Source organism: Pseudomonas laurentiana (assembly GCF_014648275.1).
Lineage (GTDB): Bacteria > Pseudomonadota > Gammaproteobacteria > Pseudomonadales > Pseudomonadaceae > Aquipseudomonas > Aquipseudomonas laurentiana.
In genome coordinates, this window is record NZ_BMQU01000002.1 from 1 (window position 1) to 57,671 (window position 57,671).

Consider the following 57,671-nt stretch of genomic DNA (forward strand, 5'->3'; position numbering starts at 1 on the left):
ACCAGCGTGTCGCCGGCTTTGACGGTGTAGGCGTTAACCAGCATCTGTTTGTCGTCCTTGTACATTAGAGGCACTCAGGGCCAAGCCGCAGCCCCGAGTGCGCACAGCGATGAAGGTTGTGACGCTAACAAATGCCTATGAAAACCAATGTAGGACCATTCCTAGTGACGCGACATCTCTCTCCGAAAAATTGAGCGCGTCATCTGGGCAGTCTCACGTGTAAGCGTCAGCATTGCCGGCGATACACCCATCGCCAGCAATGCCGACTGCTGGTCACTCTGCGTTTGCAGCCCCTACACACGGGCCTCCAGGATCAGGTTGAAGGGGGTTTCTGTAGCGCGGCGGAAGCGGCTGAAGCCTGCCTCGTTGAACACCTTGCGCAAACGTGCCTCACCGGCCTGCGCCCCCAGGCCCAGGCCGACCTCTTGCGACAAGGAGTTGGGCGTGCAGATAAAGGTCGAGGCGGCGTAGAACAGCCGACCCACCGGGTTGCTGTTTTCTTCGAGGGTGTCATTGGCGTAGGGCTCTACCAGCAACACCGTGCCGTCCGGCTTCAGTGTTTCCCGGGCATGCCGGGCAGCACCCACTGGGTCGCCCATGTCATGCAGGCAGTCGAAGTAGCAGATCAGGTCGTAGCCCGCACCGGGGTAGTCCTTGGCGCTGGCCTGGATGAACTGCACGCGATCTTCCACGCCGCCTTCCACTGCGCGCTGCGTCGCCGTGGCAATGGACGGTGCGTGGTAGTCGAAGCCGGTAAAGCGCGACGCTGGGAAGGCCTGGGCCATGATCACGGTCGAGGCGCCATGCCCGCAGCCAACATCGGCTACCTTGGCGCCCGCGCGCAGTTTGTCGACGACACCGTCCAGTGCGGGCAGCCACTCAGCCACCAGGTGCGCACGGTAACCGGGCCTGAAGAAACGCTCGGTACCGCTGAACATACAGGCATGGTGTTCGCCCCATGGCAGGGCGCCATTGCCACGCATGGCCTTTACCAGCTTGTCTTTATCGTGGAACAACGCCGAGATCACCACGGCCCCACCGGCGACATACACCGGTGAGTCTTCTATCGCCAGGGCCATGGCCTGCTCCTCGGGCAGGCGGAATTGGCCATCGGTATATTCCATGTAGCCTGACGCCGCTTGAGCGCTCAGCCATTCGCGCAGTAGCCGAGCATTGCAACCGGTTTTGCCGGCCAGTGCTTCAGGGGTAGTGGGTTGGCTGTCGGCCATGGCCCGATACAGGCCCAGCTCTTCGCCAAGAATTACGTTGGCAAGCATTGCCGCGGCGCCCATGTCGGTCACCAGCTTGCCCATGAAGTCATTCAGTTTGGCCTCGTCCATGGTGTGTGCTCCTTTCAGAAGACCACTATCAACGCAGGCACCGACGTGGTCGGTGACCTCCGGCCGTTACATCGGGAGGGAGGCTTTAAGTATAGTTCCGCACGGTCGTGACGATGATCCGTTCGGCTCCCGCCCTGTGCAGGTTAGGAGCCATGTTTGCCGAGGGTCTTGGCGACATCGGCCTGGATCTTGTAGGCCGGCGCTTCCACGGCGTCGTAATCACGGGTGTAGCGTGCAGCAAAGTCATCGACGCCCCATTGCTGGTACTGCTGTACATGCTTGAGCTCGTGGGCCCAAAGGGCGACGTTGTTGAGGGCGTCCTGCTCATGGCGAAAGACGATGATGTCCATCAATGTCACGGCATTCACGTCGGGGTTTTGCAGCATCGCGTTGGCGGCATTCAGTTCTTGGGTATCACCGACCTTGTAGCGTGCGCTGTCGAGAACTTGAAAGTCGTAGTAGGGCTCGAGCTGCACACGGATGTTTAGCGGAATCGGCTGGACATCACCCGCAGCGGCTGAGTTGCGCGATTGCTTGATCCAGCCGGCAAGGCCGGTAGCGGCTATCTGGCCGACTTGCGCAAAGACCGTACCGATCTCTGTTTGGCTAACCGGCGCGCAGAAGCAGCTGCCCATGCACACCTGGTACTGGCCGGTGGGGCATTGTGTCGTGGCGCCAGAGGCGAGCAGGGGGCTGCACAGGATAAGGCTCAGGGCCATCGAACGGCCCAGTGTACGCAAGGAAGCGGCTGGCATGAGGGTTCTGGAACCAAGGCTGATCGGCAATAAGGGCAGTGGATTCTAGCGAGTGTTCGACCATTGAGATGGCGGTAAGTTGCGTTGTCTGCCCGCAGTTGTCGTGGGTGTTCGCCAAGACCTGGGGCCAGCGTTCTGTGGCGCTGCCAACAGGCGTGTTGTTCAGCGGGTAGGGGCGGCGTAGAATCCCGACCATCAGGCCGTACCCTCCATACTCATAATGATCTGTTGACTGCTCGCTTCGCCCAGGTCTCCGGCCATGGGAGGCTATAGCTTGCGCAGGTCTTTTGTGGGTGAATTTGAGTTTCGAGCGCCCGTTCAGGTGCCGGGTTGGTTCCAGGCCGACCCGGCAGCGGCACCTGTCGGCGGAGTGTTCCCAGAACGTTGCCCATCTTTTGACAAATACACTCACGGATACGCGTGCCGGTAGCTGGTTAAGCGTGATTGCACTGGCGCTCTCTGCGTTCATTTTCAACACCACGGAGTTCGTACCGGTGGGCCTGCTGAGTGCCATCGGCGCAAGCTTTGAGCTGTCGACCTCACAGGTCGGCCTGATGCTGACGGTCTATGCCTGGGTGGTCTCGTTGACCTCGCTGCCGATGATGCTGCTTACCCGCAACATCGAGCGGCGCAAGTTGCTGGTTCTGCTGTTCATCCTGTTCATTGCCAGCCATGTGCTGTCCAGCATGGCCTGGAGCTTTGGCATGTTGCTGCTCAGTCGCATCGGTATCGCCTTGGCGCATGCGGTGTTCTGGTCGATCACCGCGTCGCTGGCCGTGCGTGTGGCGCCACCGGGCAAGCAGGTGCAGGCACTGGGCCTGCTGTCGACCGGCACGACACTGGCGATGGTGTTGGGCATCCCGCTCGGGCGGGTGGTGGGGGAAGCGCTGGGCTGGCGAATGACCTTCCTGGCAATTGCCGGGGTGTCCGGGCTGACCCTGCTGTGCCTGGTCAAGTCACTGCCGTTGTTGCCGAGCCAGAACTCCGGTTCGCTGAGAAGCCTGCCGGTACTGTTCAAGCGGCCGGCGTTGGTGTCGCTCTATGTATTGACCGCAATGGTCATTACCGCCCAGTTTACCGCTTACAGCTACATCGAGCCGTTTGTTGAAGTCGTGGCGGCCATGAGTGGCGAGGTGACCACCTTGCTGTTGTTACTGTTCGGTGGAGCGGGGTTGTTCGGCTCATTGCTGTTCAGCCGCTACAACAACCGTTTTCCCCGAGGCTTGCTGATTGCTGCGATCGCATCCCTGGCGCTGTGCCTGGCACTGTTGTTACCCCTGTCCAGCGAGGTTCTGGTGTTGGGAGTGCTGTGTATGGTGTGGGGAATGGCCATCATGTGTTTCGGGCTGGTGATGCAGGCCAAGGTACTGAACCTGGCCCCGGACGCCACCGACGTGGCGATGTCGCTGCACTCGGCAATCTACAACATCGGTATCGGTGGCGGAGCCTTGCTCGGCAGCATAGTGATCAGCCAGGCGGGCGTGGCTCACATCGGCGTCGTCGGTGGCCTGTTGGCGGGGGCTGCGCTATTGGTGTGCGTGGTGACCACTTACCGCTATAGCGCGCCGGCCAAGGTTGTTTCGGAGTAGATCGTCTCAGCAGGCGCGGTGTACCCGTCGGGTGGTACGCCAGTGGCTCAGTACCCAGTAGTAGACCAGGCCATTGACCAGCAGTACCACGGCACAAAGTGCGATCTGGATCGAAGCGGTCAGGCCGGCCGGGTAGATCAACGGCCAGACATAGTGATCAATGAACCCGCCGCTGTAGCCTGAGCTGCCAGCGGCCTGGCGCAACGCGTTTTCCCAGGCGGTGAGCGGGCAGGTCAAATGAAAGCCTTCGACCGCTGCGCCCCAGGCGATTGCTGGCACGTGGCACCAGATCAGCGGGCGCCACTTGAGCACCAACAGTCCGACAAGCAGGACAAACAGAATAAACAGCAGATGAAACAGCACCAAACCATCGGCGCCCAGACGGTACAACATGGTCTCTCCTGAATCGATTTACGGTCCCTGTCAAGGCGGCAGGATAATCCAGTTGCCGTGGGTGATATCGACTTTATTTTAGCCGGCTCGCACCACCTGTACCGATTCAGAGCGGTGAGGCCAGCCGAGCATGGTTGCTGGCTGGCCTCTGTTCATCGGGGATGGACCTCAAGGCACCACGTGATAGGGGTTGCGCGGGTCATGCTGCCAGTCGAGGAAAGGCTTGCCGTTATCCTGCGCAACCATCTCGATACAGTCCTGTACCGGGCAGGTGATCTGGCACAGGTTACAGCCCACGCATTCGGCGTCGATCACCTCGTAGCGGTGGGTGCCGTCTGCTTGTTTCTGGCTGACGATGGCCTGGTGTGAGGTGTCTTCGCAGGCAATGTGGCAGCGACCGCAGCCGATGCAGGCCTGTTGGTCGATCCTGGCGATGACCTGGTAGTTGATGTCCAGATACTTCCAGTCGGTGGTGTGGCCGACCGCCCGCCCGCTGAAGTCCCGCAATGTCTGATAACCCTGGCTGTCCATCCAGCGCGAAAGACCGTCCTTCATCGCTTCGACGATCCGGAAGCCATGCAGCATGGCGGCAGTGCAAACCTGTACCGAACCACAGCCCAGCGCGATGAATTCGGCCGCATCACGCCAACTGCCGATACCACCGATGCCGCTGATTGGCAGGCCGTGAGTGGCTGGGTCTCGGGCGATTTCGGCAACCATGTTCAGGGCAATCGGTTTCACCGCGGAGCCGCAGTAGCCGCCGTGGGTACTCTGGTTGCCGACAATGGGCAGGGCAACCATGCGCTCCAGGTCGACACTGGTGATGGAGTTGATGGTGTTGATCAGTGATACCGCGTCGGCGCCGCCACGATAGGCCGCCCGTGCCGACTGGCGGATATCGGTGATGTTTGGTGTGAGTTTGACGATCACAGGCAGTTTGCTGTGGGTCTTGCACCAACGGGTAACCTGCTCGACGTACTCCGGCACCTGGCCGACCGCCGCCCCCATGCCCCGCTCAGGCATGCCATGGGGACAGCCGAAGTTGAGCTCGATGCCGTCAGCGCCAGTGGCTTCCACCAACGGCAGAATGGCTTTCCAGGAGGCCTCGACACAGGGCACCATCAACGACACGATCAAGGCGCGGTCTGGCCAATCCTTTTTGACCTGGGTGATTTCCCGCAGGTTGATTTCCAGTGAACGGTCGGTAATCAGTTCGATGTTGTTGATCCCGATAACCTCGCGGTTGGCACCATAGTGCGCCGAATAACGTGAGGAGACGTTGACCGCGGCCGGGTCTTCGCCAAGGGTTTTCCAGACCACGCCACCCCAGCCAGCCTCAAACGCGCGAACCACGTTGTAGGCCTTGTCGGTGGGCGGTGCGGAGGCCAGCCAGAAGGGGTTGGGCGCTTTGATGCCGGCGAATTCGATCGACAGGTCTGCCATTTATGCGGCCTCCACGTTGGTCATCAGTTGAGCATGAATGGCCTGGGCTGCCAGCTTGCCGTGCTGCACGGCCTGGACGGTGAGGTCCTGGCCGAGCTGGGTACAGTCACCGCCGGCATACACGCCGGGCAGGCTGGTGCGCATCTGCTCATCGACGCGAATACGGTCGCCGTCACGGGCCAGGAGTTGCCCGCTGGCGTCGCTCAGGGCGTGCTCATCGAAGGTTTGGCCGATGGCCTTGAAGATGGCATCAGCGGCCAGCTCGAAGAATTCTCCGGTAGGTTGCAGGTGGCCTTCGTGCAGGTGGGTACGGGCAAAGCGCATGCCGCGCACCCGACCCTGTGCGTCCAGCAGTACTTCTTCGGGTTGTGCCCAGGTCAGCAGGCGCACCTGGTTGGCTTTGGCAATATCCTGCTCATGCGTCGTTGCGCCCATGTCCGGGTAGCCACGGCGGTACACCAGGTTGACCTCACGCGCCCCCAGGCGGGCCATCTGCACGGCCATGTCGATGGCGGTGTTGCCCGCGCCGAGCACGATACAGCGGTCAGCCAGTGGCAGTTGGCTCAGGTCCTCTGCCTGGCGCAGTTCGCGGATGTAGTCGGTGGCGGCGAGCACACCCGGCGCAGCTTCGTTGACCAGGCCAAGTTGACGGCTGGCGTTCAGGCCAAGAGCAAGGAACACCGCATCGAACTGTTGGCGCAGATCCGACAGGCTCAGGTTGTCACCCAGCACCTGACCATGGCGTATTTCAATGCCGCCAATCTGCAGCACGAACGCCAGTTCGCGCTGGGCGAAGTCATCGACCAGTTTGTACGTGGCGATACCGTATTCGTTCAGCCCGCCGGCCTTGGGCCGTGCCTCGAAGATCACCACATCGTGACCGTGCCAGGCCAGCCGATGGGCACAGGACAGCCCGGCAGGGCCAGCACCCACCACGGCGACACGCTTGCCGGTAACGGGCGCGCGCTGGAACGGGTGGGTGTCGAAGTCGGCGTGGTCCAGGGCGTAGCGCTGCAAGAGGCCGATCAGCACGGGTGCGCACTCCTGATGATGGTTGCGTACGCAGGCTTGCTGGCACAGCACCTCGGTCGGACAGACCCGAGCACAGCTACCGCCCAGGATATTGGCCGAGAGGATTGTCTCGGCCGCACCCTGGACGTTGTCATGATGAATATTGCGGATGAAGGCGGGGATATCGATTTCGCTGGGGCAGGCGTTGACGCAAGGCGCATCGTAGCAATACAGGCAGCGTGCGCTTTCCAGCGCAGCCTGACGGGCATTGAGCGGGGGTGCCAGGTCGCTGAAGCGCTCGGCCAGTGTGGCGTTATCGGCGCTGGGTCGGGGGAGGTGATTCAAGGAGTCGATCACGGTGGCGGCCTCTGTTCTGATTATTAGAGTCACTACGACCTGTGGGGCGGCATCACGGCCTCGTGTTCAGCGTTTTACGGCGCTCGGCTTATGCAATTCGGCACGCTTGCTCAACAGGTCGAATACCGCTGGGTAGGCGGGGCGTTCGAGGTAACGCCCGGCGCCGCGCTCGGCGCGCAAGTCACCGTTGGCCCAGACCACGCGGCCCTGGCTGATGGTGTGGCTGGGTATGCCACGCACGGTCTTGCCTTCGAAAATGTTGAAGTCAACGTGCTGGTGATGGGTCTTGGCCGAAATGGTTCGCGTGCCTTCCGGATCCCAGAGCACCAGGTCGGCATCGGCTCCAACGCGCAAGGCACCCTTGCGCGGGAAGAGGTTGAAGATTTTCGCGGTGTTGGTCGAGGTAAGTGCAACGAAGTCATGCACCGACAGCTTGCCGCTGTTGACCCCTTCGTCCCAGAGCACGGCCATGCGGTCCTCAATGCCGGCGGTGCCGTTGGGGATCTTGCTGAAATCGTTGCGCCCGGCAGCTTTCTGTTCTGCGCAGAAACAGCAGTGGTCGGTAGCGGTGGTGTGCAGGTTGCCTGATTGCAGGCCTTGCCACAGTGCCTGTTGGTGGCCGATTGGGCGGAACGGCGGGCTCATGACATAGCCGGCTGCAGTCTGCCAGTCCGGGTGGCGGTAGACACTGTCATCCAGCAGCAGGTGACCCGCCAGTACCTCACCGTACACCGGCTGCCCCTTGGCCCGGGCGTAGCTGATTTCATCGAGCGCTTCGCGGGTCGAGACATGCACCAGGTACAACGGCGTACCAAGGGTTTCGGCAATACGGATGGCGCGACTTGCTGCTTCACCCTCGACCTGTGATGGCCGCGACAAGGGGTGCGCCTCAGGCCCGGTGATGCCTTGAGCCAGCAGCTTGCGTTGCAGGTGGTAGACCAGCTCGCCATTCTCGGCATGCACCGTGGGTACTGCACCCAGTTCCAGGCAGCGCTCGAAACTGGCCACCAAGGTGTCGTCGGCGGCCATGATCGCGTTCTTGTAGGCCATGAAGTGCTTGAAGCTGTTTACGCCATGCTGCTGAACCAGTTCGCCCATTTCCTCCCGAACCTGTTCGCTCCACCAGGTGATTGCGACATGGAAGCCGTAGTCGGCGGCAGACTTCTCGGCCCAGCCACGCCATTGGTGGAAGGCTTCGAGCAGCGACTGCTGCGGATTGGGAATGACGAAGTCGATGATTGAGGTGGTACCGCCGGCGAGACCTGCGGCGGTGCCGCTGAAGAAGTCTTCGCTGGCCACGGTGCCCATAAAGGGCAATTGCATGTGGGTGTGCGGGTCAATGCCGCCAGGCATCAGGTACTGGCCGCTGCCATCGAGCACCTCGCAGCCGTTGGGCACCTCGAGGTTGTCGCCAATGGCCTTGATCAGGCCATCGGCACAGAGCACATCGGCACGGTATCGCTCTTCATGGGTAATCAGGGTGGCGCCACGGATCAACAACGTCATAGCGAAGCTCCTCACAGGCTTGACCGGTGTTCCGGTTCTACGTTTTGTGCCACGGGACGCGCTTGGCAGAATCCTGCCACTGCTGTCAGGAATTGAATCTAGTTGTGCTTTTTGGATTGGGCAAGAATATTTTCTATAAGCTTATTCCGTTATTAAGTAATTGATTAATAACGATTAAAAGTAGAAAACTGCAAAATGGTGCAGGCGCTCACCAAATTGACGCACTTGACAGAAAGCCGAAATGGTCAAGATTTCTCATGGGAAATCAGCGGTTTGACCGGGATGGGTGACAACCTATGGCGAGCGCCCAAAAAACACCCTGCACCCCTTTGGTTCCCCAAACGGCGTGCCTTTGCCAGGAGGCATTGAGTCCTGTCGCCGCAGGGGGCGGTTCCTCTTTGCGGGGAACGCGGCGTTGTACGCTGGTTTCAACACAATCGCAGCCGCCGTCGCCAGTTTCGGCACGCTTATTGTTTGCCGCCGCTGTGCGTTGGCCGGAGCCGCGATTGTTCAATGCAAGCGCAAGAACTCCAGCCATCGTCACGATGTGCAGACAATCAGAACAACAGTGGAGCGGCCATGCAGCAGATCAAATCGCAAGTGAGCGAACGCGACGGCTTGTTCGAGCTCGACGCCGGCAGTGATGTTCTCGACAGCCCCCGGTACAACCACGACATTGCGCCGACCAAAGTTCACGAGCGCACCTGGAACAAATGGCATATCACCGCGCTGTGGGTCGGCATGGCGATCTGCGTGCCGACCTACACCCTGGGCGGCGTGTTGACCGCCTATTTCGGCCTGACCGTGGGGGAGGCGTTGCTGGCAATCCTGCTGGCAAACACCGTGGTGCTGGTGCCACTGACACTCAATGCCTTTCCCGGGACCAAATACGGCATCCCTTTCCCGGTGTTGTTGCGCTCCTCATTTGGCATCATTGGCTCCAACGTGCCGTGCCTGATCCGTGCCTTGGTCGCCTGTGGCTGGTTCGGTATCCAGACGATGTTCGGCGGCCTGGCTATCCATCTGTTCTTCGGCGCGGTCTCGCCGGAGTGGAAGGCCTTGGGCGGCACCGGGGAGGTGATCGGTTTTCTGCTGTTCTGGAGCCTGAACCTGTGGGTGGTGTTGCGCGGTGCCGAGTCCATCAAGTGGCTGGAAACCCTCTCGGCACCCTTGCTGGTGTTGGTGGGGGCTGGCTTGCTGTTCTGGGCCCTGCCGAACGTTTCCCTCGGCGAGTTGATGGCGCAACCGCCGAAACGCCCGGAAGGCGCGGGTGTGACCCGTTACTTTCTGGCCGGACTAACGGCCATGGTCGGTTTCTGGGCCACGTTGTCGCTGAACATCCCTGACTTCAGTCGTTACGCGAAAAGCCAGAAGGACCAGATCGTCGGGCAGATCATTGGTTTGCCGCTGACCATGTTCCTCTTCGCCGCCCTGGGGGTAGTACTGACGGCCGCCTCGGCATCGCTGGTAGGGGAAACGGTGTCCGACCCGGTCAGCCTGATCGGACACATCCAGAATCCGCTGTGGGTCGCCTTGGCCATGGCCCTGATCATCATCGCCACGCTGTCGACCAACACGGCTGCAAATATTGTTTCGCCAACCAACGACTTCCAGAACCTGGCGCCAAAATGGATTGGCCGTACCAGCGCCGTCATGCTGACCGGCGTAGTCGGGCTGCTGTTGATGGCCCACGAGTTGTTGAAAAAGCTCGGCCTGATCGTTTCTGACGTGAGCCTGGAGTCGGTCTATTCGAACTGGCTGCTGGGGTATTCCAGCCTGCTGGGACCGATTGCCGGAATCATGGTGGTGGACTATTTCCTGATCCGTCGGCAGACCCTGGACCTGGCCGGCCTCTACCGCGACGACGTGTACCCCGCCTGGAACCTGGCCGGTTTCGTCGCCTTCGGTGTACCGGTCGCCCTGACCCTGTTGTCGTTGGGCAGTTCGGCGTTCAGCTGGTTCTATGATTACGGCTGGTTTACCGGTTCGGCCCTGGGCGGGCTGATCTACTACATGCTTGGCAGCCTCAAGGCTTACCGCGCCGCCAGTGTCAAAGCCAGCGTTTAAACACCAAGGCCCGTGGAGGCCCGTTGACTGATGCAGGAGATGCACATGCAAACAGCTCAGGACGTTCTGCAATCCACCCTCCACCATGTCGATGGAGGTCGACTCTGGCGTTCGCTGATGGAGCTGGCGCAGCTTGGCGCCACCGCCAAAGGTGGCGTTTGTCGTTTGGCACTGACAGACCTCGACCGCCAGGCCCGTGACCTGTTCGTGACCTGGGCACAGGCAGCCGGCTGTACGGTGACCGTTGATGCGGTAGGCAATATCTTTGCCCGTCGGCCAGGGCGCAACCCGACGTTGCCGCCGGTGATGACCGGCAGCCATATCGACACGCAACCTACGGGCGGCAAGTTCGATGGTTGTTTCGGCGTCATGGCTGGCCTTGAGGTGTTGCGCACCCTCAATGACCTGAAGGTGGAGACCGAAGCGCCGCTGGAAGTGGTGGTCTGGACCAACGAGGAGGGCTCACGGTTTGCCCCTTGCATGATGGGTTCAGGTGTCTTTGCCGAGAAGTTCACCCTTGAGGAAACCCTTGCCAAGACCGATGCCGAGGGCATCACCGTCGGGGAAGCACTCAATGCCATCGGTTACGCAGGCTCGCGTGCGGTGACCGGGCACCCGGTGGGCGCCTATTTTGAGGCGCATATCGAGCAGGGGCCGATACTTGAAGACCAGCACAAGACCATTGGTGTGGTGCTCGGCGCCCTTGGCCAGAAGTGGTTCGACCTTAACCTGCGCGGGGTCGAGGCCCACGCAGGGCCGACACCGATGCACCTGCGCAAGGATGCGCTGGTCGGGGCAAGCGCTGTGGTGGCAGCAGTGAACCGTGTGGCGCTGGAGCACCAGCCGCATGCCTGTGGCACCGTAGGGTGCCTGCAGGCCTACCCAGGGTCGCGCAACGTCATTCCCGGCGAAGTGCGCATGACCCTGGACTTCCGTCACCTGGAGCCTGAGCGGCTGGACTCGATGATCGCGCAGGTCAAGGACGTGATCACCGACACCTGTCGTCAGCATGGCCTGAGCTATACCCTGACGCCGACCGCCGACTTCCCGCCGCTGTACTTCCATGAGCGCTGCGTGGAGGCGGTGCGCAATGCTGCGCAGGGGTTGGGCCTGTCACACATGGACATCGTCAGCGGCGCCGGGCATGACGCGATCTTCCTGGCCGAACTGGGGCCGGCCGGTATGATTTTCGTACCCTGTGAAGGCGGGATCAGCCACAACGAAATCGAGAATGCTGCACCGCAAGACCTCGCCGCTGGGTGCGCGGTGTTGCTGCGGGCGATGCTGTCGGCAGCGCAGGCCGTAGCGCGTGATCGGGAAGCGGCATAGGTTAGAATTTACATAAACTATATAAGTTATCTATATGATTTTATTGAATTAAATAGACTAACTTAAAGTGAATTCTAGTAAGTTGCTCTGGCCTTCCTGCAGGGTTCTTGGCGGGCGTGCCGGCGATGCTTTCGAGGGGGGCGTCAGCGATTGCGCGGCGCCTGCATCGGTGGCTCGCCAACTTCCCTTAGGGACAATTCAGGAGGTCGAACGCGGGCTGTGCGCAGTGAGGTTGCCTTCATCCAGGCTTTCCTGAACCACCTGCAGGAAGGTTGCCACCAATCGCCGTGAGCTCTGTTCGCGCAGGCACACCAGGGTCTCGGTCAAACGCCGTTGACAGTCGACAATTGGCAGGGCGCAGACCCGCGCATCGGCGCCGAATTCGGCCGCCGACACCACCCCGACGCCAATGCCCACCACCACCGCCTCACGTGCCGCTTCGCGGCCTTCGACCTGAATTGCCGGGCGAATGCGCAGGCCTGCTCGCTGCATTTCTTCTTCCAGGGTTTGCCGTGTCACCGAACCCGGCTCACGCAGCACGATCGGCGTATCGTCGAGGTCAGCAAGGCTGATCGAGCCGCGGCTTGCCCACGGGTGTTGTCGGGAGACGAACGCCACCATCGGGTCGTTGCGCAAGGGCACGCAGAGCAGCCGCTGATCATCGACATCGCGCCCCAGCAGGGCCAGATCGGCCTGATAGTTGAACAGCCGTACCAGCGACTCGTCGGTGTTGCCCGTCTCGATCTTCACGCTGATGCCGGGGTAGCGCTGGCAGAACCGGGCGATCTGCGGCAGGACGTGTACGGGAGCGTCGACCGCCAGTACCAGGGTGCCGGTTTGCAGTGCACGTGAATCCTGAAGCAGCTCATGCGCTTCGTCCTCGCAGGCAAACAGGCGCTGGGTGATGCCCAGCAGGCGCTCACCCAGATCAGTCAACTGCACCGAGCGCTTGTTGCGGTGGAACAGCAATACACCGAAACGCTCCTCCAGTTTGCGCACCTGATCGGAGATCGCCGGTTGGGTGAGGAACAATCGTTCGGCGGCACGGGTGAAGCTGCCGTGCAGCGCAACCGCGTGGAAAGCCTTGAGCTGGGCATGGGAAACGGACATGGCGGTACCTGTTACAAGCTGAGCTTATATTTGAAATACGATAAATCGATTTTCTTTATCAGTCAGTAATTGTTTCCATCGCTCTCAGCCCGCTGGCAACATTCGTTCGAGTGTGTCCCGGGCCATGGGCTCTGGACGACAGCGCAAACAACAACCGCGTATCCCCGGAATCCATCTGACCAGGTGATGGCCGTAGTTGGTCGTCACGCAGTGCGCAACACAACAAAAAGACAGGCGTTTTTTCCCCAATTCTGCCGGCACACTCAGATTCCGAGGTCAGATTCACCATGAATAAACACATCGCAAGTATCAAACGTTGGCGCATGCAAATCTTCGCCATCACCTGGTTGGCCTATGCGGCGTTCTATTTCACCCGCAAGGCATTCTCGGTGGCCAAGCTGGGCATTGGCGAAGACCCCAGTTTCACCCTCGACAAGATGGCCATGGCCAACCTCGATGCGATCTACCTGACCGCGTATGCCGTCGGCCAGTTCACCTGGGGGATGCTCGCCGACCGCTTTGGCCCAAGGGTGGTGGTATTGGGCGGCCTGGTGATTTCGGCTGCCGCTGCGGTAGTCATGGGTAGCTATGCGACCTTCCCGATCTTTGCCACCTGCATGCTGGTTCAGGGCTTGGCGCAATCCACGGGGTGGGCAGGCCTGTGCAAAAACATTGGCAGCTTCTTCCCGGCGGTTCAGCGCGGCCGTGTACTGGGTCTGTGGAGTTCCTGCTACGCCTTCGGAGGCCTGGTCGCCTCGCCATTTGCCGGCTGGTGGGCGTACACGCTGATTGGTAGCTGGCACGCTGCATTCTTCTCCAGCGCAGCTGTGGTCGCGGTGGTGGCGGTGCTGTTTTTCTTCCTGCAGCGCAACAAACCTGAGGATGTCGGGCTGCCAGCGGTTGAACCCGAACCGGAAAGCATGGTGCCAGGCACCACCTTATGCAGTGTCTGGGAACCGCTGCGCGACATCCTGCGCAACCGTACGGTGCTGACCCTGGGCCTGGCGTATTTCATGTTGAAACCGGCGCGCTACGCGATTCTGCTCTGGGGACCGGTCATCGTCTTCGAGCAAATGCCTTCGCTGGGCAAGGTCGGTGCGGCCATCGTGCCTACGGCGTTTGAGCTGGCCGGGTTGCTGGGGCCGATCATGATCGGCCTGGCCTCGGACAAACTGTTCGGCGCGCGCCGCATGCCAGCCTGCGTCCTCAGCCTGTTGGTGCTGACTGTGACGTTGGCGTTGTTCATGGGCGCGATGCACACCGGTAGCGTGGTGTTGGTGGTGGGCTTGCTGTTTGTCATGGGCCTGACCCTCTATGGGCCGGACTCGATGATCAGTGGCGCCGCGGCGATTGACTTCGGTACCGCCAAAGCAGGTGCCACTGCGGCTGGTTTCGTCAATGGATGTGGCTCGGTGGGGGCCATTCTTGGCGGCCTGCTGCCTGGCTACTTCGATACGGTCACGGTGTTCATTGTGTTTGCGGGCTGCGCCTTGTTCTCGGCGCTGGTACTGGTACCGCATTGGAACAGCCGCCCGGCCAGCCTGGCCGATACGGCAGCCGTCGCACCAAACACGTCAATGGCAATCAAGCCAATGCGCACCTGAGTTGACAAGGGGACACACGATGAGGCCGTTCTGGTTACAGCAGGCATTGGACCAGGAAGAGGCGGCGCCTTGTGCGCCGCTGGCTGGTGACAGCCGTTGCGACGTTTGTATTGTCGGCGGCGGCTATACCGGCTTATGGACCGCGTTGATGCTCAAGGAGCAACAGCCGACGCTGGACATCCTGCTGATTGAAGCGGATGTCTGCGGCGCGGGCGCCAGCGGGCGCAATGGCGGTTGTGCCTTGTCCTGGTCGGCCAAGTACTTCACGCTGGAGCGGTTGTTTGGGGTTCAGGAGGCCGTGCGCCTGGTCCAGGAGTCAGAACACAGTATTCGGGCTATCGGTGAGTACTGCTCCGCACATGGCATCGACGCTGACTATCGATTGGATGGCACCCTGTACACGGCCACCAACCTCGCTCAAGTGGGGGCGACAGACCGTGTGATTGCCGCGCTGGAGCGCCAGGGCGTCAATTCGTTCCAGCGCCTGCCGTTGGCGCAGGTGCAGCGTATGGCGGGTTCGCACAAGCATATGGAGGGGTGGTTCTCTCCGGCGGCAGCGACGGTGCAGCCCGGCAAACTGGTGCGTGGCTTGCGCCGCGTCGCGTTGCAGCGTGGTATTCGCATCCATGAACACACTGCGATGACCGGCCTGCAGCAGGGGCGACAATCACAGGTGCAGACCACCCGCGGTACGGTGCGCGCCGACCGTGTGGTGCTGGCCCTGAATGCCTGGATGGCACGGGCGTTCCCACAGTTCGAGCGCAGCGTTGCGATTGTCTCCAGCGACATGATCATCACCGAACCGTACCCACAGCTATTGGAGCAGATGGGCTTGAACACGGGTATCAGTGTGCTGGATTCGCGGATTTTCGTACATTATTACCACAACACCCCAGATGGCCGACTGATGCTTGGCAAAGGTGGCAATACCTTTGCCTATGGCGGGAAAATGCTGCCGGTGTTCGATCAACCCTCGCCCTACGAGCCGCTGTTGCGGCGAAGCCTTGGCGAGTTTTTCCCCGCATTGGCTGACGCACGGATTGCGGCGACCTGGAATGGTCCATCAGATCGCTCGGTTACCGGCTTGCCATTTTTCGGCCGTTTGCAGGGGGAGGGGCAGGTGTTCTATGGCTTCGGTTACTCGGGGAGTGGCGTGGGCCCTTGCCATATGGGCGGGCAGATTCTGTCCTCCCTGGTTCTGGGGCTGGACAACCCTTGGACGCGCTCGCCACTGGTCAATGGCCCCTTGGGCTACTTCCCGCCGGAACCGATCCGGTACCTGGGCTCGTTGATGGTGCGCAATGCGATCCGGCGCAAGGAGCAGGCAGAAGACCACGGGCGCCGCCCGCGTCGGTTGGACGTGCACTTGGCCAGGTTTGCTGCGGCTGCAGGCAAGGCTGACAAGGGTTAAGGCGATTTTTTGTCGATTGCGGCAAAGAGGGCGTATAAACTGCACCCACTTTGCCGGTCGCTACCTGAACCGGCGCTTGAAGCACAGAAAGAGAGTCGACATGGGCGCACAGTGGAAAGCCAAACATAAAGAAGCAGCAGCCAATGCCAAGGGCAAGATCTTCGGCAAGCTGGCCAAGGAAATCCAGATCGCCGCGCGCGGCGGTGCCGACCCTGACATGAACTCCCGCCTGCGTCTGGTGGTCGAGCAGGCCAAGAAGGCTTCGATGCCACGCGAGACCCTGGAACGCGCCATCAAGAAAGGTGCGGGTCTGTCGGGTGATGTCGTGCAGTACACCCTGGTCAAATACGAAGGTTTTGCTCCGCATCAGGTGCCACTGATCGTCGAGTGCCTGACCGACAACGTCAACCGTACCGTTGCTGAAATTCGCGTGCTGTTCCGCAAGGGCCAGTTGGGTGCCGAGGGGTCGGTGTCCTGGGACTTCAACCACGTTGGCCTGATCGAAGCCAGCCCGGACAGCGCCGATGCAGACCCGGAAATGGCGGCCATCGAAGCCGGTGCACAGGATTTCGAGCCCGCCGAAGAGGGCGCGACCCTGTTCATCACCGAAACCACTGATCTGGATGCCGTGCAGAAGGCCCTGCCTGAGCAAGGCTTCAGCGTCATTTCGGCGAAGATCGGTTATGTACCGAAGAACCCGGTGACCCTCGACAGCGAAGAAAAACTCGCTGAAGTCGAAGCCTTCCTTGAGGCCATCGACAACCACGACGACGTGCAAAACGTCTACGTCGGTCTGGCCGGCTAACACCTTCCCGTCACACTGCCGGGCAGCCTCTGTGCCTGCCCGGTGGTCGAGACGCGCGCATGGCGTTACCATCGGTCCTGCAATTGTTCACATAACAATAATCAGGACGCTTATGAATAACACCCACGTACTTTCTCTTCAGCAGTTGGCCTCGCCCGAAGGTTCCTGCTACGGCTGCGGCTGTTCCCATCCTACCGGTCTGCACGTTGAGAGCCATTGGGCCGAAGACGGCGTGCATGTGCTGTGCACGCATACGCCGGCAAATGAATTCCATGGCTGGCCCGGGCTGGTCTATGGTGGCCTGTTGGCGATGTTGGTCGATTGTCATTCCAACTGGACGGCCATGGCCTATCACTACCGCGCCGAAGGCCGCGAACCGGGCAGCCTGCCGCGTATCGACTGCGTGACCGGGCAGTTGAGCCTGACCTACCTCAAGCCAACCCCGATGGGCGTCGAACTGGTCCTCAAGGCCCGTGTCGAAGGTGAAGTCGGGCGCAAGAGCCGGGTGATCTGCGAAATCTGGGCGGGTGATGTCCTGACCGTGACCGCCGACTCGGTATTTGTTCGTGTAGACACCGAGCGCCTGCGCCAACAGGCTCACGCCCCCGCTTAAGGTTGTACGCCTTTGAAGCAGCAGCCCTGTTGGCCGTGCAGCAGGGCTGCCGCTCCAGCCCACGTGTGTTGATGACTTGACCCGTTGAAAAGAGGTGTATACGCTCGCGCCACTCAAGTACCTACCGACCGTTAGGTTTGTTCGAGCTGAATTGGAAATAGCGCGTATGCACGGCGTAACGCAACACCCATCACCGCCTGTTCGGTTCGCCGTGGCATTGGCGCTGATCGGCGCCCTTGGCCCTTCGGCCGTCGACATGTACCTCGCCAGCATGCCGGCAATTGCTGCCGAATTCCGAACGTCATACGCCGCCGTACAGTTGACCTTGACGGTGTTCTTGCTGGCCATGGGCGCCGGGCAACTGCTGTTCGGCCCGCTGATTGATGCCTTGGGTCGCCGTCGGCCGCTGTTGGCAGGGCTGTTGCTGTTCATCCTCAGTTCACTATGGGCGGCCCGCGCAGAAACCCTGGACGTGTTGGTTGTGGCGCGTTTTGTCCAGGGCTTGGGCAGCGCCCTGACCCTGGTGGTGATCATGAGCATGGTGCGCGACGTCGCCGAAGGGGCCAGGGCGGCGCAGCTCTTTGCTCTGCTGATGACAATCGAAGGACTGGCGCCAGTCTTTGCGCCGGCCTTGGGGGGCGTTGTTGGCGCGCACTACGGCTGGCGAATGATCATGCTGGTGTTGGCCGCCGTGGGTGTCGTCGTGCTGTTGAATGCCAGCCTGGTGCTCAAGGAAACCTTGCCTGCAAACCAGCGAATGGCCTTGCGCCCCATAGCGTGTCTGCGCACCTACGGCCGTATTGCCGCAGACCCGCAGTTCCTGCGTCCGGCATTGGCGCTGGCGGCGGTGTTTTTCTTCCTGTTTGCCTACATTGGTGGCGCTGCGTATGTCTATCAGCATCATTACGGGCTGTCGGTAGAGGCCTTTGGCAGCCTGTTTGGCGCTACCGGTATCGCCATATTGCTGGGGGCGATCACGGCGGGGCGCCTGGTGGCGCGCAAAGGGCTAGGGCGTCTGGCGTTGGCCGGTGCCGGCTGCATGCTGGTCGGGTCGCTGCTGGTGCTGATCGGGGCGGTTACAGCCAGTGGGCTGGTCGGCATTGTCGCTGGCATGGCCCTGGCCATGTTCGGGCTGGGCGTTGCCGAGTCCACGTTGATGTCGATGGCCATGGCTTCACAAACCCGCGCGTTAGGCTCCACGGCGGCGCTGCTGGGGGCGTTTCAGTTGATCATTTCGTCGTTCGCTACACCGTTGTCAGGCATCATGGCGCCTTTGGGCCCACCGCATTGGGCGTTGCTGCTGGCGCTGGCGGCTGCGTTGGTGGCGGTACTGGTGCGCGCCAGTGCGCGCTGTGCACCTGAAGTGCGGCAGCACCTGCCTGGGCATTGATACCCACGTAATTGTTTTCTGGAGAACGCTGCATGAGAACCCTGTCGCCTTCGGCAGAAAAGATCTGTGTGATTGCCGTCGAGCATTTTGCCAACAGCGGCTATGACGCCTGCTCGCTGAATGACATCGCGGTGGCGGCGGGTATGCGCAAGCCATCGTTGTATGCGCATTTCAGTAGCAAGGATGACCTGTTCCAGGCCGTTTTCGAGCGTGCGGTGGAGGCAGAACGGCTGTATGTCGAAGACTGTTTTGCTCACCCACATAGCGATGTTCCTGGCGGGCTGTACTGCCAGCGTCTGGGTGAGCGCTATCTGGGGTCGGCGCATCTACGTTTCTTGCTGCGCACGGCGTTTTTTCCGCCGGCTGAGCTGCGTGCCTGGATCTCGGCGGGGTTTGAGGGCTATCTGGCGCGGTTGGCGGCGTTGTTCGTTGCACGCATGAAAGCCTATCGGCCGACGTTCGAGGATGGCCAGGCCGGACTCTACCGGGATGCATACATGGGAATTGTCGACAGTTTGGCGGTAGAGCTGATCTATGCCGGGCCCGAGGCCTATTCCCGACGCCTGGCGGCATTGTGGAAGGTATTCGAGGATTCATTGGCGCTGTGCGCTCCCGAAAAATAAGACCTTAGTACGATGGCGGCTTCATTGAAGCGGTCCATACTCATCGTTCGCCCTTAAATAACAACAAGCTCAGGGTTCGAACTCGATGACTTACCAGCACTGCTATGATCGCTCCATTGCTGACCCCGCTGCGTTTTGGGCCGAGCAAGCCAATGACCTGGCCTGGTACCGAAAGCCGACACAAACGCTGACCGAAAACGCCGATGGCACGCATCAATGGTTCAGCGATGGCCGCTTGAACAGCTGCTACCTGGCCCTCGATTATCAAATCGAGCAAGGCCGTGGCGAGCAGGTCGCGCTGATCTATGACTCCCCGGTAACCCATACCCAGCAATCCTTTACCTACCTGCAAATGCGCGATGAAGTCGCACGTCTAGCCGGATTGCTGCGCCAGTTGGGTGTGGAAAAGGGTGATGGTGTCATCATCTACATGCCCATGGTGCCCCAGGCGGCCATGGCCATGCTTGCCTGCGCCCGTATTGGCGCAGTGCATTCGGTGGTATTCGGTGGCTTTGCCGCCAATGAGTTGGCCCTGCGCATTGATGATGCCCGGCCAAAACTGCTGCTGACCGCTTCTTGCGGGTTGGAGTTCGACCGGGTCATTGCCTACAAACCCTTGGTCGACCGCGCCCTGCAACTGGCCCAACACCAACCCAAGCAGGTACTGGTGCTTCAGCGCCCGCAAGCCCACGCCGAGATGATCGAGGGGCGCGATCTGGATTGGCAGGCCGCTGTCGCCAGCGCCGAGCCGGTCGCGCCGGTCGAGCTGGGCGCTGCCGACCCGCTCTACATCATGTACACCTCCGGTACCACAGGAAAGCCCAAAGGCATCGTGCGCGAGAACGGCGGTAATGCCGTGGCGCTGAAGTTCGCCATGCAGCATATCTACGGCATGCAGCCGGGTGATGTCTGGTGGGGGATCTCCGATGTGGGCTGGGTCGTCGGGCACTCGTTGATCGTTTACGGGCCGCTGATGAATGGCTGCACCAGTGTGTTCTATGAGGGCAAGCCGATTCGTACACCAGACGCCGGTGCTTACTGGCGTGTGGTAGAGCAGTACAAGGTTAATGGGATGTTCTGCGCGCCGACAGCGATGCGGGCGGTCCGCAAGGAGGACCCGGAAGGTCTGCTGCTGCGTCAATATGATCTGAGTTCGTTGCGTCAGTTGTTCCTGGCTGGCGAGAAACTGGACTCCAGCACCCACCAATGGCTTGAGGCAACCAGTGGCAAGGCGGTCCACGATCACTGGTGGCAGACTGAAACCGGCTGGCCGGTGACAGCGCCCTGTGTCGGCCTTGATGGCAGTGGCGTGCGAGCGGGATCGAGCAACCGTGCGGTACCGGGTTACCACGTTCAGGTATTGGATGACGAAGGGCATCTGCTGGAGCCCAATCAGCAAGGTGCCATTGTCATTGCCTTGCCGTTGCCACCTGGCTGCAGCCAGACCTTGTGGGGTGACCACGCACGCTACGTGCAGTCGTACCTGCAGACCTATCCGGGTTACTACCATACCGGAGATGGTGGCTACCTGGATGACGACGGCTTTGTCTACATCATGGGGCGCACCGATGATGTGATCAACGTCTCAGGCCATCGTCTGTCGACCGGTGAAATGGAAGACCTGGTGGCCGCGCATCCGGCCGTGGCCGAGTGTGCGGTGATCGGTGTCTATGACGAGATCAAGGGCCAGGTGCCACTTGCATTGGTAGTGCTCAAGGACGCGACGCCAATCAGTGAGCAGCAGTTGCAGAGCGAGCTGGTTGCCCGCGTTCGCGAGCAGATTGGCGCATTGGCCTGTTTCAATCAGGTTCGTGTGGTCAAGCGTCTGCCCAAGACCCGTTCGGGGAAAATCCTTCGGGCTGTGCTGCGCAAGATTGCCGATCAGCAACCCTACACGCCGCCATCGACCCTTGATGATCCAGCCGTACTGGATGAGATCGAGGCGGTGCTCGCAAGTCTCGCCCGGGCAGGCTGACGGGCTGACGGTACATGGCTTGGAAGCAGGCCATGTACCGCGAGGCCTCACCCTTGGGCCACCTGCCGTAGCTGCCCGAGGCGGCTGCGGGTCCGCGCCAGGTCGTTGGCCGAGCCTTGCAGGGCGGCTTCCAATGGCTGTTCGCCGATCAGCACAAGGTGCTTGTCCTGATCGTAAAGCACGTCAATCAGGTTGATGAAGCGCTGCTGGGCGGCTATCGAACAGTCCGCCAGGTTTGGCAGGCCGTCGATGATCCAGTGTTCAAAGCGCTGTGCCAACTGCAAGTAATCGATAACGGCGGTGGGTTGTTCGCAGAGGGCTGCAAAGTCGAACGCGACACGCTCGCCGTCGACCCGCCAAGCCTGTACTTGACGCTTCCCCACTGCAAGGGCGGCGGGGTGCGCCGACGGCACGTCGAGGGCAGTGCGTTGTTCGGTGGTGCCCGGCCACAGGTAGCAACCCTGGGTAAAACGCTGATGACGGCCGCTGCCCGGCAGGCCTCGGTAGTCTTCGCCACCCACTTCCACGACCTGCATGTGCTGTTTGATCAAGCGGATGACCGGCTCGAAACGCTGGTGGTAGAGGGGGTTGGGCAGCAGACCTTCGGGTGGGTAGTTGGAGGTGACCAGCAGCAGGATGTGTCGCTCGAACAATGCCTTGAACAGTTGGGTGATCAGCATGGCATCACCGATGTCATGGACATGGAACTCATCGAAGCACAGGACTTTGCAGTCTTCGAGCAACTCGTCAAGGGTGCAGGCCAGCGCATTCTCGGCGTGGCGATGGCGGAACATGCCATCGTGCAACCGGGCGAAGAAATCATGGAAGTGCAGGCGACGCTTCTGTTCCAAGGTGATTGCCCGGAAGAACCCCTCCAGCAACCAGCTCTTGCCGCGTCCGACACCGCCATAGAGGTACAGGCTGCGAGCCTGGCCGCGTGCCAGCTGTTCGACCTGCCCGGCCATGAACCCGATCACCTGTTGCTGGCTTTGGCTCAGGGTATAGCCCTGTTCGTGGGCTTTGTGCTGGAACCACAGGCGCAACTGCTGAGCGGGGCCATCGTTGAGGGTCGAGCCTCGTTGCATACGCTGGCGCAAACTGCGCAAGGGTGAGCGAATCCAGGATGAAGAGGGCGGCTTTGCAGTCAACGCGGGTTCCTTGATGTAAGGGGAAAACAGCCCACCTTGAGCGAGCGCGGCTAATTTACCCAATAGAGACGCAGGTCACCAGTGATCTTGAGACCGTGCGTGAGTGCGGTAGCGTGTGGCCATCAGCTTGCCGCGCGACGAGTACACAAAGCTTCCAGGCTGTCGCGCAGTGCCACGCCATCGTCGTCCAATGCCGGGCGGGCATAGAGTGCCAAGGTCAGCCCGCTGATCGGCGCAAAGCCCTCATCTGTGGTCAGTACGCGATGGCTGGTTTCAACACTGCGTGCCGGGATCAGGCTGACCCCCAGACCTGCGCTTACTGCTGCGCTGATGCTGGCCAGGCTGGTACTTGAGTAACTGATGCGCCAAGGGCGCCCGGCAGCTTCCAGCGCATGGATCATTTCCTGGCGATACAGCGCGCCCACCGGGAACACCACCAGGGGTACGGGTTCGATTATCGGGTGTATGGCACTGGCGACCCAGGCCAACGGTTCTGGCCAATACGCATGACAATCACCGTCAGCGCCCCATTGCTTGACCAGCAGCAGGTCCAATTCGCCATTACGGTACAGATGCAGCAGTGGCAAGCTCAGGCCACATTCGACCTCCAGGCGCATGCGTGGCCGCTCGGCCAGCAGGTGGCTCAATTGTGTCGTCAGAATCTCGCCAGCGAAGTCATCCGGTACCCCAAGGCGCAAGGCCACCTCCGACTGCTGGGGGCTCAGCGCGTGGCGCGCTTCTTCTTCCAGGCGCAGGATGCGCCTGGCATAGCCCAGCAGTCGCTCGCCCGCTTCGGTCGGCCAGATCTGCCGTTGGCTGCGGTCCAGCAAACGGCAACCCAGGCTTTGCTCCAATCGAATGATCTGTTGGCTGATGGTGGACTGGGTGAGGTGCAGGCGCTCGCCCGCGCGGGTGAAACTGCCGGCCTCGACGACGGTGACGAAGCTGCGCAACAGTAAAGGGTCAAGCATTCGATATCCCACTGGCATGCATGAAATCAATTAATTTCATACTACCCCGGCGTCTCAGGATAATCACCGGCATCTGTTGAATCCCTTGAAAAGGCGCACGCATGAACAGCGAAATGAACGCGCACCTGAGTCGATCCGGGGCGCTCGGCGGGCTGTTGGTGGTGGCGGTGGCGATTAACCTGCGGCCGATCCTGACCAGCATCGGCCCGTTGTTGGAGGAGATCCGTAACAGCACCGGCCTGGGTTACCAGCAGGCGGCACTGCTGACTGCGTTGCCGGTGTTGTGCATGGGCCTGGTGCCGCTGCTGCAACCCTGGTTGCGGCGCTGGCTGAGTGAACACCATGGAATGGTTGCCGGGCTGGCAGCCATTGCCCTGGCGTGTACCTGGCGCCTGTTCCTGCACAGTGGTACGGCACTGATCGCCAGTGCTGCGCTCGCAGGCCTGGGTGTTGCCTTTATCCAGGCCTTGATGCCTGGCCTGGTCAATCGTTGGTTTTCCAAGCGCCTGGCGTTGGCCATGGGGGTGTACTCGGCGGCGTTGATGAGCGGTGGCGGAATTGCTGCCGTGCTCGGCCCACGCGTCGCCGAAACGGCAGGGCATTGGCAGGCGGGGCTTGGTGTGTGGCTGCTGCCGGCGTTGCTGGCCCTGGTTTTGTGGTGCATGGCGCGGCCCCGCTCAGCGCAGGAACGCAGTGATCCAGGCACGGGGCGACACTTTTTCCGCAGCCGCCGCGCGTGGTTGCTGGCAGGTTACTTTGGCCTGATCAACGGCGGCTACACCAGTATGGTTGCCTGGCTACCTGCCTACTATCGACAGATCGGTGGCAGTGCCCAGGGCGGCGGCGAGTTGATCGGCTTTATGACCCTGTTCCAGGTACTGGGTGCGTTGGGCCTGCCGCTGTTGCTGCGACGCTTGGCAGACCGACGCCCAGGTCTGCTGCTGGCCCTGTTGTCTCAACTGCTGGGCTTTGTCGGCCTTTTGCTGGCGCCTTCGTTATGGTCAGGGCTGTGGGTGGCGTTGATCGGTTTTGGCTTGGGCGCCTGCTTCAGCCTGAGCCTGACCCTCACCCTTGAACATTTGCGCGACAAGCCTGCTGCGGCAGGCGCGCTGGCAGCGTTTGTTCAAGGTATCGGGTTCATCATCACTGGCATCATTCCCTATCTGACAGGCTGGCTGCGGGACATCAGCGGCGACTTCCAGGCGTCGTGGCTGTTGCTGACCCTGACAGTGGTACTGATGCTGGTGGTGACCTTGCGTTTTTCTCCGGGAGGTTATGCCTCAGCCATGACCGACAATGCCAAGTGCCAGGTGAGTCCTGCCGCGAGATGATCTGCGGCACTGTCTCACTGGCGTAACTGTAGGCACGCCGTTGATCCGCAAAACTCACGTCTTGTCTGGGCGACGCCACACTCAAGGGTGTCAGCCATTTCCACTTGGAGGGCAACCCTCATGAAAAGCCGTTGGGTGTTCGCATCGGCATTGCTCGCCTGTGCTGCAGTGCAGGCGCAAGATGCAGTACCGTTGTATCACTATGGCATGCCGCTGGATGTGGCCAATGTAGTCAACCTGAGTGAGCCGGAGTCGATGCTGTGTGAGGTGGTGCAAGCTCGCATGGTCTACAAGGATTCGACCGGGCAAGTGCGTAGCCTGGACTACCTGAAGCTGGCACAAGTTTGTAGCAATGGCGGTTGATTCACTGCAATAGATAGGCTGGCCTGAGTGTAGTCATGGTGTGGGTAAGGGCTGCTGAACCCTGGGTAATCGCCATGACCGCACACAAGGCTTTTGCCTGCCGTGAGTGAATCAGCGTAGCCTTGCCGTGTCAGCCGCAATGGACCCGCTCATGGCCCCGCATAAACCCAGCATTCGCCAACGCAATGTCGACAGCATTCTGCTTGCGGCTGAGAAAGTATTTGCCGAGAAAGGCTTCGCCGGCACCGCCATGGCCGATATTGCCGAAGCCGCAGCGTTGCCGCGCAGCAATGTGCACTACTACTTCAGCACCAAGGCAGAGTTGTATCAGGCCGTGGTGCTCGGTTTGCTTGAGGTGTGGAAGCAGGATGCGCTGTGCTTTGAGCTGTATGACGATCCGAGGATCGTGCTGAGCAGCTATATACGCGCCAAGATGAATCATTCACGTAGCCGGCCCCATGGCTCCAAGGTCTGGGCCGATGAAATCATTCATGGTGCCCCCAACCTCGGTACGGCCCTGGATGAGAGCCTGTACGGCTGGGCAAAACTGAAGGAAGCGAAAATTCGTCAGTGGGTTGAAGACGGGCGCATCCTGCCGGTCGAGCCCTCAGGACTGCTGTACATGATCTGGGCGTCGACCCAGCATTACGCCGACTTCAGTCATCAGGTCAGCTTGCTCAACGGGCATCAGCCACTCGATGACCTGCAGTTTGAACGCGCCGTGCAGACCGTGACCTGTGTCATCTTGCGGGGTATCGGGCTGGAACCCTGACGACACCCCACGGGTAACGCTTACTGTGGCATGCTGGCCGACGTTGGTGACACCGGAATCAGGGAATGAGCGTGCGGGATCTCAAGGACAGGCAGCAACTGCAGGAAAGGCTTGAAGGCGGTGTTTCCGTGTATGCATTGATCGACCCGTCACAGGCGGGCGAGGGTGAAGACACGGTGCTGGATGGGGTTGAAGTCCACTCGTTTGATGCTGCCCCGCAATCCCTTGGCCTCGCGCTGGACAGTGAGTGGGAACCCGAATCCTGGTTGCTGCGTCTGAGCCCTTCGGCCATGGCGACCTGGCCTGGGGACTGGCAGCCCGGCCTGAACTGGTTCAAGGTCGATTTTCGGCTGTCGACTTCGCCCGATGCTCAAGCGTCGTTGTATGCCTTCAGGGCGGTAGATGATGCCCCCACGCCGTTGGACATCCTCAATGTGCAGGTACTGGGTAACGGCAAGACGCTTCGCAAACTGATGCGCTTCAGCCAGTTGCGGGGCCTGCCTGTTTCCCCCAAGGCGAGTATCACCGAGTTGTTCCAGCAGGCTACCGACGAGTGTGATTGGCCGATGTTGGTCGTGCATGACGTCGGTCAGGCCAACTGGAACTCGCTGTTCCCCTGTTCGGTCTGCCCGCGCTGGGGAAGCCGCGCGGTGTTGTTCTACGACTGCGGTGTCCCGACAGGGTACAACTATGCCACGTTGCCCAGCCCGCCGTTGGACCCCTTTGCCAATGCGTTAGCCAAGGCACCGGTCATCCTGTCGCACTGGGACATGGACCACTGGGCTGGCGCTGCTGCCGGGCAGCCGCTTTTCGGTGGTCGTGGTATTCGCATCGCGTGGGATGCACGGGCCCTTGATCGCCCCTGGATCGTACCGAATCAAGGGCGTGCGCAGAGCGGTCAGCGTGTTTCCAGCATGGGGTGGAGACTGGCGCTTGCGTTGGCGCGGCGGGGCAATCTCTACCTCTGGCCGAGTCAACTCAATGGCGTCGTCAGCCGTCAGGGCCATCGCATCATCAAGTGTCAGCCACTGGGTGGCGGCAATGACAATAACAACACGGGGCTCGCCCTGTTAATCAATGCCGGCGCTTCCTCGCGTGAGCCGCAATACCTGCTGACGGTGGGCGATGCAGACTACTCATCGCTGTACCTTCATTACCCTCAGGCTCAGGTGTGTGGCTATCGAGGGCTGGTGGCCAGCCATCATGGCGGCAACATCAACAGTGTGCCGCCTGCGCCACTGGATCACCGGAGCAAGCTGGTTTATTCCCACGGCGCCAGGTACCACCATCCAACGCACGCTGCACGTCTGGCCCACAGCGCAGCGGGCTGGCAACAGGTCCACGAAACCCATCAGCGGCGCAGCCGTCGTATTCACGGGGGTGTCCAGCAACAGGTGGGCAGCGTGAGCCTGGGCTATCACTGGCAGCCGTGTATTTGCGCGCACCTGCATCTGCCTGCCGATGCCAACTGCCCCATTCAGTAATGGCCGACCCGTATCAGCTGTCGCCTCGCGCAAATGCGTGCAAGGTCTGGCCTTCCATCCGATAGCGCACCCACTCATCCTGGGGCTGTGCGCCAATCGAGCGATAGAACTGAATGGCCGGTTCGTTCCAGTCCAGCACGCTCCACTCCAGGCGGCCGCATCCCTTGTCACAGGCCTCGCGGGCGATATGGCGCAGCAACTGCTTGCCTGCGCCGCTGCCGCGCTGGTCGGGGGTGATGTACAGGTCTTCCAGGTAAATACCGTTGCTGCCCAGCCAGGTGGAGTAGCTGAAAAAGTACACCGCATAGCCGATAACCTGGCCGTCGCGCTCGCCGATCAGCGCTTTGGCCGTGGCCTCGGGGCTGAACAGGCTGCGCTCGATATCGGCGAGGCTGGCGACCACCTCATGGCGGGCACGTTCGTAGTCGGCCAGTTCGATGATCAGATCGAGAATGCGCCCGGCGTCTTCAAGGCGGGCAGGGCGGATATGCACAGTCATGGGAAGGGTTTCTGCTGGCAAGGGACGGGCGACCATCGTAAACGTCGTGTCGTGATCGTCAACTCTGCCAGTACGCCAGTACCCACGATGACTCCGTGGGCACTGGCATTCTTGCGGTGCAAGGTCGGGCGTGTCCGCGAGTGAACGGGCCGTTGTATCAGCCTTCGCGTTTGACCACCAAGGTCAAGATATCGTAACTGGCCACCAGTTCGCCGAGCTGGTTGGTCACTTCGACATCCCAGGCCACAACCCCTTGCGGGATACCTTGTGGGCTCTTTTTGCCTTGGTCGATCTTGCGCTTGCAGGTCAGGCGCGCCTGGATGGTGTCGCCGATGCCCACCGGATTGATGAAACGCAGGGTGTCCAGGCCATAGTTGGCCAGCACTGGGCCCGGTGCTGCGCTAACGAACAACCCCGCCGCCGCCGACAGCACAAAGTAGCCGTGGGCGATGCGTTTGCCGAACTGCGACTCCTTGGCGGCGATGTCATCGAAGTGCATGTAGAAATGGTCGCCCGACAAGCAGCCGAAGTTGACCAGATCCGCTTCGGTCACAGTCCGTCGATGGGTCAGCAGTGATTCACCGATCTGCAGGTCCTCAAAGTGGCGACGGAACGGGTGTACCTCGGTTTCGATCACCTCGGCGCCACGCACGTATTCACCGGTAACGGCCATCAGCATGCTCGGCGAGCCCTGCACGGCGGCGCGTTGCAGGTAGTGCTTGACTGCGCGCAGCCCACCCAGCTCTTCACCGCCGCCTGCTCGACCAGGGCCACCGTGCTTGAGCTGTGGCAGTGGCGAACCGTGGCCCGTGGACTCTACCGCCGCTTCGCGGTCCAGTACCAGAAGGCGCCCGTGCCAGGCGGCTGCGGCGGGAATCGCTTTGGCTGCGACCTGGCGATCATGGGTGACCAGCGTTGCAACCAGGCTGCCTTTGCCGCGTGCTGCCAGCGCCAGGGCTTCGTCCAGATCGTCGTAGGCCATTAGCGTACTGACCGGGCCGAAGGCTTCGATATCGTGCGCACCGCCCTCGGCGTGCGGATTGCGTGCCTGCAGCAGGGTCGGCGCGAAGAACGCACCTTCCGCGACGCCGTCGCCAACCGGGGCGAAGCCATCGCGCTCGCCGAACAGCAGGTCGCAGCTTTGCAGCAGGCTCTGAACGCGCTCAGCCACGTCGGCCTGCTGGTCGTGGGAGGCGAGGGCGCCCATGCGCACGCCTTCCACCGATGGATCGCCCACCACCACCTTGCTCAAGCGCTCGCGCAGACGGGTAGCTACCGCGTCGATGTGTTTGGCCGGGACGATGGCGCGTCGGATGGCGGTACATTTCTGTCCGGCCTTGGTGGTCATCTCGCGGACCACTTCCTTGATGTACAGGTCAAACTCAGGGTCGTCCGGGGTAACGTCCGGGCCCAGAATCGCACAGTTGAGCGAATCGGCCTCGGCTGTGAAGGGCACCGAATTGCGGATCAGGTTCGGCGTGACGCGCAGTTTGGCCGCGGTATCGGCGGAGCCGGTGAACGTGACCACGTCCTGGCCCAGCAAGCGGTCGAGCAAGTCGCCGGTGCCGCCAATTACCAATTGCAGGCTGCCGACCGGCAACAGGCCGGACTGATCCATCAGACGCACCACTGCCTCGGTCAGGTAGCTGGTGGAAGTGGCTGGTTTGACGATACACGGCATGCCCGCGAGGAAGGTCGGCGCGAACTTTTCCAGCATGCCCCAGATCGGGAAGTTGAAGGCGTTGATATGAACGGCCAGGCCCGCACGCGGCACCAGGATATGGCTGCCTGCGAAGTGACCTTGTTTGCCCAGCGGGATGGCCGGGCCTTCGTGCACAATGTTGCCTGACGGCAGTTCACGGGTACCAATGCCCGAGTAGGCGAACAGGGTAGCGTTGCCGCCCTCGATGTCGATCCAGCTGTCGGCGCGGGTGGCGCCGCTGTGGTGCGACAGCGCATACAGCTGTTCCTTGCGCTCGCTCAGGTACAGCGCCAGGGCCTTGAGCCGGGCGGCACGCTGCTGGAAGTCCATGGCCATGAGTTCGGCCAGCCCACGGGCCCGTGCGTGTTCAATGGCTTCAGCGAAGTCTGGGCGCTCTTCGTGGCTGTAGGCCAGGACATGGCCGTCCAGGGCGCTGCGCAGGGGCTGAGCGCCGTGCTGGCCAATCCAGCGACCGCCGATGAAACTTTGCAAGGTTGGGGCGTGAGACATCAGGTGTTCTCCTACGTGAAAAAGGCCGCTGCACCAGCGCTGGTGCAGCGGGAGGCGCTTACCAGAGCGCCAGGGTGTAGCCGACAATGAGGCGGTTCTCGTCCACGGCGTTGGTCAGGCCATTGCCGGAGCGGAAGGTGACGTTGCGCCAGCGCAGGCTGACGTTCTTCAGCGGCCCGCTCTGCACCACATAGGCGATATCGGTATCGCGCTCCCACTCACGACCGTTGTCCACGGTGGCCGTCTTGGCGTGACGACCGTCGGTGTAACGGGTCATGAAGCTCAGGCCCGGTACGCCGAGGGCGGCGAAGTCGTAGTCATAGCGCACTTGCCAGGAGTCCAGGCCGGCGCGGGTGAAGGTGTTGTAGGTCACCAGGTTGACCACATAGGGATCGCCACCATTGAGGAACGGGAACGCACTGTCACCGGACTGCTGCTGGAAGTTGGTGCTGAACTTATGAGCGCCGACACCCAGGGTGAACATGCCGTTGAAGTTGCGGTTATCAATACGCCCGGCGCGTTCGGCGCCGTCTTCACGGCTGTCGAAGTAACGGATATCGCTGCGCAGGCTAAGGCCTTCGGCCAATGGCCAGGTATGCACCAGGCCGACGAATTGCTGGCGGTAGATATCTTCCAGCTTGCCGTAGTAGTAGCTCAGTGCCAGTTGCGGATTGATAGCCCAGCTTCCACCGGCAAAGTCGAAGGCGTCACTTGTCGCCGCGCCATACCCGATGTCGTCACGGCTGGACGAATCGCGCAGGTTGGTCTTGGTAAGCCGCCCGCCGTTGAAGGTCAGCCCGTCGAGTTCCTGGCTGGTCAGCAAACCACCCTGAAAGGTCGAGGCGAGCAGACGGGTATCGTTGTAGACCACCACCGGCAACAGCGGCTGCAGGGTGCCCAGGCGCAGGACACTTTTTGATGCCCGCAGCTTGGCGGTCAAACCCAGTTCGCTGTAGTCATCGTCCGGCTCCAGGCTGTTGCGACCATAAGGCAGCAGGCCAGTACCGCGGCGATCACGGCTGGAGTCCAGCTTGATACCCAGCTGGCCCATGGCGTCGACACCGAAGCCCACCGTACCTTCGGTAAAACCCGACTCGATCTTCGTGGTAAAACCCTGTGCCCATTCGTCGGCCTTGGCCTGTGGCGCATTGCTCTGACGAAAATCCCGATTCAGGTAGTGGTTGCGCAGTTCGATCTTGGCATGGCTGTCCTCGATAAAGTCGGCCAAGGCCGGTGCGGCGGCCATCGGCAGGGTGAGGCCAGCCAGCATGGCGGCAAGGTGTGGCGCGGAAGCAGTACGTATGTGGTTCATTGTTTTTATACCCAGCAGTTCTGTGACAGCGTTACGTAATGATCAGTGTTTACTGGCACCGGCGGCGCCGATTCCGGTCATCGAGCGAATGAACTGGGCCAGGTAGCGACCGCGCTCTTGCGTTGCTTGCGGCGAACGGTCGGTCACCGAGAACACCCAGGCACCGAGGAACGCCAGGCTCATGGAGAACAGGGCCGGGTTGTTGTACGGGAACAGTGCCTTGTCGAAGTGCAGGACGTTGACCCAGACGGCAGGGCTGAGTACCAGCAGGGCGATGGCCGAGACCAGGCCTGCCAAGCTGCCGGCGACCGCACCACGGGTGGTCAGGCCCTTCCAGAACATCGAGAGGAACAGCACCGGGAAGTTCACTGAAGCGGCGATGGCCAGTACCAGGCCAGAGAGGAAGGCGATGTTCTGCGACTCGAAGAGCAGGCCGAGGATGATCGCCAGTACGCCGATTGCGAGGGTGGCGATACGCGACACACGCATTTCTTCCTGTTCAGTGGCTTTGCCTTTGCGCACGACACAGGCGTACAGGTCATGGGACACCGCCGAGGCGCCGGACAGCGCCAGACCAGCAACCACCGCAAGGATGGTGGCAAAGGCCACCGCCGAAATGAAACCGAGGAACAGGTTGCCACCGACCGCCTGGGCCAGGTGAACGGCGATCATGTTGCCGCCGCCGATGATCGCGCCACTGGCATCGCGGTAGGCGGGTTCGGTGCCCACCATGACGATGGCGCCAAAGCCGACGACAATCAGCAGCAGGTAGAAGTAGCCGATGAAACCGGTAGCGTAAAACACGCTCTTGCGCGCTTCCTTGGCGTCGCTGACGGTGAAGAAACGCATCAGGATGTGTGGCAGTCCGGCAGTCCCGAACATCATGCCCAGCCCCAGGGAAATCGCGTCGATCGGGTTGGACAACAGCCCTCCGGGCGCCATGATCGCTTGCCCCTTGGTGTGTACCGCCGCCGCGCCGGCAAACATCGCTTCAGTGCTGTAACCAAAGTGCCGCAGTACCATGAGCGCCATGAAGGTGGTGCCTGACAGCAACAGCACGGCCTTGATGATCTGTACCCAGGTGGTGGCGAGCATGCCGCCGAAGGTGACGTAGAACACCATCAATACACCCACCAGCATGACCGCATACAGGTAGCTGATGCCGAACAGCAGTTCGATCAGCTTGCCCGCACCGACCATTTGCGCCACCAGGTACATCAAGGCCACGGTCAGGGTGCCAAACGCCGAGGTCAGGCGCACAGGTGTCTGTGCCAGACGGTAGGAGACCACGTCGGCGAAGGTGTACTTGCCCAGGTTGCGCAAGCGCTCGGCAATCAGGAACAGGATGATCGGCCACCCGGCCAGGACGCCCAGGGCATAGAGCAGACCGTCATAGCCGTTGAGGAACATCATTGCGGAAATGCCGAGGAACGACGCCGCGCTGATCATGTCGCCGGCAATCGCCAGGCCGTTCTGGAAACCGGTCAGGCCGCCACCGGCGGTGTAGAAGTCACTGGCTGAGCGGGTGCGCCGCGCGGCCCAGCGGGTAATGCCCAGCGTAAACAACACAAACAGGAGGAACATGCCGATGGCGTTCCAGTTCAGTGGACGGCTGCCCGCATCGGCGGCGAGTGCCAGGTCGCTGATCATCAGGCCCGGCAACAGCAAGGCAAACAATGATTTCATTGGACGCACTCCTGCCGGACTTTGTCGTTGAGTGGGTCGAGTACGTTGTTGGCGCGATAGACGTAGATGCCGGTCAAGGCAAAGGACAGCAGCACGATCACGACCCCGACCAGCATGCCGACGGAAGTTACCCCTCCACTCAGGGATTGACCCAGGGTGCTGGGCGAGAAAGCAACCAGCAGGACGAAGCCGTAGTAGATGACAAGCATGGCCAGGGTCAGCGACCAGTTCAGGCGCTGTTTACGCCTGACCAGTTGTTGAAAGTCCGGGTGCTTGCAGATGCTTTCGATATCGTTGGGTGTCATGGCGCTCTCTTGATCTTTTTTGTAGTTGTTTTTGGGGTGTTGCAGGCTTGCGGCAGGGGCAGGCATGGCCAGCCCCTGCGGGTGGATCAAAGCTGGTCGAAGTCCAGGACGACCTTGTCGCTGACTGGGTAGCTCTGGCACGAGAGCACGTAGCCGGCGGCCACTTCGTAGTCTTCAAGGGCGTGGTTGCTGTCCATCTCCACTTCACCTTCGATGACCTTGCATTTGCAGGTCGAGCACACGCCTGCCTTGCACGAGTAGGGCAGTTCTGCGCCGATGGCATTACCTGCATCGAGGATGCTCTGGCTGTTGCGCGGCAGGTCGAAGGCCAGGGCGCGGCCGTCGCTGATCACGGTGATCTGGCTGACCGCCGAATCCGCCTGACGCGCCGCCTCGCGGGCTTCGCGCCGCTGCTCGTTGCCTGCCGCTGCGAACAGCTCGAAATGGATGCGCTCAGCCGCCATGCCGCTGTCCTTGAGGCGGTCGCGGACGATTTCGGTCATGGCCTGTGGCCCGCAGATGAACGCAGCATCAAGACGCGGTACGTCGAGCCAGCGACTGAACAATTGCCCGCACTTGTCGGCATCGATACGACCGTTGTAGAGATCGATGTCCTGTTGCTCGCGGCTGAATACAAAAATCAGGTTCAAGCGCTGCAGGTAACGGTTTTTCAGGTCTTCAAGCTGTTCGCGGAACAGCGCACTGCTGCTGGCGCGGTTGCCATAGAGCAGGGTGAAGTGGCTCTGGGGTTCAGTTTCCAGGGTCGTCTTGATGATCGACAGGATCGGGGTAATACCACTGCCAGCGGCAACTGCCAGGTAGCGGCCCTGCCGTTCAGGGGCGAGAGCGATGTTGAAGCTGCCGGTTGGCGGCATGACCTCGAGCACATCGCCAGCGCTCAGCACGTCATTGGCAAAGGCCGAGAAGCGACCTCCGGCGACCCGTTTGACGGCCACGCGCAACTCGCCGTCGTTGACCCCGGTGCAAATGGAATAGGAACGGCGTACTTCCTCACCGTCCAGTTGGGTACGCATGACCAGGTACTGGCCTTGGGTAAAGCGAAACTGCTGGCTGAGCGTCGCCGGCACGTCGAACAGAATCGACACCGCGTCGCGGGTTTCTGTGCGCACTTGCTTGACGGTCAGGCTGTGAAATTGGCTCATGGTGGCTCTCCATCACGCGCTTAGATGCACTTGAAGTAATCGAAGGGTTCGCGGCAATCGCAGCAGCGGTACAGGGCCTTGCAGGCGGTCGAACCAAACTGGCTGAGCAGCTCGGTGTGCGCACTACCGCATTGCGGGCAGTTCACGCTGCCGTTATCGCCGAGCAGGCTGCGTTTGTTGGCACTGCCCAGCGGGGGCGCGATGCCGTAGGCCAGCAAGCGTTCGCGGCCTGTGCTGGTGATCCAGTCGGTAGTCCAGGCCGGGTGCAACTGTCGTTCGAGCTGCGGTGCGCGAAACCCTGCGTCTTCCAGGGCCTGACGAATGTCGGCTTCGATGACTTCAGTGGCGGGGCAGCCGGAATAGGTCGGAGTGACCACGACATGCAAGTGCCCTGCGTCCCAGGCCAATGCGCGGACAATACCCAGCTCTACCACGCTTACGACGGGCACTTCCGGGTCCATCACCCGGCCTAGCACTTGCCAGGCCTGGTCGAGGTCACCGGGCGCCGCAGCGCGGGCGCCGAGGTCGCTGGCAATCAGATCACCAGGTTGCATCGGGGTAGGCTCGTGGCAAAAACTGCATTTCAGCCAGCAGCAAGCCCAGGTGCTCGCTGTGCAGGCCCTGACGACCGCTGAGGTAGAAGTGGCAGGCCGGTGCCGGCAAGGGCAGGGTGGCACTGTCGAACGTTCGCTCGACCTGCTGTTGCCAAGCGGCGGCGATCTGCTGTGGGTCGCCGATAAGGCCCGCAGCGTGCAAGCGTTGCTCGACGGCATCGCTGTCACTCAGCTCGACGGTGAAACGCCACAGTTGCGGGATGGCTGCGAGCATGCGCTGGTGGCTTTCCTCAGTACCGTCACCCAGGCGCTCGACCCACTCGCTGGAGCGGCGCAGGTGATAGGTCACTTCCTTTACGGCCTTGGCGGCGATGCCCTGTAGACGGCTGTCGCTGGAGTGGGTCAGGCCTTCCAGTACAGCCAGGTGCCAGGCGTCATAGAAGAACTGCTTGAGCACGGTGACGGCAAAATCGCCATTGGGCTGTTCGACCAACAACAGGTTACGGTAGGCGCGCTCGTCGCGGCGGAACGCCAAGTGATCGGCATCGCGACCGTCATTGGCCAATTCGGCCGCGTATTCCAGCCAGTTGCGAGCCTGGCCAACCAGGTCCAGGCCAACGTTCATCAAGGCCAGTTCTTCTTCCAGTGCGGGTGCCCGACCGCACCATTCACATAGGCGCTGGCCCTGGATCAGGGCGCTGTCGCCCAGGCGTAGCAGGTATTGGATCAGGTCCTGGTTCATCTTACATATGCCCCACTTCGGCCGGCAGCTCATAGAAGCTTGCATGGCGGTAGACCTTGTCTTCGGCGGGGTCGAACAACGGGTCTTTTTCGTCTGGCGACGAGGCTGTGATCAGCGCCGAGGGCACTACCCAGAGGCTCACCCCTTCATTACGGCGGGTGTAAAGCTCACGGGCATGTTCGATGGCCATGACGGCATCGGCGGCATGTACGCTGCCGACATGCTTGTGGTTCAAACCGTGCTTGCTACGCACGAAAACTTCGAAAAGGGTCCACTCGGACATCACGGCTACTCCAGATCAGGCGGCGTTCTTGTTGTGTTTTTTACGGGCGTGAGCAACGGCGGCGGCACGTACCCAGGCACCGTCTTCGATGGCCTTGCGACGGGTAGCGAGACGTTCCTGGTTGCAGGGGCCGTTGCCCTTGAGCACCTCGTAGAACTCTTCCCACTGAATGGCACCGAAGTCGTAGTGGCCGCGTTCGGCATTCCACTTCAGCTCCGGGTCGGGTGCGGTGCAGCCCAATAGCTCCAGTTGCGGCACGGTCTGGTCGATGAAGCGCTGACGCAGCTCATCGTTGCTCTGACGCTTGATCTTCCAGGCCATCGATTGCGCGCTGTTGGGCGAGTGTTCGTCGCTTGGGCCGAACATCATCAGGGCAGGCCACCAGAGGCGATTGATAGCGTCCTGGACCATGTCCTTCTGCGCCTGGGTACCGTGGCGCATCATGGTCAGGAGAATTTCGTAGCCCTGGCGCTGGTGAAAGCTCTCTTCCTTGCAGATACGGATCATTGCCCGCGAGTAGGGGCCGTAACTGGTGCGCTGCAGCACCACCTGGTTGACGATCGCTGCGCCATCGACCAGCCAGCCAACGGCACCCATGTCCGCCCAGTTCAGGGTCGGGTAGTTGAAGATGCTGGAGTACTTGGCCTTGCCGCTGTGCAGCTTGGCGACTTCTTCGTCACGGTCGGCGCCCAGGGTTTCCATCGCGCTGTACAGGTACAGGCCGTGGCCTGCTTCGTCCTGGATCTTGGCCATCAGTTGCAGTTTGCGTTTCAGGCTTGGGGCACGGGTGACCCAGTTGCCTTCAGGCAGCATGCCGACGATTTCCGAGTGGGCGTGCTGGGAAATCTGTCGAATCAGGGTTTGCCGGTAGGCATCGGGCATCCAGTTCTTGGGTTCGATCTTGATTTCGGCATCGATCTTTTCCTGGAACGCGCGCTCCTGCTCGGACATCTCCTCCAGCGTCTTGAGGCGTTTTACGCCGGTCTCAACCAGTTGTGCGTACATGCTGTGTCTCCAGCCGTGAGGGGTGGGCTTGGGCCTGGCAGTAGTTATAAGTGATACAGAATCAAATATCAAACACAAAAATACGTGTCGAATAAAATTTCCGTATCGCTTTCCTCTGGGTGGCAGGCAAAAAAAAGCCCCGCCGAAGCGGGGCTTGTCACGCGCTGCCGAAACAGCGCTCAAGGGCGGATTACTTGCGTTTGTCGAATACCCGGCAGGCCTTGCCTTCGGAACGCTTAATCGAAAAAACGGGCTGCAGCACGATACGTGCGCTGATACCAATGTGGGTTTTGATGTGTCGGCTCAGATCGCTACACAGTGCTTTCTGCTGATCCTCGCCGAGGTGCTGTTGGTCAGGCCTCAGCTCAACGTGTATGTCGAGGCTGTCCAGATTGCCGTTGCGATACAGATGCATCTCATAGCACTCGGAAAGCTGTTTTATTTTCAGGACCTGTTCCTCGATCTGGGTCGGGAATACGTTGACACCCCGGATGATCAGCATGTCATCGCTACGTCCGGTGATCTTGTCGATTCGCCGCATCGGTCGGGCCGTGCCGGGCAACAGGCGAGTCAGGTCGCGGGTGCGGTAGCGGATCATCGGCAACGCCTCTTTGCTCAAAGAGGTGAACACCAGCTCGCCTAACTCACCATCAGGCAGTACTGCACCGGTGACCGGGTCGATGATCTCGGGATAGAAATGGTCTTCCCAAACGGTTGGTCCGTCCTTGCTCTCCGCACACTCCATGGCAACCCCGGGCCCCATGATTTCCGAAAGGCCGTAGATGTCCAGCGCGGTGATACCCAGGCGCGTCTCAAGGGCACTGCGCAGTTCAGGTGTCCAGGGCTCGGCACCGAAGATACCCAGGCGCAGGGCCAATTGGTGTGGGTCGATGCCTTGGCGTTCGATCTCGTCGGCAATATTCAGCATGTAGGACGGAGTGACCATGATGATGTCAGGCTGAAAGTCACGGATCAGTTGCACCTGCTTCTCGGTCTGGCCACCGGACATCGGAATCACCGTACAGCCGAGGCGTTCGGCACCGTAGTGGGCGCCAAGGCCGCCAGTGAACAAGCCGTAGCCGTAAGACACATGAACCTTGTCGCCCTTGCGTCCACCGGCTGCGCGGATCGAGCGGGCGACCACGTTGGCCCAGGTGTCGATATCGTTCTGGGTGTAGCCCACCACCGTTGGTTTGCCGGTGGTGCCACTGGACGCATGCAGCCTGACCACATCGTGCATGGGGACGGCGAACATGCCGTAGGGGTAGTTGTCACGCAGATCGGCTTTGTAGGTGAACGGGAGTTTTGCCAGGTCTTCGAGGTTGCGGATGTCGTCCGGATGCACCCCGGCTTCGTCGAACCGCTGACGGTACATGGGGACATTCTGGTAGGCGTGACCGAGGCTCCAGCGCAAGCGCTCCAACTGATGCTGGCGCAGCTGATCGATACTGGCGGTTTCCATCGGGTCGAGCACGACGGCATTGCTGATCTGCATGTTCATGGGTTCACTCAAATTGTTTTTGTAAGGGCCGGGGCTACCGGCCTGAGTGCATGACGCCAAGAATACCTTGGACGCCATGGCCTGGGGTGTACGTTCAGCCGTCAAGGCGCTCGATGATCAGGGCAATGCCTTGGCCCACGCCGATGCACATGGTGCAAAGGGCGTAACGCGCCTGGCGCTCCTCCAGTTCAATCAACGCGGTCGTCACCAGGCGGGCGCCGCTCATGCCCAGCGGGTGCCCCAGTGCGATCGCACCACCATTGGGGTTGACCCGTGGATCATCGTCGGCGATGCCCAACTCGCGCAGCACCGCCAACCCCTGTGCGGCAAAGGCCTCATTGAGCTCGATGATATCCATGTCGGCAAGGCTCAGGCCCGACCGCTCCAATACCTTGCGGGTAGCGGGTACCGGACCAATACCCATGATCCGTGGTTCGACCCCTGCGGTGGCCATCGCCACGACCCGGGCACGGGCTTTCAAACCATAACGCTGGGCCTCTGCGCGGCTGGCCAGGAGCAGGGCGCAAGCGCCGTCGTTGACGCCGGAGGCATTGCCCGCAGTGACCGTGCCATTGACGCGGAACGGGGTGCCGAGTTTCTGCAATTGCTCCAGGGTGGTCTCTGCGCGCGGGTGCTCGTCGTGCTCGACCAACTTGGGCGGACCTTTGCGCTGGGCAATCTCGACCGCGATGATTTCCTTGGCCAGGCGACCGCGGGCTTGTGCCGCTGCCGTGCGTTGTTGGCTGCGCAAGGCGAACGCGTCTTGATCGGCACGGGAAATGTTGAACTGCTCCGCGACGTTCTCGGCCGTTTCCGGCATGGAGTCGATGCCGTACTGCTGTTGCATCAGCGGGTTGACGAAGCGCCAGCCAATGGTGGTATCGAACAGCTCCGCCTGGCGTGAAAAGGCCTGCTCGGCCTTGCCCATGACCAACGGGGCACGGGACATTGATTCGACGCCTCCGGCCAGCATCAGTCCGGCTTCGCCGCTGCGAATGGCACGGGCCGCGCTGCCGATGGCGTCCAGGCCTGAGCCGCACAGGCGGTTCAGGGTGGTGCCCGGCACGCTCACCGGCAAACCGGCCAGCAGGGCAGACATGCGGGCGACGTTGCGATTGTCTTCGCCCGCCTGGTTGGCGCAACCGTAGTACACATCGTCAATGGCACTCCAGTCGAGCTGAGGGTGACGCTGCATCAGTGCACGTAGTGGCACTGCACCGAGGTCGTCAGCGCGCACGCCACTGAGTGCGCCGGCGTAGCGGCCAATGGGGGTGCGCAGGGCATCGATGATCAACGCGTCGTTCATGCCGGGGTCTCCGAGTTCAGCACGCTACCGCGCACTTTGTAGGACTTGCCATGAAACAGGGCGATCAGTTCACCCTGCTGGTTTTCAATGCGGACGTCGTAGTTGCCGGTGCGACCGCTACGGCTCTGCTCGATGCACGCGGCCGTCAACGTGTCGCCAAGTCGGGCCGGGGCGATGTAGTCGATGCTGCAACCCATCGCCACGGTGGCGTCGTTATAGCTGTTGCAGGCAAATGCGAAGGCAGAGTCTGCCAGGGCGAACAGGTAGCCGCCGTGACAGGTGCCGTGCCCCTGGAGCATGTCTTCACGCACGCTCATGCCAACCCGCGCACTGCCAGGGCCGGCGGCGAGCAGGCGCATGCCCATGCCCTGGCTGGCCTGGTCGCGTTGGAACAGGGCCTGGGCGCAGCGGCTGGCCAGATCTAGACAATCATTCATGGAAGCGTGCTCCTTCGGCCAGTAGCCGACGCAGTTGCAAAGAAGGACGGTAACGTTCTTCGCCGTAAGCGGCCTGCAGGTTGTCCAGCACCTGGACAACCCGTTCGATACCGATGGCATCCGCCCAGGCCAAGGGCCCGCAGGGGTAGTTGACCCCGGCGCACATGGCCAGATCCAGGTCCTTGGCGCTGGCAACGCCTTGCAGCAGGGCGTCCGCGGCTTCGTTGGCCAGCATGGCGACGGTACGCAGCACACACAGGCCGGGGCTGTCCCGAAGGGCGCTGACGGCGATGCCCGCACGGTTGAACAGGGCGACGACCTGATCGCGGGCCAGCGCGTGGGTGTCCGCTGCGCTGCTGATGGCCAACCGCGAGGCTTGCTGGTAATCAAAGGCGAGGTCGAGCAGGACCAGGTTGTCCAGGCCCTCCTCACGGGCTCGCTGGCTGGCCAATCGACCATCACTCAGCGCCACGGTGGCATCCCCGACACGCAACAGGCCACTGCCGGCACGGCGTATCACGCTGATGCCGCTGGCGGCCAATCGCGCGATCAGCGGTTCGAGCAGGCCGCTTTCGCCTTCAACGATCAATTGCTCGACCATGGCGGTGCTGTGCGCGTCATTCGGTTGGGGGCGTACAGCGCCTTCACGGTAGTCATAAAAGCCAAGCCCGCGCTTGCGACCCAAGTGGCCTGCGTCGACCAACTCCTTCTGGATCAAGGAGGGTTGAAAGCGCATGTCCTGGTAGTAGGCGTCGAACACCGAGCAGGTGACGGCATAGTTGACGTCGTGCCCGATCAGGTCCGTCAGCTCGAAGGCGCCCATGCGAAAGCCGCCGGCTTCGCGCAACAGTGCGTCGAGGCTTGCGCAATCGGCCACACCCTCCTGCAGCAGGCGCAGGCTTTCGGCATAAAACGGGCGGGCCACGCGGTTGACGATAAAGCCCGGCGTAGAGCGGGCCAACACGGGGGTTTTACCCCAGGCGCGGGCGGTGGCCAGGATGCAGGCCGCCACCCCTGGATCGGTGGCCAGGCCGCTGACCACCTCGACCAGGGCCATTAACGGTGCCGGGTTGAAAAAGTGCATGCCGACGACGTTGGCTGGACGTTGAAGGCCTGCCGCCAGGCGGGTGATGGATAATGACGACGTGTTGCTGGCCAGGATGCAGTCACTGCGACACAAGCCTTCCAGTTCGCTGAGCAGCGCCTGCTTGACCTCCAGGTTCTCGACAATCGCTTCGATTACCAGCCCTGCATCGGCCAGCGCTTCAAGGCTATCGGCTGGCTGCAGCCGGGCGATGCAATCGGCATGAGCGGTGGCAGCCAGTTTGCCACTGGCAACGCGCTTGGCCAGTTGTTGGTCGATCGTGGTGATCGCCTGCGCGGCCGCGCCCGGACGATTGTCATACAGGCGTACCGGGTGCCCGGCCTGGGCAGCGACTTGTGCGATGCCGGCCCCCATGGCGCCTGCGCCGATCACTGCGATCAAGGTGTGCGAGTTCAGGGCAGGCATGCTCAGCACCCCTTGAACACTGGGGTGCGCTTAGCCATGAAGGCGCTGACGCCTTCACGGTAGTCTTCGCTGCGTCCGGCCAGGCGCTGGAGGTCGCGCTCAAGTGTCAGTTGCTGCTCGAAACTGTTGTCCAGGCTGGCGTGCAGGCTGCGTTTGATCAAGGCCAGGCCGTAGGTCGGCTGAGTGGCCAGGTGTCGGGCCAGTTTCAGTGCCTCATCACGTAAGTCGGCATCGTCGACACAGCGGTAGATCAAGCCCCACTCTACAGCCTGCTCGGCGCTCAGGCGGTCGCCCAGCAGGGTCAGGGCCTTGGCCCGGGCCATACCGACCAATCGAGGCAGTGCCCAGGTACCGGCAGAGTCAGGAATCAAGCCAATCTTGCAAAACGCCTGGATGAAGCTCGCGGAGCGGGCAGCCAGCACCAGGTCGCAAGCCAGTGGAATGTTCGCGCCGGCACCGGCTGCCACGCCGTTGACCGCACAGATGACCGGCATTGGCAGCTCACGCAGTGTGCGGATCAACGGGTTGTAGAAACGCTCGATGGAGTCGCCCAGGTCCGGCGCTGCTGCACCCGGTGCAACATTGCGGTCGCCCAGGTCCTGACCCGCGCAGAAACCACGCCCCTCGGCGGTGAGTAACAGTACCCGCACCTCGCTGCTCTGACGTACCGTCTTGAGGGCCTGGCGAACCTCCTCATGCATCAGGGTATTGAAACTGTTCAGTTGTTCGGGGCGATTGAGGCTGAGGCGTGCAACGCCGTCTTCAATGGAAAACAGAATGTGTTCAAACGTCATGGTGGCTGCCTTTGGTTGCAGATCTATCAATGTCGCGAAACGGACGCAGAGGCTTACTGGCCGTTGAAGCGGGCTGGGCGTTTTTCCTGGAAGGCGCGAATACCCTCGTTTCGGTCGGCAGTGCCGGCGAGCAAGGTGAAGGCGTGGCGTTCAAAGCGCAGGCCGCTGGCCAGGTCGAGATCCTGTGCCTTTAACAGCGCTTCCTTGGCCAGGCGTACCGCCAGAGGCGCCTTGCTGGCGATGGTGGTCGCGATCTGCAGCGCGCGTTCGACGGTCAGTTCTGGTGGTGTGATCTCACTGACCAATCCGGCCTCCAGCGCACGGCGCGCGCTGATGGGCTCGCCACTGAGCACCATTTGCATGGCCAGTGATTTGCCAACTGCGCGCAGTAACCGCTGGGTACCACCGGCGCCCGGCATGATCCCCAAATTGATTTCGGGCTGACCGAACTGGGCCTCTTCGCCAGCGATCAGGATGTCCGCGTGCATGGCCAGCTCACAGCCGCCCCCGAGGGCATAGCCGTTTACTGCAGCGATCATTGGCTTGGCGAAGCCGGTGATGCGCTGCCAGTAGGCCTGGCGGGGATCGTTGAGCATGCCGACGAGGTCGCGCTCTGCCATTTCATTGAGGTCGGCGCCCGCAGCGAAGGCCTTGCGGCTACCGGTCAGCACCACGGCGCGGATGGTGTCGTCGTGGGTGCAGCGCTCCAGTTCTGTCGCAAGTTCGGCGAGCAGTTCGGTGCTGAGTGCGTTCAGCGCCTGGGGGCGTTGCAGTGTTATCAGGCACACCGCCTGGTGGGATTGCACGGCAAGTGTTTGCGGCATGGCAAGGATTCTCGCAAGGCGGACACGGCCGTTGGCCGGCCTGGTTTTTGGACGGGCCCCAGGGCCGTTTTTCCAGAGTATAGCCATAACGTGATACGCAAATGCAACGCTAAAATAAAATAGCGTGTCTTAACTGTGTTTGTTTCTCACTCGATTCGCTGACCATTTCTTCCGATTTTTCTTGTTGCATGAGTCATTTTCGGGTGTCTGGCGTCGTTTCAATGTGATACAAGAAAGGTGATTTTTACTCGAATAAGATTCCAGCTTTAGACGCGAGGAGCGTGCCTATGACGTGTTACAGCCTTGATGGACTGACGCCAGTGGTTGATCCGACGGCTTACGTTCATCCCTCCGCAGTGTTAATCGGTGATGTGATCATCGGCGCGTATTGCTATGTCGGCCCATTGGCCAGCTTGCGGGGGGATTTCGGCCGGATCGTGCTGGAGGAGGGCGCAAACGTTCAGGACACCTGCGTAATGCATGGTTTTCCGGACAGCGACACGGTGGTTGAACGCAATGGACACGTCGGTCATGGCGCGGTACTGCACGGATGCCGGGTCGGTGCCGATGCCTTGATTGGCATGAATGCGGTGGTGATGGATAACGCGCATATTGCTGCGCGTTCGTTCGTTTCGGCCGGTGCGCTGGTCAAGGCCGGTTTCAGTTGCCCGGAACAATCGTTGGTGCTGGGTTCGCCCGCCCAGGTCAAGCGTCGACTCAGTGATGAGGAAGTGGCCTGGAAGCACGCGGGTACCCGTGAGTATCAGGTACTGGCGCAACGTTGCATGGCCTCGCTGCAGGAATGCACGCCACTGAGCATGGTTGAGGCCGACCGTCCCCGTATCCATGACAGCGGGTTGCGCCCCAAGTTGGCGGGCAGTGCCTGAATGGCGCCCCGGCTGTGCCCTGAATGGTCATTGCTGACTGCCAGGGGTATATTTCTTATTTTTCGACCGGAACACCCATGTCGTCCCTAGCGCCGCTCACCCAACTGATCGACCGTTTCCAGCAACAAACGCCCATACGCGCCAGTTCGTTGATCATCACGCTCTACGGTGATGCCATCGAGCCCCATGGTGGTACGGTGTGGCTGGGAAGCCTGATCCAGCTACTCGAACCCATGGGTATCAACGAGCGCCTGATCCGCACGTCCATTTTTCGTTTGACCAAGGAAAACTGGCTAACGGCAGAAAAAGTCGGGCGGCGCAGCTATTACAGCTTGACCGGCACGGGTCGGCGTCGTTTCGACAAGGCCTTCAAACGGGTCTATGCCAGTAGCTTGCCGGCCTGGGACGGCTCCTGGTGCCTGGCAATGCTCACCCAACTGCCGGCCGACAAGCGCAAGCAGGTGCGTGAGGAGTTGGAGTGGCAAGGCTTCGGCGCCATCTCTCCGGTGGTGCTGGCCTGTCCACGTTGCGACCGGGCTGATGTGAATGCCACGCTTCTGGACCTCGGCGCGCAGGAAGACACGCTGCTGTTCGAGACCACTGCACAAGATGTGATGGCTTCAAAAGCGCTGCGCATGCAGGTTCGCGAGAGCTGGAACATTGATGAGCTGGCGGCGCATTACAGCGAGTTCATCCAGTTGTTCCGGCCGCTTTGGCAAAGCCTTCGCGAGCAGGCGCAACTTGATCCGCAAGAGTGCTTCCTGGCACGTATTCTGTTGATTCACGAGTACCGCAAACTGCTGCTGCGTGACCCTCAGCTACCTGACGAACTGCTGCCTGGCGATTGGGAAGGGCGTGCGGCGCGGCAGTTGTGTCGCAATATCTATCGGTTGATCTATGCGGCGGCCGAACAGTGGCTGGAGGCAGCGATGGAAACAGCCGATGGGCCATTGCCGGATGCCAGTGCAAGTTTCTACAAGCGCTTCGGCGGCTTGCCAGCCGGCGCAGGGCTGGTCAGCGAAACCGATACGGCAGATTAGCAGGCGCCCGCTCAGGTACCGCCCGGGGCAGGCAAGAGGTGCCAGGCCCAAGGCCGGTAATGCAATTCGAACACTGCCTGCGGATGGCAGTCTGCGGTGGTTTGCGGTGGTGCCGGGTCAGCCTTGAACGGTTGGCCTTCCATGCTGGTCTGGCGGAATGCTTCACGGATGATGCCGATGTGGCAGGCGAGGGCTGCGGCATACTGCTGGCGGACGAACTCAGGCAGGCGCCCGGTACCCGTGCCGTCCTGCCACCATACCGTCAGGCCCAGGCTGGCCAATGTATCGAGCCAGTCTGCTTGTACCTTCGGTGACAGCTTGCCAGTGCTGAAGACACTGAGGTGCAAGGGGCCGTCGGCTTCGTGTATGAAGGCGTGCAGCAGCGTGTGCAGTGCTTCGCGGCGATCGGTCTGCTGGAAATGCAGGTCATCCAGTTCCATCGGCAGGTACCAACCGCTGACGGGAAGCGACCAGGTGTCCCGAAGCCGTCGCTGCTGAGCCAGCGATTGACCCAGTTGTGCTTTCCAATAAGCGATCAGCCCAGCACCGTCCAGTTCGTCGATACGCTGGTAGTAGGCGTCATCCAGGTGCAGGCCGAGTACCAATTGCAGCCCCTGTTCATGGGCGATGCGCAGGCTGTTTGCGAGCCAGCCCTGGGCGCCGCCAAAGTCTTCGCTACCGTAGCGGCTCCATTGCACGATCAGGGTCTGGCCGCCCCGGTTCACGGTTTCGCGCCAGAGGGTGCGCCATTGTGTCGGACTCAGCGCCGCGTCGCGGTTGACCGGCTGGTAGAACACGCGTTCGTCAGCATTGACCAGCAGGCTCAGGATCAGCAATAGCGCGCCCAACACATATCGAGGCATCAGAAGTTCAGCTCCACGCCCAGGAGCACGCCATTGGCGTGCTCATAAAGATTTCCGCCCAGCGCCTGCTGGTACTCCGTGCGCACCGTCAGATGGCCGCGATAGGCGTTGTAGCGGTCGTCATCGAACCACCATTGCCAGCGCAGGCCGAGACCGGTGCGCAGGTCCTGGCGCCAGTCACCGCCGGGATCATGGCTGGAAAACGCCAGAAAACCATAAGGCATCAGTGTTTGTGGGCTGGCGACCGGCAGTTTCCAGGTATGTCCTTGCTGGAACCGTGATGTCCACTGGTGATCACCGGCGTGCGTCCACCAGGCGGCGTCCAGGTACAGAGACCGTTCATTCCAGTGGTCTTCTACTGCACGCCAGTCATTGCGCACGTCACCTTGATCAAAGAACGAAGCCGTAGCGCGCAGTAGCAGGTCGTTGCTGCTCTGTGCATTGCTGCGAAGGTCGCCATAGTCGTCAGCGACGTTGCCGGGACTGAGCAGTTGCCCAAGGCTAAGGCCGCTGTAATGCTGATCGTCGATCTGGCGCTGGTGGTACAGCTCGGCGTACAGGTTCAGGTTGGCAGTGGCCAATGGCTTGTAGCTCAGGCCGATTCCGGTCCCCATGCTTTGGGCATAGCTGCTGCGGTCCTGGCCGCCGAACAGCACCCGTCCATACGCCGACAGCGTGCTGCCGTTGCGGCTCGGCTCATCACCCAAGGCGTGGTCCCACAGGGCCAGTTGTACGTTCTGCGAGGCGGCACGGCGTTGCGGGCTGTTGCTGCGCAGTGTGTCGTTGGTCGAGATGCCCGCCGGCGACCAGGTGCTGGCCAAGGTAACGCTGTCGCGTTGCGACAGGCTTTGATGGGCACGGCGTTGCCGGTAGATGCGGTCGGCGAGGCGGGTGTCATCGGCACCGTCGTCCACCACATAGTGCTCCAGATCGATGATACGACGCAGTTCCTGGCGGGCTGCCGCGCTGTTTTCGACCTCGTCGTAGCGCCAGGCCAGGGTTTCGCCAATGCGGTAGTCTTCTGGAAAGTCGTGGCTGGCGTGTATCAGGTAAGGCAGGGACTGCCGGCGCAATTGCGGTGTGTCGGCGGCGGCCAGTCGCACACCGTAGTCGGCGCGATAGCGGGGATTGTCGGGGGCTAGTCGTACCGCTTCTGCCAACCATTTGCGGCTCTGCTGTGGGTCATTGTTGTGTTGTGCGGTCACCGAGGCCGCGTAGTAATGATCGGCTCGCGGCTGATGGCGCAAGGCTTCGCGTTGCAGGTTCATGGCTTCGGCAACGTCACCACGGCCTTGCGCAATGGCTGCGCCCAATGCCCAGTCATCCGCGCTGGTGTGTGGTGCTGCACGCCAGTGTTGCAAGGCCTCTTGGGTGTGATTGCTGTTCAAGGCGCTTCGGGCGGCGGTGAGTCGGGCATTGGCAGTCCACTGTTCAGGGGGTAACTGCTGCCAGATCCTGTAGGCGGCTTCGGCATCGCCAGCCGCGTCCAGTGCATAGGCCAGGGGCACTTGGCTGGCCTGATCGCCGCGCTGAACTGCTACTTGGTAGTAGGCGACGGCCTCACCTGGGCGTTCTGGCATCGCACAGCGACCCAGCGCACGCAACTGGCCAACTTCACCGGGTATTGGCGGGGTCACATCGCGGACGACGTCGCAGTGTCCGGTCTGCGACAAACGGGCCAGCAGTTGTTCGCGGCTGGCGCTGTCGAGTTGTGGGATCAGGGTTTTGGCACGGTCTGCATCCAGTGGCCTGTCGATACGGCTGTACAGACCACCCAAGCGTTGCAACAACGCCGAAGGCCAGCGGCCCTGGCGACGATCGTAGGCATGTTCGAGCAACTGTTGCGCGCGGTTATCCTGATGGTTGGTGAGTTGCAGATAGGTCGCCTGATCCAGCGCCTCCAGGCTACCGTTGAGGAGGTAAAGGCGCTCCCAGAAATCGATGGCTTCACCGGGGCGGCGGGCGTGTTGCGGCATTGCTTCGGCCGGCAAGCGCTGGGCCAAGGCACTGCGGTCGCTCTGTCGGGTGAGTTCCGAGAGCTGCTGACGCTGTTGCGGTTGCTCACGGTCTTGCTTGGGTAATGATTGCAGCCAGCGTAGCGCCAGTGTCTTTTGTCCCATTGCAATGGCCCGGTTGATCAGCGCCAGGCGTATCTGGCGTGCTGCTTCTGCAGATGGCGGTTTTGCCAGCAGTGCGATCAGGGGTGTTTCGTCCAGGCGCTGGACGTAAGCATTGGCCAGGCGTTGCCACGCTTCCTCAGGCAGTGGGCCTCGGGCGGCCAAAGGGGCAAGTTCTGCAATGGTCTGTTCGCTATTGTGGAGTTGTTCAGACCAGTTGGCGCGAGCCATGCGCAGCAGGCGCTCATCCCCTTTGGATGGCAGTTGGTCGAGCCAGTCCAGCGCTCGTTGGGCCCCACCGAATTTGGCCAGGCTCAGGCTGTAGGCTTGCCACAGGCGGATACGCTGATCGGGATTACTGTCCGCTATCCAATGCTCAACCTGGCTTTTACCAGGCGGATCCTGCTCGATCCAGGTCAGGCGCAATTGCAGCAGCGCATCGTCGTATTCTGCGCGGGCACTAAGCGTTTCGGCCAATTGTTCGGCTTCGCGGTAGCGCCGCTGGTGGGTCAGTGCCTGAATCAACAGGGCACGTGCCTCATCATTGTTCGGCACTGTCTCAAGCAGGTGTCGAGTCAATCGTTCGACCTCCTGCCAATTATTCTCGCGGGCCTCGCGATAGCTGCGGTCCATGTAAGGAAAGCTGCGGAACCGTTCAAAACTGCTGAGCGGGTCGGCGAGTGCCTGGGTACTGACGTACGCCAACAGCAGGCCCGTGGCAATCAGCATTGGACGCCGTTTCATGCCACTTCCCGAACGATCTGGTAGGCAACCTGCTGCTCTGTAGCTTGCTCGGCCAGCGTTTCGTACAGCACTTCGGCGGTGATCATGCCGCGTGCCACCAGGTGCTCGCCAATGGACATCTGCTCAGCGTTGAAGTCAATCAGCGCCTGATTAAACAGGCTGCTTGGCAAAATGCCCCGCACCTGTAGCAGTGCGCCGAGCATGACTTGGTGATGACTGACCCGTTCGAGCAGCCTCTCATCATTCTGATGCCTGGCAAGCACGGCCAGCATCTGCCGTGTGTCCTCCTGTTGCCAAGGGCTGGGGTAGTGGTAACTCAAGCCCAGGGCGACCCGTCCCTGCGGGGCCAGTTGGCAGCGTACGGGGCGTTTTAGCTGGCGACTGATCACCCCGAGGGCGACTTGGCTGACCGGTCCCTCACTGGCCAGAACCAGCGTTGCCCCCTCTTCAGCGACCGGTAGTACGGCATAATGAATCGCCAGTCGACGAGGTAGCTGGGCAATCAGCTCCGGGGCAATCTTGAAAGGATTGAGTGGCGCCCACTCCAGCTCCAGCTGTTCGGCAAGGGCCTGGACCAGTTGCTCGCTGTCGATCAACCCGCGCAGCAGCAGTTCACGCCCCAAGCGCCGACGCACCGGGCTGGTCAGGGCTGCTTCCAGTTGCGCTTCACTGATCAGGCCCTTGGCCACCAATCGGTGCCCCAGCGGTACGCGCATGGGCGTGGTCAGGGCGGGAAACTCGTGAGTGGTCTTGTCCCAGGCAACCCGTCGCGAGTCGCCCATCTCCAGAACCTGGCGCAGGGCGCGCAGGTTGGCGAAAAAATTGACGAAGTTACTCCACATCATTCGTGGCGCCGACAGCAGGCCTTCGATGATGCCGTAGTAACGGGTGACGAAGTAGCCGCGTTGAAACAACCGATTGATCAAGAGCAGGCCATTGAGCCAAAGCAATGTCACCAACACGGGGCTGTCGGAGAGGATGGAAGGGAAGCGCCAGGCGTGTGGGGCGATCACCGTTACCAGCCACATGGCCAATAACACCAGGAACAACAGATTCACCAAAAAGCTCAGCAGGTAGGCGAAAAGTCCACGGCGATCGCGCCAGAGGAAGTAGTTGAGCGCCTTGGTATGGCCCCAGCCCAGGTTGCTGGTGCCCTGAAAAACAATCCCGACGATCCAGCGTGACTTCTGACGAATCGCGTGTTGCCAGTCACGCGGGAAGTGCTCGCGCACACAGATGACCTGGGCAAACTCGCGGCTCATTCCCCAACGCCATTCGCGCTTGAGCGCCAGTTGCGGGTCGTTCATCGAATAGCGGGCGAAGATGCACTTCATGCCCTTTTGCTTGAGCCTGAAGCCAATGTCGTAGTCTTCGGTAAGGCTCTGGACATCGAATGCAATGCCATCGCCGTCTTCAAGTAGGGCAGTGATTGCCCGTCGACTGAAACAGGTGCCGACACCGGCACTGGGTACCTGGCCGCTGAGGGCTTCGCGGACAATCACATCCTTGCCATGGTTTTCGGCGAATTCATCGACGTAATGCCCCGCAGTAAAACCGTGCCACTGTGGCGTGAAGGGGTAGACCGGTATCTGAATCATGTCCTTGTTGGGCAGGAGGTAGTTGAACAGCCGCAGCTCCATGGGTGAAATGACGTCCTCCGCGTCATGCAGAATGAAACCGGCGAACTCGATCCTGGCATCACGCTGGAAGCGCAGAATCGCGTCGATGATGTTGTTCAGGCAGTCCGCTTTGCTGGTTGGGCCGGGGCGGGCGCAGATGACTTTGTGAACATTTGGAAAGTGCAGGCACACCGCATCAACATCGGCTTGGGTTGACGGATCGTTGGGGTAGGTGCCGACAAAGATCTGGTAGTTTTCATAATCGAGGGTGGAGGCCGCCAGACGCGCCATTTCGCCGACGACGCCCACTTCGTGCCAGGCGGGCACCATGATTGCCAGCGGCTTTTCCGGCACGTCAAACAGGCGTCGTTCGTCAGCACGGGCGTACTTGTCGTAGATCCGAAAACGGCGCACCAGTTTGCGTAGCCAATAGACCAGGTCGATGAACAGGTCGTCTAGCCCCAGCAGGAACATCAGGCTGGCAAGTACAATGGCCAGCAGCTTGAGAGCAAACAGCACATAGGCCAGAAAATCGACCAGGCCCAGGCTCATGAAGATTCTCGCCCGGTGGCGTTTTCCTCGAGCCAGCGGCTCAGTCGTTCAGCGATGCGCTCGCTGGCATGTCCATCGCCGTAAGGGCTGAGTACCCGGCTCATGTGTTGGTAGACGTCAGGCTCTTCAAGTAAACGACTGGTCTCTTTGACGATCCGCTCGGTTTGTGTGCCTACCAGCACTACCGTGCCACCCTCCAGCACTGAAGGTCGCTCCGTGACTTTGCGCAGCACCAACAGTGGCTTGCCCAGCGCCGGGGCTTCTTCCTGGATGCCCCCGGAGTCACTCAGGATCAGGTACGCGCGGTCCATCAGCCAGACAAAGTGTTGATAGTCCTGAGGGGCGATCAACAAAATGTTCGGCTGATGCGAAAGCACCGAATAGACGGCTCTCTGCACGTGTGGGTTGAGGTGCACCGGGTAGACGAACTGGACGTCGGGGTAGCGCAGTGCCAATTCAGCGATCGCCAGGCAGATACGCTCAAAGCCATGCCCGAAATTTTCCCGGCGGTGGCCTGTGATCAGGACCATGCGCTGGTCATCGCGCAAGGCTGACAGTGGCGAGTTGGCGGCCGGTTTCCAGTGGCTGCTCTTGAGGTGTTCACGCATCCATAACAGGGCATCGATCACCGTGTTGCCGGTGACTTCGATCTGTTCCAGTACCACGCCTTCGCGCAACAGGTTATCGCGCGCCTTCTTGGTCGGAGGAAAGTGCAGGTCGGCGATGATGGCTGTCAGGCGTCGATTGGCCTCTTCTGGCCAAGGTGACTTGAGGTTGCCGGTACGCAGACCCGCCTCGACATGGGCAATGGGAATATGGCGATTGAAGGCGCAGAGGGCTGCGATGAAGCTGGTGGTGGTGTCGCCGTGAACCAGGACAATGTCGGGTTTCAGCCGGTCATAATGAAGGTCGAGTTTACCCAGCAACTGTTGGGAAAGCCCGTTCAGGCTCTGGTTGTCGGTCATCACCTGCAGGTCTATGTCGACAGTCAGGCCAAAGTCCCTGAGGACTTGACTGAGCATTTCTCGGTGCTGCCCGCTGGAGCAGATGTTCAGCTCTATCTCGGGCCACTGGCGCAATACCCTCGCCAGCGGCGCCATCTTGATCGCTTCAGGACGAGTGCCGAAAACCATCATGACTTTATAGGGCATGTTCGTGCTCCTCGTCGCGGCCTTGCGTCTGCTCAAAGTTGTACGGAATTCATGTCCTGTAGAAGTTAGAGACAAGCAGTTGCCCGCTGGGTTGTCCAATCGCTTGGTCGGAGACTTGCCCGTTAACCGGACAGAGCGGGCCAGGCACAAGTCGTTGACTTAGCGACAACGCTGGGCTAGTTTCCTTTCCATGACTTTACTCCCGCATTTGCCTCAGCACAGCATTATTACCGCCATTATCGTATTGGCGGGCTAGCTGGCACTTGCACCGAACCCGCCCTGGAGGCGGGTTCTTTCTCTCTCTCCTGGGCACTTTCAAGAAACCAGGAGTCACCGATGACCAGCCTTACTGCTTGCCCCAGCGCACCGACTGTCTTGACCACGATGCTGTCGGACTATGTGCGGCGGATCCTTGCCGCACCGGTGTATGACCTGGCAATTGAAACGCCTCTGCAATCCGCGCGGGCGCTATCCGCAGCGCTGGGCAATGACGTGCTGCTCAAGCGTGAAGACTTGCAGCCCACCTTTTCCTTCAAGATCCGCGGTGCCTATACCCGGCTGAGCGCGTTGACTGCGGCGCAGCGCGCGTGTGGTGTGGTCACCGCTTCTGCGGGTAATCATGCTCAGGGCGTTGCCTTGGCCGCCCGCGAACTGGCCATGATCGCCACCATCGTGATGCCAACCACCACCCCTGAGCTGAAGGTCGAGGGTGTACGTTCCCGTGGCGGCCAGGTGGTACTGCACGGCGAGAGCTTTCCTCAGGCCCTGGCCCATGCGCTGATGTTGGCCGATTCGGAGGGCATGACCTTTGTGCCGCCATTCGATGATCCGGATGTCATTGCAGGGCAGGGTACTGTTGCCATGGAGATCCTTCGTCAACAGCCTGGCAACCTGGATGCGATCTTCGTACCCGTCGGCGGCGGTGGTTTGATCGCCGGAATTGCGGCGTACGTCAAATACCTGCGCCCGTCGGTCAAGGTCATCGGTGTCGAGCCGCAGGACTCCAACTGCCTGCAAGCGGCAATGGCCGCCGGGGAGCGGGTCGTGTTGCCGCAGGTGGGCAGCTTTGCCGACGGGGTGGCAGTGGCGCAGATCGGTGCCCACTGCTTTGACGTGTGCCGTCACTTCGTGGATGAGGTGATCACCGTGGGTAACGATGAGATCTGCGCGGCGATCAAGGACATCTATGACGATACCCGCTCGATCACCGAACCGTCGGGTGCATTGGCCGTCGCCGGGATCAAGCGTTATGTGGCTTCACGTGGGGTGAGCGGGCAGACGCTGGTCGCCATCGACTCGGGGGCCAATGTCAATTTCGATCGCCTGCGCCATGTTGCCGAACGGGCCGAGTTGGGGGAGCAGCGTGAGGCAATCATTGCCGTGACGATCCCGGAACAACCGGGCAGTTTCCGGGCATTCTGCCAGGCGCTGGGCAAGCGTCAGATCACCGAATTCAACTACCGCTACTACCCCGGGAAAGAGGCCCGTTTGTTCGTTGGCGTGCAGACCCACCCACAGCGCGACCCGCGCGCGCAGTTGCTGGCAAGCCTGCGGGAGCAGGGCTACAACGTGCTCGACCTGACGGACAATGAGTTGGCCAAGCTGCATGTTCGTCACACGGTGGGTGGCCATGCCGGGCCGGGCGCCCACGAGCGGGTACTGCGCTTTGAGTTTCCGGAACGCCCTGGCGCCTTGTTGGCATTCCTTGAGCGACTGGGCAAGCGCTGGAACATCAGCCTGTTCCACTACCGCAATCATGGTTCCGCCGAAGCCAGGGTATTTGCCGCCCTCGAGGTCCCTGAGGAAGAGCGTGCCGAGTTGCCGGCAGCGCTGGACGCCATGGGCTACCGCTATTGGGATGAAACGGATAACCCGGCCTACCAGTTGTTTCTGGGTTGAACCCTGCGTTGCCTCAGATCAACACACGAATTGGCCCGGAGGTAGATCCTGAGTGCAATCGCACATTGCATGAGGGATTGGGTCATGAGCAGTACGTTTTTCATTCCAGCAGTCAACATCATGGGTATCGATTGCCTGACAGAGGCCATGGACGCGATTGCCGCTCATGGTTTTCGCAAGGCCTTGATCGTTACAGACAGTGGCCTTGCCAAGGCTGGCGTGGCCTACAAGATCTCCGAGCAGTTGGCGGTGCGCGACATTGATGCGGCAATCTTCGATGGCGCCAAGCCCAACCCCAGCATCGCCAACGTCGAGCAAGGTCTGGCGATGCTGGAGCGTGAGCGCTGTGACTTTGTCCTCTCGTTGGGCGGCGGTTCACCCCATGACTGTGCCAAGGGCATCGCACTGTGCGCTACCAACGGCGGGCATATCCGCGACTACGAAGGTGTTGATCGTTCGGCCAAGCCACAGTTGCCCCTGGTTGCCATCAACACCACAGCCGGTACTGCCAGTGAAATGACCCGTTTCTGCATCATTACCGACGAGGCACGCCACGTAAAAATGGCCATTGTCGACCGTAACGTGACGCCGCTGTTGTCGGTCAACGACCCGGCGCTGATGGTTGCCATGCCCAAGTCACTGACTGCCGCAACCGGCATGGACGCACTGACCCATGCGATTGAGGCGTATGTGTCGACGGCGGCTACGCCGATTACCGATGCCTGTGCACTGAAAGCGATTGAGTTGATCAGTGAGAACCTGCGCCAGGCGGTTGCCGAAGGCAGTGACCTCAAGGCCAGGGAGAACATGGCCTATGCACAGTTTCTGGCAGGCATGGCCTTCAACAATGCCTCTCTGGGCTATGTGCATGCGATGGCTCACCAGCTGGGCGGTTTCTATGACTTGCCTCATGGCGTCTGCAACGCGGTGCTGCTGCCGCATGTACAGCGCTTTAATGCCAGCGTCAGTGCGGCGCGCTTGCGCGATGTGGCCAAGGCCATGGGGATCGAAACCAATGGCTTGACCGCAGAGCAGGGCAGCGATGCGGCCATTGCCGGGATCGTCAGCCTGGCACGGGCTATCGATATTCCGGCCGGTCTGGCGGTACTTGGTGCACGCGAAGAGGATATCCCCACGTTGGCAACCAATGCGCTGAAGGATGCCTGTGGCCTGACCAACCCACGTCCGGCGAACCAGGCCGAGATTGAGGCGATCTTCAAGGCTGCGTTCTGATCTCGCGCTGGCGCCGGTCAGCCCGGCGCCAGTGTGATCAAACCACCCACGACAGCAGCATGATGAAGATGATGCCGACCACCGAGAGGAGGGTCTCCATCATGCTCCAGGTCTTGAACGTTTGCGCGACGGTCATGTTGAAGTACTGCTTCACCAGCCAAAACCCCGCATCGTTGACGTGAGACAGAATCAACGAGCCGGCCCCCGTGGCCAGTACCAACAATTCGCGGTTCACCCCTGGAATCATCCCGATCACCGGTGCAACGATTCCCGCGCCCGTGATGGTTGCGACCGTCGCTGATCCCGTGGCGATACGAATCACCGCGGCCACCAACCACGCCAGCATGATGGGGGAAATCTGCGCCTGTACGGCCATCTGCCCGATCACATTGCCAACCCCGGTATCGACCAGCATTTGCTTGAAGCCACCACCGGCGCCAACGATCAACACGATGGCGGCAGTAGGGGCCAGGCTTTGGTCCAGCAGCTTCATGATCTGCTGGCGACTGAAGCCGCGGGCTGAGCCGAAGGTGTAGAACGCCAGCAGCAGTGCCGCGAGGAGGGCGGTGATCGGGTGCCCGATCAGGTCCATCCACTGCCGAAAGACATGCTCGGCTGGCAGTACAACGTCTGCGAAGGTTTTCAGCAGCATAAGGAACACCGGCAACAGCACGGTGATCAGCGTCACGCTGAAGCTGGGCAGGTTTTGCTGGTTGGACTCACGCGCAATCTGTTCCATCAACGCCTGTGAGGGCGATCCTGGGATGTAACGTGAAATGAAGTTGCCATACAGGGGGCCGGCGATAATCGCGGTCGGCAGCGCGACGATCAACCCATAGAAAATCGTCTTGCCGATGTCAGCGTTGAAAATGCCAATCGCCAGCAGCGGGCCAGGATGTGGCGGTACCAGCCCATGCACCACGGACAGCCCGGCCAGCAGCGGAATACCGATCTTGATCAACGACACCCCGGAGCGCCGGGCAACGATGAACACCAATGGAATCAGCAAGACGAAGCCGATTTCAAAGAACAGTGGAATGCCTACCAGAAAGGCCGCAAACATCATCGCCCAATGGACATACTGTTTGCCGAACGCGCGGATCAACGTCTGTGCGATCTGGTCGGCGCCCCCAGAATCGGCCATCAGCTTACCGAGCATGGTGCCCAATGCCAGGACGATCCCGACGAAGCCCAGCACACCACCGAATCCGTCTTGAAATGACTTCATGACCTTGGCTACCGGCATGCCGGAGGTCAGGCCGAGAAAACCGGCAGCCAGGGTCAGGGCGACGAAAGGGTGGACTTTGAAGTGGGTTATCAGCAGCACCAAGCCGATGATGGTGACCAAAGCATCCAGGAGCAAATACGTGTCAGTTGCCAATCCGAACATGGTTCAGAGCCTCATATTGTCTTTATTTTGGGCAGTGCGGGTAGTGCTTGAACTGTCTGAGATAGCGCTATCTTTGGTGAGCCGGAGAATCGGTCGTAATCAGGCCGTTTGCGCCAACACCGTCTCACCGAAGGGCTTTAGCCATTGATCCACCCGATCTGCCAGTTGCTCGACCGGCAAGGTGGCATCCAGTGCCAGGGTCAAGGGTTCACCATGAGGGACTTCAAGGGCTGCGAACTGGCTGTCGATCAGGCTGGCCGGCATGAAATGCCCGGGACGGGCGCGGACTCTTCGGGTGGCCTCTTCAGGCGACAGTTCCAGGAAGACGAAACACAACCCTGGCACGGCATCACGCAAGGTTTGTCGGTAGCGTTGCTTGAGGGCAGAACACGTGAGAACAGGACGTTCGCCCGCCATGATCGTGGCCTGCAGTTCTTCTGCCAGGCGAATCAACCAGCCAGCGCGGTCTTGATCGTCGAGTGGAATGCCGGCGCTCATCTTTTCGATGTTGGCGGCAGGATGGAAGGCATCGCCTTCGATCAGGCGACCGCCGCTGCGCTCGGCAATGGCAGAACCGATGCAGCTCTTGCCGCATCCAGCTACGCCCATTACCACTATCGCGGACAGGGGAGAGTTCATCGGTACCTCCTGCG

The 57,671-nt window shown here is 61.0% G+C and carries 49 protein-coding genes; 18 read left to right on the top strand and 31 right to left on the bottom strand.

Annotation, left to right across the window (positions count from 1 at the left end):
• Positions 1-293 precede the first annotated feature (293 nt).
• The gene (locus tag IE038_RS01990) at positions 294-1,340 is read right to left on the bottom strand and encodes a class I SAM-dependent methyltransferase (RefSeq protein ID WP_189395031.1); all 1,047 of its coding nucleotides are present in this window, start codon (positions 1,338-1,340) and stop codon (positions 294-296) included.
• A 143-nt stretch (positions 1,341-1,483) separates the two neighbouring features.
• Complete coding sequence (locus IE038_RS01995) at positions 1,484-2,095, bottom strand: eCIS core domain-containing protein (protein ID WP_163939170.1); 612 nt, start codon at positions 2,093-2,095, stop codon at positions 1,484-1,486.
• Positions 2,096-2,490: 395 nt separating this feature from the next.
• Here IE038_RS01995 and IE038_RS02000 point away from each other — a divergent pair, with 395 nt between their 5' ends.
• A complete protein-coding gene (locus IE038_RS02000; RefSeq protein ID WP_189395032.1) occupies positions 2,491-3,684 on the top strand; it encodes a sugar transporter in 1,194 nt (397 codons plus the stop codon).
• 6 nt (positions 3,685-3,690) lie between these two features.
• On the opposite strand, the gene IE038_RS02005 is transcribed toward IE038_RS02000, so the two are convergent.
• From IE038_RS02005 to hydA, 4 genes are all read right to left on the bottom strand, one after another.
• Complete coding sequence (locus tag IE038_RS02005) at positions 3,691-4,077, bottom strand: DUF2784 domain-containing protein (protein ID WP_163939057.1); 387 nt, start codon at positions 4,075-4,077, stop codon at positions 3,691-3,693.
• Between the two features lie 168 nt (positions 4,078-4,245).
• Complete coding sequence (preA, locus tag IE038_RS02010) at positions 4,246-5,520, bottom strand: NAD-dependent dihydropyrimidine dehydrogenase subunit PreA (RefSeq protein ID WP_189395033.1); 1,275 nt, start codon at positions 5,518-5,520, stop codon at positions 4,246-4,248.
• Positions 5,521-6,888 (bottom strand): NAD(P)-dependent oxidoreductase, encoded by a 1,368-nt coding sequence (locus IE038_RS02015; RefSeq protein ID WP_163938420.1) that lies wholly within the window; start codon positions 6,886-6,888, stop codon positions 5,521-5,523.
• 66 nt (positions 6,889-6,954) lie between these two features.
• Positions 6,955-8,394: a dihydropyrimidinase gene (gene hydA, locus IE038_RS02020; RefSeq protein ID WP_163938417.1), complete on the bottom strand. Its 1,440-nt coding sequence runs from the start codon at positions 8,392-8,394 to the stop codon at positions 6,955-6,957.
• Between the two features lie 579 nt (positions 8,395-8,973).
• Here hydA and IE038_RS02025 point away from each other — a divergent pair.
• Positions 8,974-10,461 (top strand): NCS1 family nucleobase:cation symporter-1, encoded by a 1,488-nt coding sequence (locus IE038_RS02025; protein ID WP_163938414.1) that lies wholly within the window; start codon positions 8,974-8,976, stop codon positions 10,459-10,461.
• Between the two features lie 45 nt (positions 10,462-10,506).
• Complete coding sequence (locus IE038_RS02030) at positions 10,507-11,790, top strand: Zn-dependent hydrolase (RefSeq protein WP_163938411.1); 1,284 nt, start codon at positions 10,507-10,509, stop codon at positions 11,788-11,790.
• A gap of 198 nt (positions 11,791-11,988) precedes the next feature.
• On the opposite strand, the gene IE038_RS02035 is transcribed toward IE038_RS02030, so the two are convergent.
• Entirely contained in the window at positions 11,989-12,900 is a 912-nt protein-coding gene (locus IE038_RS02035; protein ID WP_163938409.1) for a LysR family transcriptional regulator, read from the bottom strand.
• Between the two features lie 287 nt (positions 12,901-13,187).
• Here IE038_RS02035 and IE038_RS02040 point away from each other — a divergent pair, with 287 nt between their 5' ends.
• From IE038_RS02040 to IE038_RS02070, 7 genes are all read left to right on the top strand, one after another.
• Complete coding sequence (locus IE038_RS02040) at positions 13,188-14,504, top strand: MFS transporter (protein ID WP_163938406.1); 1,317 nt, start codon at positions 13,188-13,190, stop codon at positions 14,502-14,504.
• A 19-nt stretch (positions 14,505-14,523) separates the two neighbouring features.
• The gene (locus IE038_RS02045; RefSeq protein ID WP_189395034.1) at positions 14,524-15,915 is read left to right on the top strand and encodes an FAD-dependent oxidoreductase; all 1,392 of its coding nucleotides are present in this window, start codon (positions 14,524-14,526) and stop codon (positions 15,913-15,915) included.
• Between the two features lie 100 nt (positions 15,916-16,015).
• The gene (locus IE038_RS02050) at positions 16,016-16,720 is read left to right on the top strand and encodes a YebC/PmpR family DNA-binding transcriptional regulator (RefSeq protein ID WP_189395035.1); all 705 of its coding nucleotides are present in this window, start codon (positions 16,016-16,018) and stop codon (positions 16,718-16,720) included.
• A 112-nt stretch (positions 16,721-16,832) separates the two neighbouring features.
• On the top strand, positions 16,833-17,333 hold the full coding sequence (locus tag IE038_RS02055) for a PaaI family thioesterase (protein WP_163938403.1): 501 nt from the start codon (positions 16,833-16,835) through the stop codon (positions 17,331-17,333).
• 166 nt (positions 17,334-17,499) lie between these two features.
• The gene (locus IE038_RS02060; protein ID WP_189395036.1) at positions 17,500-18,723 is read left to right on the top strand and encodes a multidrug effflux MFS transporter; all 1,224 of its coding nucleotides are present in this window, start codon (positions 17,500-17,502) and stop codon (positions 18,721-18,723) included.
• A gap of 32 nt (positions 18,724-18,755) precedes the next feature.
• Positions 18,756-19,346, top strand: a complete 591-nt coding sequence (locus IE038_RS02065) for a TetR/AcrR family transcriptional regulator (RefSeq protein WP_163938400.1) — start codon at positions 18,756-18,758, stop codon at positions 19,344-19,346.
• A gap of 85 nt (positions 19,347-19,431) precedes the next feature.
• Positions 19,432-21,321, top strand: a complete 1,890-nt coding sequence (locus IE038_RS02070; protein ID WP_189395037.1) for a propionyl-CoA synthetase — start codon at positions 19,432-19,434, stop codon at positions 21,319-21,321.
• Between the two features lie 47 nt (positions 21,322-21,368).
• Here IE038_RS02070 and zapE read toward each other — a convergent pair whose 3' ends face one another.
• Together zapE and IE038_RS02080 are read right to left on the bottom strand one after the other, a co-directional pair.
• Positions 21,369-22,469: a cell division protein ZapE gene (gene zapE / locus IE038_RS02075; RefSeq protein ID WP_268244552.1), complete on the bottom strand. Its 1,101-nt coding sequence runs from the start codon at positions 22,467-22,469 to the stop codon at positions 21,369-21,371.
• Between the two features lie 122 nt (positions 22,470-22,591).
• A complete protein-coding gene (locus tag IE038_RS02080; RefSeq protein ID WP_189395038.1) occupies positions 22,592-23,440 on the bottom strand; it encodes a LysR substrate-binding domain-containing protein in 849 nt (282 codons plus the stop codon).
• A gap of 101 nt (positions 23,441-23,541) precedes the next feature.
• Here IE038_RS02080 and IE038_RS02085 point away from each other — a divergent pair, with 101 nt between their 5' ends.
• From IE038_RS02085 to IE038_RS02100, 4 genes are all read left to right on the top strand, one after another.
• Positions 23,542-24,771 (top strand): cyanate transporter, encoded by a 1,230-nt coding sequence (locus IE038_RS02085; RefSeq protein ID WP_229775582.1) that lies wholly within the window; start codon positions 23,542-23,544, stop codon positions 24,769-24,771.
• A 120-nt stretch (positions 24,772-24,891) separates the two neighbouring features.
• Entirely contained in the window at positions 24,892-25,134 is a 243-nt protein-coding gene (locus tag IE038_RS02090) for a DUF2790 domain-containing protein (RefSeq protein ID WP_163933713.1), read from the top strand.
• Positions 25,135-25,285: 151 nt separating this feature from the next.
• A complete protein-coding gene (locus tag IE038_RS02095; RefSeq protein WP_163933716.1) occupies positions 25,286-25,906 on the top strand; it encodes a TetR/AcrR family transcriptional regulator in 621 nt (206 codons plus the stop codon).
• 65 nt (positions 25,907-25,971) lie between these two features.
• On the top strand, positions 25,972-27,390 hold the full coding sequence (locus IE038_RS02100) for a hypothetical protein (protein WP_163933719.1): 1,419 nt from the start codon (positions 25,972-25,974) through the stop codon (positions 27,388-27,390).
• Positions 27,391-27,403: 13 nt separating this feature from the next.
• On the opposite strand, the gene IE038_RS02105 is transcribed toward IE038_RS02100, so the two are convergent.
• The 16 genes from IE038_RS02105 to paaF form a co-directional block, all read right to left on the bottom strand.
• Positions 27,404-27,889, bottom strand: a complete 486-nt coding sequence (locus IE038_RS02105; RefSeq protein ID WP_163933722.1) for a GNAT family N-acetyltransferase — start codon at positions 27,887-27,889, stop codon at positions 27,404-27,406.
• Positions 27,890-28,046: 157 nt separating this feature from the next.
• Positions 28,047-30,101, bottom strand: a complete 2,055-nt coding sequence (gene paaZ, locus IE038_RS02110) for a phenylacetic acid degradation bifunctional protein PaaZ (RefSeq protein ID WP_163933725.1) — start codon at positions 30,099-30,101, stop codon at positions 28,047-28,049.
• 58 nt (positions 30,102-30,159) lie between these two features.
• Positions 30,160-31,413, bottom strand: coding sequence for an OprD family porin (locus tag IE038_RS02115; RefSeq protein ID WP_163933729.1), 1,254 nt, complete (start codon positions 31,411-31,413; stop codon positions 30,160-30,162).
• 42 nt (positions 31,414-31,455) lie between these two features.
• Positions 31,456-33,099: a cation acetate symporter gene (locus tag IE038_RS02120; protein WP_229775583.1), complete on the bottom strand. Its 1,644-nt coding sequence runs from the start codon at positions 33,097-33,099 to the stop codon at positions 31,456-31,458.
• Positions 33,096-33,404, bottom strand: a complete 309-nt coding sequence (locus IE038_RS02125) for a DUF485 domain-containing protein (protein WP_163933732.1) — start codon at positions 33,402-33,404, stop codon at positions 33,096-33,098. The genes IE038_RS02120 and IE038_RS02125 overlap by 4 nt, the downstream gene beginning before the upstream one ends.
• 86 nt (positions 33,405-33,490) lie before the next feature.
• Positions 33,491-34,567 (bottom strand): 1,2-phenylacetyl-CoA epoxidase subunit PaaE, encoded by a 1,077-nt coding sequence (gene paaE, locus IE038_RS02130; protein ID WP_163933733.1) that lies wholly within the window; start codon positions 34,565-34,567, stop codon positions 33,491-33,493.
• Positions 34,568-34,587: 20 nt separating this feature from the next.
• Positions 34,588-35,121 (bottom strand): 1,2-phenylacetyl-CoA epoxidase subunit PaaD, encoded by a 534-nt coding sequence (gene paaD, locus IE038_RS02135; RefSeq protein WP_163933736.1) that lies wholly within the window; start codon positions 35,119-35,121, stop codon positions 34,588-34,590.
• Positions 35,108-35,863 carry a 1,2-phenylacetyl-CoA epoxidase subunit PaaC gene (gene paaC, locus IE038_RS02140; RefSeq protein WP_229775584.1) on the bottom strand — a complete coding sequence of 252 codons (756 nt, stop codon included), beginning with the start codon at positions 35,861-35,863 and terminating at the stop codon, positions 35,108-35,110. The genes paaD and paaC overlap by 14 nt, the downstream gene beginning before the upstream one ends.
• 1 nt (position 35,864) lies before the next feature.
• The gene (gene paaB / locus IE038_RS02145; RefSeq protein ID WP_163933739.1) at positions 35,865-36,146 is read right to left on the bottom strand and encodes a 1,2-phenylacetyl-CoA epoxidase subunit PaaB; all 282 of its coding nucleotides are present in this window, start codon (positions 36,144-36,146) and stop codon (positions 35,865-35,867) included.
• A gap of 15 nt (positions 36,147-36,161) precedes the next feature.
• Positions 36,162-37,151 (bottom strand): 1,2-phenylacetyl-CoA epoxidase subunit PaaA, encoded by a 990-nt coding sequence (paaA, locus tag IE038_RS02150; protein ID WP_065758394.1) that lies wholly within the window; start codon positions 37,149-37,151, stop codon positions 36,162-36,164.
• A 190-nt stretch (positions 37,152-37,341) separates the two neighbouring features.
• The gene (gene paaK, locus IE038_RS02155; RefSeq protein WP_189395039.1) at positions 37,342-38,652 is read right to left on the bottom strand and encodes a phenylacetate--CoA ligase PaaK; all 1,311 of its coding nucleotides are present in this window, start codon (positions 38,650-38,652) and stop codon (positions 37,342-37,344) included.
• A gap of 94 nt (positions 38,653-38,746) precedes the next feature.
• Positions 38,747-39,958: a 3-oxoadipyl-CoA thiolase gene (gene pcaF, locus IE038_RS02160; RefSeq protein WP_189395040.1), complete on the bottom strand. Its 1,212-nt coding sequence runs from the start codon at positions 39,956-39,958 to the stop codon at positions 38,747-38,749.
• On the bottom strand, positions 39,955-40,395 hold the full coding sequence (gene paaI / locus IE038_RS02165; protein WP_163933742.1) for a hydroxyphenylacetyl-CoA thioesterase PaaI: 441 nt from the start codon (positions 40,393-40,395) through the stop codon (positions 39,955-39,957). Before paaI ends, pcaF begins: the two co-directional genes overlap by 4 nt.
• The gene (paaH, locus tag IE038_RS02170; protein ID WP_163933744.1) at positions 40,388-41,905 is read right to left on the bottom strand and encodes a 3-hydroxyacyl-CoA dehydrogenase PaaH; all 1,518 of its coding nucleotides are present in this window, start codon (positions 41,903-41,905) and stop codon (positions 40,388-40,390) included. The genes paaI and paaH overlap by 8 nt, the downstream gene beginning before the upstream one ends.
• Before the next feature lie 2 nt (positions 41,906-41,907).
• The gene (gene paaG / locus IE038_RS02175; protein ID WP_163933747.1) at positions 41,908-42,699 is read right to left on the bottom strand and encodes a 2-(1,2-epoxy-1,2-dihydrophenyl)acetyl-CoA isomerase PaaG; all 792 of its coding nucleotides are present in this window, start codon (positions 42,697-42,699) and stop codon (positions 41,908-41,910) included.
• Positions 42,700-42,752: 53 nt separating this feature from the next.
• Positions 42,753-43,523, bottom strand: a complete 771-nt coding sequence (paaF, locus tag IE038_RS02180; protein WP_163933750.1) for a 2,3-dehydroadipyl-CoA hydratase PaaF — start codon at positions 43,521-43,523, stop codon at positions 42,753-42,755.
• A gap of 287 nt (positions 43,524-43,810) precedes the next feature.
• Between paaF and paaY the strand changes: the two genes are divergently transcribed.
• Positions 43,811-44,410 carry a phenylacetic acid degradation protein PaaY gene (paaY, locus tag IE038_RS02185; RefSeq protein WP_163933753.1) on the top strand — a complete coding sequence of 200 codons (600 nt, stop codon included), beginning with the start codon at positions 43,811-43,813 and terminating at the stop codon, positions 44,408-44,410.
• Positions 44,411-44,487: 77 nt separating this feature from the next.
• Positions 44,488-45,450: a phenylacetic acid degradation operon negative regulatory protein PaaX gene (gene paaX, locus IE038_RS02190; RefSeq protein ID WP_163933756.1), complete on the top strand. Its 963-nt coding sequence runs from the start codon at positions 44,488-44,490 to the stop codon at positions 45,448-45,450.
• An 11-nt stretch (positions 45,451-45,461) separates the two neighbouring features.
• Here the strand turns inward: paaX and IE038_RS02195 are convergent, their stop codons facing one another.
• The 4 genes from IE038_RS02195 to wecB are packed head-to-tail and all read right to left on the bottom strand — an operon-like array spanning position 45,462 to position 52,496.
• Positions 45,462-46,313, bottom strand: a complete 852-nt coding sequence (locus IE038_RS02195) for a DUF4434 domain-containing protein (protein WP_163933759.1) — start codon at positions 46,311-46,313, stop codon at positions 45,462-45,464.
• Complete coding sequence (locus IE038_RS02200) at positions 46,313-49,174, bottom strand: NfrA family protein (protein ID WP_189395041.1); 2,862 nt, start codon at positions 49,172-49,174, stop codon at positions 46,313-46,315. The genes IE038_RS02195 and IE038_RS02200 overlap by 1 nt, the downstream gene beginning before the upstream one ends.
• Positions 49,171-51,345 (bottom strand): cyclic di-3',5'-guanylate-activated glycosyltransferase NfrB, encoded by a 2,175-nt coding sequence (gene nfrB / locus IE038_RS02205; RefSeq protein WP_163933762.1) that lies wholly within the window; start codon positions 51,343-51,345, stop codon positions 49,171-49,173. Before nfrB ends, IE038_RS02200 begins: the two co-directional genes overlap by 4 nt.
• Complete coding sequence (wecB, locus tag IE038_RS02210) at positions 51,342-52,496, bottom strand: non-hydrolyzing UDP-N-acetylglucosamine 2-epimerase (protein WP_189395042.1); 1,155 nt, start codon at positions 52,494-52,496, stop codon at positions 51,342-51,344. Before wecB ends, nfrB begins: the two co-directional genes overlap by 4 nt.
• 336 nt (positions 52,497-52,832) lie before the next feature.
• Between wecB and ilvA the strand changes: the two genes are divergently transcribed.
• A complete protein-coding gene (gene ilvA / locus IE038_RS02215; protein WP_163933765.1) occupies positions 52,833-54,395 on the top strand; it encodes a threonine ammonia-lyase, biosynthetic in 1,563 nt (520 codons plus the stop codon).
• Between the two features lie 84 nt (positions 54,396-54,479).
• Positions 54,480-55,628 (top strand): L-threonine dehydrogenase, encoded by a 1,149-nt coding sequence (gene yiaY / locus IE038_RS02220; protein ID WP_163933768.1) that lies wholly within the window; start codon positions 54,480-54,482, stop codon positions 55,626-55,628.
• 37 nt (positions 55,629-55,665) lie between these two features.
• Here yiaY and IE038_RS02225 read toward each other — a convergent pair whose 3' ends face one another.
• A complete protein-coding gene (locus IE038_RS02225) occupies positions 55,666-57,018 on the bottom strand; it encodes a GntP family permease (RefSeq protein ID WP_163933771.1) in 1,353 nt (450 codons plus the stop codon).
• A gap of 99 nt (positions 57,019-57,117) precedes the next feature.
• Complete coding sequence (locus IE038_RS02230) at positions 57,118-57,657, bottom strand: gluconokinase (RefSeq protein WP_163933774.1); 540 nt, start codon at positions 57,655-57,657, stop codon at positions 57,118-57,120.
• Between the last annotated feature and the right edge of the window lie 14 nt (positions 57,658-57,671).

Excerpts from the sequence above, each read along its gene's own strand:
- yiaY (WP_163933768.1), top strand. The coding sequence starts at position 54,480 with ATGAGCAGTACGTTTTTCATTCCAGCAGTCAACATCATGGGTATCGAT.
- paaC (WP_229775584.1), bottom strand. The coding sequence starts at position 35,863 with ATGAACCAGGACCTGATCCAATACCTGCTACGCCTGGGCGACAGCGCC.
- paaA (WP_065758394.1), bottom strand. The coding sequence starts at position 37,151 with ATGTACGCACAACTGGTTGAGACCGGCGTAAAACGCCTCAAGACGCTG.
- paaB (WP_163933739.1), bottom strand. The coding sequence starts at position 36,146 with ATGTCCGAGTGGACCCTTTTCGAAGTTTTCGTGCGTAGCAAGCACGGT.
- IE038_RS02060 (WP_189395036.1), top strand. The coding sequence starts at position 17,500 with ATGCACGGCGTAACGCAACACCCATCACCGCCTGTTCGGTTCGCCGTG.
- IE038_RS02225 (WP_163933771.1), bottom strand. The coding sequence starts at position 57,018 with ATGTTCGGATTGGCAACTGACACGTATTTGCTCCTGGATGCTTTGGTC.
- pcaF (WP_189395040.1), bottom strand. The coding sequence starts at position 39,958 with ATGAACGACGCGTTGATCATCGATGCCCTGCGCACCCCCATTGGCCGC.
- IE038_RS02125 (WP_163933732.1), bottom strand. The coding sequence starts at position 33,404 with ATGACACCCAACGATATCGAAAGCATCTGCAAGCACCCGGACTTTCAA.
- IE038_RS02120 (WP_229775583.1), bottom strand. The coding sequence starts at position 33,099 with ATGAAATCATTGTTTGCCTTGCTGTTGCCGGGCCTGATGATCAGCGAC.
- IE038_RS02055 (WP_163938403.1), top strand. The coding sequence starts at position 16,833 with ATGAATAACACCCACGTACTTTCTCTTCAGCAGTTGGCCTCGCCCGAA.
- IE038_RS02230 (WP_163933774.1), bottom strand. The coding sequence starts at position 57,657 with ATGAACTCTCCCCTGTCCGCGATAGTGGTAATGGGCGTAGCTGGATGC.
- IE038_RS02070 (WP_189395037.1), top strand. The coding sequence starts at position 19,432 with ATGACTTACCAGCACTGCTATGATCGCTCCATTGCTGACCCCGCTGCG.
- IE038_RS02030 (WP_163938411.1), top strand. The coding sequence starts at position 10,507 with ATGCAAACAGCTCAGGACGTTCTGCAATCCACCCTCCACCATGTCGAT.
- preA (WP_189395033.1), bottom strand. The coding sequence starts at position 5,520 with ATGGCAGACCTGTCGATCGAATTCGCCGGCATCAAAGCGCCCAACCCC.
- IE038_RS02080 (WP_189395038.1), bottom strand. The coding sequence starts at position 23,440 with ATGCTTGACCCTTTACTGTTGCGCAGCTTCGTCACCGTCGTCGAGGCC.
- IE038_RS02195 (WP_163933759.1), bottom strand. The coding sequence starts at position 46,313 with ATGCCTCGATATGTGTTGGGCGCGCTATTGCTGATCCTGAGCCTGCTG.
- IE038_RS02115 (WP_163933729.1), bottom strand. The coding sequence starts at position 31,413 with ATGAACCACATACGTACTGCTTCCGCGCCACACCTTGCCGCCATGCTG.
- IE038_RS02045 (WP_189395034.1), top strand. The coding sequence starts at position 14,524 with ATGAGGCCGTTCTGGTTACAGCAGGCATTGGACCAGGAAGAGGCGGCG.
- IE038_RS02065 (WP_163938400.1), top strand. The coding sequence starts at position 18,756 with ATGAGAACCCTGTCGCCTTCGGCAGAAAAGATCTGTGTGATTGCCGTC.
- IE038_RS02040 (WP_163938406.1), top strand. The coding sequence starts at position 13,188 with ATGAATAAACACATCGCAAGTATCAAACGTTGGCGCATGCAAATCTTC.
- paaG (WP_163933747.1), bottom strand. The coding sequence starts at position 42,699 with ATGACGTTTGAACACATTCTGTTTTCCATTGAAGACGGCGTTGCACGC.
- paaK (WP_189395039.1), bottom strand. The coding sequence starts at position 38,652 with ATGAACATGCAGATCAGCAATGCCGTCGTGCTCGACCCGATGGAAACC.
- paaD (WP_163933736.1), bottom strand. The coding sequence starts at position 35,121 with ATGCAACCTGGTGATCTGATTGCCAGCGACCTCGGCGCCCGCGCTGCG.
- IE038_RS02085 (WP_229775582.1), top strand. The coding sequence starts at position 23,542 with ATGAACAGCGAAATGAACGCGCACCTGAGTCGATCCGGGGCGCTCGGC.
- IE038_RS02050 (WP_189395035.1), top strand. The coding sequence starts at position 16,016 with ATGGGCGCACAGTGGAAAGCCAAACATAAAGAAGCAGCAGCCAATGCC.
- IE038_RS02035 (WP_163938409.1), bottom strand. The coding sequence starts at position 12,900 with ATGTCCGTTTCCCATGCCCAGCTCAAGGCTTTCCACGCGGTTGCGCTG.
- wecB (WP_189395042.1), bottom strand. The coding sequence starts at position 52,496 with ATGCCCTATAAAGTCATGATGGTTTTCGGCACTCGTCCTGAAGCGATC.
- IE038_RS02105 (WP_163933722.1), bottom strand. The coding sequence starts at position 27,889 with ATGACTGTGCATATCCGCCCTGCCCGCCTTGAAGACGCCGGGCGCATT.
- IE038_RS01990 (WP_189395031.1), bottom strand. The coding sequence starts at position 1,340 with ATGGACGAGGCCAAACTGAATGACTTCATGGGCAAGCTGGTGACCGAC.
- ilvA (WP_163933765.1), top strand. The coding sequence starts at position 52,833 with ATGACCAGCCTTACTGCTTGCCCCAGCGCACCGACTGTCTTGACCACG.
- IE038_RS02100 (WP_163933719.1), top strand. The coding sequence starts at position 25,972 with ATGAGCGTGCGGGATCTCAAGGACAGGCAGCAACTGCAGGAAAGGCTT.
- paaZ (WP_163933725.1), bottom strand. The coding sequence starts at position 30,101 with ATGTCTCACGCCCCAACCTTGCAAAGTTTCATCGGCGGTCGCTGGATT.
- paaF (WP_163933750.1), bottom strand. The coding sequence starts at position 43,523 with ATGCCGCAAACACTTGCCGTGCAATCCCACCAGGCGGTGTGCCTGATA.
- IE038_RS02200 (WP_189395041.1), bottom strand. The coding sequence starts at position 49,174 with ATGAAACGGCGTCCAATGCTGATTGCCACGGGCCTGCTGTTGGCGTAC.
- paaY (WP_163933753.1), top strand. The coding sequence starts at position 43,811 with ATGACGTGTTACAGCCTTGATGGACTGACGCCAGTGGTTGATCCGACG.
- paaI (WP_163933742.1), bottom strand. The coding sequence starts at position 40,395 with ATGAATGATTGTCTAGATCTGGCCAGCCGCTGCGCCCAGGCCCTGTTC.
- paaH (WP_163933744.1), bottom strand. The coding sequence starts at position 41,905 with ATGCCTGCCCTGAACTCGCACACCTTGATCGCAGTGATCGGCGCAGGC.
- IE038_RS02005 (WP_163939057.1), bottom strand. The coding sequence starts at position 4,077 with ATGTTGTACCGTCTGGGCGCCGATGGTTTGGTGCTGTTTCATCTGCTG.
- IE038_RS01995 (WP_163939170.1), bottom strand. The coding sequence starts at position 2,095 with ATGCCAGCCGCTTCCTTGCGTACACTGGGCCGTTCGATGGCCCTGAGC.
- hydA (WP_163938417.1), bottom strand. The coding sequence starts at position 8,394 with ATGACGTTGTTGATCCGTGGCGCCACCCTGATTACCCATGAAGAGCGA.
- paaX (WP_163933756.1), top strand. The coding sequence starts at position 44,488 with ATGTCGTCCCTAGCGCCGCTCACCCAACTGATCGACCGTTTCCAGCAA.
- IE038_RS02025 (WP_163938414.1), top strand. The coding sequence starts at position 8,974 with ATGCAGCAGATCAAATCGCAAGTGAGCGAACGCGACGGCTTGTTCGAG.
- IE038_RS02090 (WP_163933713.1), top strand. The coding sequence starts at position 24,892 with ATGAAAAGCCGTTGGGTGTTCGCATCGGCATTGCTCGCCTGTGCTGCA.
- paaE (WP_163933733.1), bottom strand. The coding sequence starts at position 34,567 with ATGAGCCAATTTCACAGCCTGACCGTCAAGCAAGTGCGCACAGAAACC.
- IE038_RS02095 (WP_163933716.1), top strand. The coding sequence starts at position 25,286 with ATGGCCCCGCATAAACCCAGCATTCGCCAACGCAATGTCGACAGCATT.
- nfrB (WP_163933762.1), bottom strand. The coding sequence starts at position 51,345 with ATGAGCCTGGGCCTGGTCGATTTTCTGGCCTATGTGCTGTTTGCTCTC.